Consider the following 41,828-nt stretch of genomic DNA (forward strand, 5'->3'; position numbering starts at 1 on the left):
GCGCGCGACGAAGTTCTTCAGGATCTTCTCGGGCGCGTGGACGTCGGCGGCGTCGACCATGGCGTGGAGGCTGTCGGCCTCTTCGGGGGCGAAGTAGCCACGGTGCCTGTAGATGTCGATGCGGATGTGGAAGACCGAGGCGTCTGCCTCGGGGTGGAACTGCGTGGCGTAGACGTTGCTGCCGTGGCGGATCATCTGGAACGGGCAGGGACCGGAGGCGAGGAGGTGGGCGGCGCCGGGCGGCAGGTCCTGGGCCGCTTCCTTGTGGCCGACGAAGGCGTCGAATCTGGCGGGGAGGCCGGCCAGGAGCGGGTCGGTCCCGCCGGCGTCCGTGACCTCGCAGCGGGAGGTGCCGACGGGCTCGCCGTAGCGGGCCTTGGAGACGGTGCCGCCGAGGTGGTGGGCGAGGATGCCGATGCCGTAGCAGCAGCCGAGGAAGGGCAGGTCGCGGGCGGTGATCTCGGGCATCAGCGAGAGGATCGCGGCTTCGATGCGGGCCTCGGCGGGGTCCTTGGTCTCGGGCGGGTCGGAGACGCAGCCGGGGCCGCCGCCGACGATGGTGCCGGCGTAGTCGTCGAGGTTCAGGTCGGCGGGGAGGGGACCGGCGTCGAGGCGGATGCGGCGGGTCTGTGCCTCGGTCAGGCCGCCCTTGTCGAGGAAGGCCTGGTATTCGTTGTCGGAGGCCTCGGTCTCGGGGCGGAGCTGGAGGATCAGGAAGGGCTTCATCAGGCGGGTCCGGGCGGCGGCGGCGTCGGGACCTGATGGCGGATGGGGGCGGGTTGGTCAATGGGCTGGCGGGGCGTCCCCATGGGGACGGGGGGTCAACCCATTGATTTTGTTCATGTTAGCGCAAACCTATGGCTGCGGACGGCCAGCCGGTCGGGTCAGGCCGACCTGCGCGCTGCTTCGTCCCAGTCGTCGTCTTCGGCGTCGTCGCCGCCGAGGGTGAACTGCTCGGTGCTGGCGGACAGGTTTTCCACCTCGCGCTTGAGCGACTGCGTGGCGGCGGTGGTTTCCTGGAACATAGCTGCGTTCTGCTGGGTGACCTGATCGAGCTGGCTGGCGGCGGAGTTGATGTCGTCGAGCCCCTGAGACTGTTCCTGCGCGGCGCTGGCGAGGCCGGCGACCTTGCCGCGGATATCCTCGACATATTGGGCGATCTGTTCCAGCGCGCTGCCGGAAGCGTCGACCAGGCCGACGCCATTCTGGATCAGGCCGGAGGTGGTGCGGATCAGGTCGGCGATCTCCTGCGAGGCCTCGGAGGAGCGCTGTGCGAGCTGCCGGACCTCGGAGGCGACAACGGCGAAGCCGCGGCCGGTCTCGCCGGCGCGGGCAGCCTCGACCCCGGCATTCAGGGCCAGGAGATTGGTCTGGAAAGCCAGCGAGTCGATCACGTCGGTAATGTTCGACACCTTCTTGGAGCTTTCCTCGATCTCGTTCATCGCGGCGACGGCCTTGCGGACGGTGTCGAGCCCGGACCGGGTGCTTTCTTCGGCCGAATTGGCGGTATTGGCGGCGGATTCCGCGCTTTGCGCCGCGGTGCGGACGGATTCGGCCATCTGGTCGAGGGCGGCGGCGGTTTCCTCCAACGTCGCGGCCTGTCGTTCGGTGCGCATGCTCAGGTCGTCGGCACCGGCCTCGATCTGCGAGGCGTCAGAGAGGATGCGGCCTGTGCGCTCGGCGATGCCGGCGATGACGCCGCAGAGCAGGGTCAGCGAATGGTTGAACTCGGATTTCAGCCCTTCGAATTCCGGGGGAACATCCTTGGAGATCCGGATCGAGAGATCGCTGGCCGCCAGCCGGGACATCGCCTGGCGGAAGGCAAGGATGGCATGCTTGGCGCCGGTGATGTCGGTCGCGAATTTCTCGACCCGCGTGACATAGCCGTCGGCATCGACGATCGGGTTGTAGGATGCCTGAATCCAGACTTCGCGCCCGCCCTTGCCGATGCGGCGATACTCTGCCGCCTGGTATTCGCCGTCTCTGAGCTTGTCCCAGAACGCCGCGTATTCGGGGCTGGCCGCCTCTTCCGGGTCGATGAAGATGCTATGATGCTTGCCGATGATCTCGTCCAGCTCATAGCCCATTGCATCGAGGAAGTTCCGGTTCGCCCGCAGGATCGTGCCGTCGGGCTCGAACGCGATGGTTGCCTGCGAGCGGTTCAGCGCCTCGAGCCGGGCGCCGTCGTCGAGGGACTGCTGCTTTGCTTCTGTCACGTCGTTGGCGAATTTGACCACACCCACGACATTTCCCTTTGAATCCGAGATCGGGTTGTAGGTGGCGCGCAGCCAGATCGTGGTGCCGGACTTGCTGTAGCGGCGATAGGCGCCGGACTGGTATTCGCCGCGCGCCAGCGCCTGCCAGAAATCCGCGTATTCCGGAGTGCCCGCCGTCTTCTCGCCGACGAAGATGCTGTGATGCTTTCCCCGGACCTCTTCCAGAGAATAGCCGACCGTATCGAGGAAATTCCTGTTCGCGGTGACGATGGTGCCGTCGGTCCTGAACTCGATCACCGCCTGCGAGCGGTTGATCGCTTCCAGCCGGCTTTTGGAATCGGCGGCATCCTCTGCCTGCTGGGTGACGTCGCGGGCGAATTTCACCACCTTGCGGGTCTGGCCCGCCGCGTCGAGGATCGGCACATAGGAGGCGCGGATCCAGACGGTTCGGCCGGTTTTCGACACGCGGGGATAGACATCGGTGAAGGATTCGCCGGCTTTCAGGCGCGTCCAGAACTCGCGGTAATCCTCGCCTTCGGCGAAGTCCTTTTCGACGAAAATGGCATGTCGCTTGCCGACAATCTCCTGCCGGTCATATCCCATGACCCTGCAGAAATTCTCGTTCGCTTCGAGGATCTCGCCCTCCGGCGTGAACCAGATGACGGCCATATGCGCATTTACCGCGGCGGAAAGATCGTCATTGTCGCTGTTACGCTTGGCATCGGTCCTGAAGGCCATGGGCAGTTGTCCAACCAGGTTCATAGGGTTGGACGCCGTTAGACGTCGATTCGGGTTAAGGATGGCTTTCCGGGGCCGGGGAACCTACAGGCCGAGCTTCTTCCAGTTGCCGTTGGCCTTGCCCGATTTCACGCAGGCCTCGACGAAGGCGACGCCTTCGAGACCGTCGGCGATGCCGGGGAAGGTGACCTCGGGCGGGACCGGTGCGCCGGTGCGGCGCGCCTCGATCGCCGTCGCGGCCTCGGAATAGATGTTGGCGAAGCCTTCGAGATAGCCCTCGGGGTGGCCGCCGGGGGTGCGGGTCAGGCGGTTCGCGGCATCCGTCGATCCGGCGCCGGCGCGGGTGAGCAGGCGCGGCGGTTCGCCCAGCGGGGTGTGCCACAGGCGATTGGGGTTTTCCTGTTCCCACGACAGGCCGCACTTGGTGCCGTAGATTCGCAGGCGCAGGGCATTCTCGTTGCCCGGCGCGACCTGGCTGCACCAGAGCATGCCCTTGGCGCCGCCCTTCCAGCGCAGCATCACGTGGGCGTTGTCGTCGAGCGTGCGGCCTTTGCCGAAGCTGTCGAGATCGGCGGCGAGTTCGTCGAGTTCGAGGCCGGAGACGAAGCGGGCGAGCTGGAACGCGTGGGTGCCGATATCGCCGGTGGCGCCGCCCGCGCCGGAGCGGGCGGGATCGGTGCGCCATTCGGCCTGCTTGTTGCCGGTGGTTTCCAGATCGGTGCTCAGCCAGTCCTGCACGTACTCCACCTGCACCAGCCGGATGTCACCCAGGTCGCCGTTCGCCACCATTTCCCGCGCCTGCCGGATCAGGGGATAGCCGGAATAGTTGTGGGTCAGCACAAACAGCGCGTCGGATTTTTCGCAGACGCGGGCGAGGCGGCGGGCATCGCCCAGCTTTGGCGCCAGCGGCTTGTCGCAGATCACGTGGATGCCGCGGCGGAGGAATTCGATGGCCGGGTCCACATGCATGTGGTTCGGGGTGACGATCGCGACCGCCTCTATCCCGTCCTTCAGCCGGGCCTCGCGGATCGCCATCTGTTTGAAGTCGTCATAGATGCGCTTGGGGTCGAGGCCGAGTTCCGCGCCGGAGGCCTGCGATTTCTCGGGCGTCGAGGAAAGGGCGCCTGCGACCAGCTGATAGCGGCCGTCGAGGCGCGCGGCGATGCGGTGGACGGCGCCGATGAAGGCGCCCTGTCCGCCGCCGACCATGCCGAGGCGGATGGGGCCGGTGCGCGGTGTGTCGTTCGGCATGGTGGTTCCTCCCTGTTCGTATGCCGGGGCCGTTGCCCGGCCTGTCTAATCCCCGAAGGGTTTCACGGCGATGCCGGCGGCTTCAAGGCCGTCGCGGACGGCGCGGGCGAGATCGACCGCTTCGGGGGTGTCGCCGTGGACGCAGATCGTGTCGATGCGGTTTTCGATGCGGTTACCGGTTTCGGTGAGGATCGCGCCCTCGCTGACCATCTTCACGATGCGTTGGGCGGCGTGTTCGGGATCGTGGATCACCGCGCCGGGTTTGGAGCGGTCGACCAGCGTGGCGTCGTCATTATAGGCGCGGTCGGCGAAAATCTCGGCGGCGAACCTGCAGCCGAGCGCCTCGGCGGCGCGCTGCTGGGCGGTGGCGGCGATGACCATGATGGTGATGTCGGGATCGACGGAGAGCGCGGCCTCGTAACAGGCTTTCGCCAGCGCTTCGTCCTCCGAGGTCATGTTGCCGAGGGCGCCGTGGAGTTTCAGGTGGCGGACCTTGGCGCCCGCCGTTGCCGCCATCGCCTGCGCGGCGCCCAGCTGGTAGCGGACCCAGTTGCCGAGGGTGGCGTGGGGCACCTGCATGCGGCGGCGGCCGAAGCCCTGCAGGTCGAGGAAGCCGGGATGGGCGCCGATGCCGACATCGTTCTTCACCGCGAGCGCCACGGTCTTTGCCATCGTGTCGGGGTCGCCGGCGTGGAAGCCGCAGGCGATGTTGGCGGAGCTGATGATCTCCAGCAACGCGGCGTCGTTGCCCATCGGCCAGGGGCCGAAGCTTTCGCCCATGTCGGCGTTGAGGTCGACGGATGCGGTCATTGGTGATCCTCCCCGGCGGTGACGCCGCTGATCAGTTGATAGCCCAGAAGGTCGGGAATGTCGTGCGGGTTGCGGATGAGCGGCCTTGGCGCTTTCGGCAGCTTCGCGAGGTGGTCCCCGTAGCTGCGGAGCGCGGCGAGGGCGTCCTGTCGGGTGATGAACGTAAAGCGGATCGGGTCGCCGGCGCGGGCCTGCGCGACCTTGGGCAGATCGGGGGGGATGACGGTGGCGATGCGGGGATAGCCGCCGGTGGTCTGGCATTCGCTCAGCAGGACGAAGGGCGCGCCATCGCCGGTGGCCTGGATGTCGCCGGGGACGATGATTTCGGACAGGATGTTCAGCTGGTCCTGCGCGGCGAAAGGCGCGCCGTCGAAGCGCATCTTGACGCCCATGCGGTTGCCGCGCGGGTCGCGGGCGAACTCGGTCGCCTCGAAGCGGTCGAGGTCTTCCTTCGAAAAGCGGTCGGTCTGCATCGAGGGGATGACACGGATGGTGCCGCCGGAGAAGCGGTCGTCGATATCCAGCGTCAGGCCGGTTTCGCCGGCGCGGTCCTTGCCGAGCGGCAGGCTGTCGCCGTCCTTCAAAGGATGGCCGAGGCCGGCGGCGAGATGGGCGGACCGGGCGTTCAGCAGCGGCTCGGTGGCGATGCCGCCGCCGAGATGCAGGTAGCCGTAGCTGCCCTTGCGCGCGCCGCCGATGGCCAGGTGCTGACCCGCGCGCAGGCGGTGGCTGGCGTTCCATGTCAGCGCCTCGCCCTCCAGCGTCGCCTGCATCGGCGCGCCGGTCAGGGCGATGCGGGTGTCGGTGTCGACGGTGAAGGTGCCGCCAATGCCGGCCATCTCTATTGCGGCGGTGCCGGGGTCCTGGCCCAGCAGCGCCGCGCCTTCGGCCAGCGCCAGCGTGTCGGCCGCGCCGCCGCGCGAGACGCCATAGCCGAGGAGACCGGGGCGGCCCATGTCCTGCACGGTCACGCCGGGACCGGCGGAAAGAACGGTTAGCGCGGTCATCCTATCGCCTCCGCCGTGGCGCCGCCCTCGGAATCGTCGCGCAGCGTCGGCAGGTCGGCAGCAGGGACGGGGGTGAAGGACACCTCGTCGCCGGGGGTCAGGGGAAACGCGGTCTCTGCCTCGGGCCGGTAGGAGCGGAACGCGGTCTGGCCGATATGGCGCCAGCCGGTCTGGGTAGTCCGGGTGAAGACGATGAGCTGGCGGATCGCGGCAACAAGCGCGCCTTCGGGGACGTTGGGCGACAGTTCCCGGAGGCGGGGGATGTTCCAGTGTTGCGGCAGCTCGCCGAGATAGGCCTGGCCCGGGGCGAATCCGATGGTCAGGACGCGGATGCGGGACGCCGCGATATCCTCGGTGGCCTGTTCGGGGCTGCGCCCGGCGGCCTCGGCGGCCTCCTCGAATTGCGGTCCATGCTCGCCGCCAAGGACGACCGGAATGCGCCAGTGCCTGCGCCCCGGGGGGAGCGGTTCCTGTTTCCAGTCCTTCGCCGCCGCCATTTCCGACAGCCGCGCGGAAAGATCGTCATGCTCCAGCCGCAGCGGGTCGAACCGTAAAAAGGCCGAGGTGAGCGAGGTCGCGGTTTCCTCGACCCCGTCCCAGCCCTGCGCCTCCACCGCGGCGCGGAAGGCGAGCGCGGCGCGGTTCGCTTCCTCGCTCATCCGCTCGCCGAAGGTGACGAGCAGGCCGGTCAGGCCGACATCGCGGATCAGGGGCAGGGAGGTGTCGCTCATGGCGACAGGTTGGCGATGCGAAGGGGCGAGCGCAACCGGGAAGCACGCGCAACACCTTTGCCCTTGAGACGATTGTCCGGTCGGGCGACACTCTTACATGAAGGCCCGAGGACGAACGCCACGAGGAGGGTACGCGATGAAGGTCGGAGACAGGCATTACCGCTCGATCTGGGTCGAGGACGGCGCGGTGAAGATCATCGACCAGCGCTGGCTGCCGCATGAGTTCCGGGTGGTCACGGTGGAAACGCTGGACGAATTCGCCGCCGCGATCCGCGACATGTGGGTGCGGGGCGCGCCGCTGATCGGGGCGACGGCGGGATACGGCGTGGCCTGCGCGATGGCGCGCGACGCGTCCGACGCCAGCCTTGCCGGGACCTGCGAGGTGCTGAACGCGACTCGGCCGACGGCGGTGAACCTGCGCTGGGCGCTGGACGCGATGCGCAACGCGCTGGCGCCGCTGCCGGTGGCGGATCGCGCCAGCGCCGCCTTCGCCAAGGCGGCGGCGATCTGCGACGAGGATGTGGAAATCAACCGGCAGATCGGGCTGCACGGGCTGGAAATCATCAGGGAGATCGCGGCGAAGAAGGACGGTCCGGTGAACGTGCTGACCCATTGCAACGCCGGCTGGATCGCGACGGTGGACTGGGGCACCGCGACCTCGCCGATCTACCAGGCGCACGAGGCGGGGATCCCGGTGCATGTCTTCGTCGACGAGACCCGGCCGCGGAACCAGGGCGCGCAGCTGACCGCGTGGGAGCTGTCGGAACACGGCGTGCCGCATGACCTGATCGTGGACAACGCGGGCGGCCACCTGATGCAGCGCGGCGAGGTGGACCTTGTGATTGTGGGCACTGACCGGACCACCGCGCGCGGAGACGTGTGCAACAAGATCGGCACCTACCTGAAGGCGCTGGCGGCGCATGACAACGGCGTGCCGTTCTACGTGGCGCTGCCCTCGCCGACAATCGACTGGACGATCTCTGACGGGTTCGAGATTCCGATCGAGGAGCGGTCGCCGCTGGAGGTGACGAAGGTGCAGGGCAAGCTGGAGGGCGGCGATACCGGCTGGGTGCAGATCTCTCCCGATGCCAGCCCGGCGCGCAACCCGGCCTTCGACGTCACCCCGGCGCGGCTGGTGACCGGGCTGATCACCGAGCGCGGCGTAGCTGCCGCTTCGCCCGAGGGGCTGGCGGCGCTGTTCCCGGATCTCGCGGCGTAGGCCGGTTCAAAAGCGCGCTGCCGCGCACAGTTATTGTCTCTTGTGGCGGTGCAATACGCTGTCCCGGCCTTCCGCAGGTTGCTGTTGCGGGAGCCTCCGGCGGGGATATTTGCGACCAGAAGAAGCAGGGGATCCGGCCCCCCGCTCCGCTCCCGGTAACAGAGGGCTTTCTCCTGGTGCGGTCATCGGCGTCCCCGCCTGTACCGCAACGCAAACCTCTCAGATCGTGATTAACGATCCGTTGCTTCTTCTGGTCAGAAATATCCCCGCCGGAGGCAATAAGTACTTCTGGCGAAGCGCCGAAGCCGGCGCGCCGGCGGCTCAGCCGCGCAGGCGGGCGAACCAGCCTTTCTTGTTGCCGGCATCGTCGGCGGCTTCGGGTTCCGCCTCTGACGGACCCTCGATGGCATTCTGGAAGCGTTCGAAGAACTGGTCGGCCATCTTCTTGGCGAAGCCGTCGATGACGCGGCTGCCGAGCTGGGCGAGCTTGCCGCCGACCTTGGCCTCGACGTCATAGGTCAGTTTCGTGCCGGTCTCGGTCGGTTCCAGCACCACGTTGGCGCCGCCCTTGGCAAAGCCGGCGGGGCCGCCCTTGCCTTCGCCGGTCAGCGTCAGTTTCTCGGGTTCGACCATTTCCGAGAAGGTGACGGCGCCCTTGAAGGTGGCCTTCACCGGGCCGACCTTCTGCACCACCACGGCCTCGAACCCGTCCGCGGGATTGCCGGTCATTTCCTCGCAGCCGGGGACGCAGGCCTTCAGCACTTCGGGGTCGATCAGCGCGGCCCAGACGGTTTCCGGCGGCGCGGCGATCTCTCGTTCCGAACTCATCTGCATGGGGCTGTCTCCTCTCCGGGGTTGGTGTGCGAGGATATCGCGCCGCGCGGCGGCGGCAAGGTCAGAACACGACGTCGAACAGAAGTTTCAGCGAGATCAGGAACAGCGCGGTCTCGACGAAGGCGAAGAAGATCTTCTCTGGCAGGATCTCGGTCAGCCGGTAGCCGGCCCAGGCGCCGAAGATCGCCGCCGGCGCCAGCCACGCGGTGGCGGAGAGGCTGTGCCAGGTGATCTGGTCGTTGAGGACGTAGGGCGGCACCTTCATCAGGTTGATGATCGCGAAGAGGATCGTGGCGGTGCCGGCAAAGACCATCTTGGGCAGCTTCTGCGGCAGGGTGTAGGCCTGGAACGGCGGGCCACCGGCGTGGGAGATGTAGCTGGTGAACCCGGCGAGCGCGCCCCAGAACAGCCCGCGCGGCACGTCCGCGGGGCGCGGCGGCAGGTGCGGGTTGCGGCGGCGGCGCATCTTGTCGGCGAGGTAGTAGAAGCCGACCAGCGCGACCGCCAGCTTCACCGCGTCGCCGGGCACCACCGCGACGGTGAGATAGCCGAACAGGATGCCGATGGCGGCGGCGGGGATCAGGATATTGAGGTTCCGCGCCGAGTATTCGCGACGGTAGAGCCAGACGCCGTAGACGTCGGAGATGATGTAGACCGGCAGCAGCAGCCCGGCAGCGGCGGCGGGCGGCATGACGAAGGACAGCATCGGCACCGCGAGCAGCGCGACGATCGGCAGCCCGCCCTTCGACATGCCGACGAAGAGCGATCCGAAGGCCGCGAGGATCCAGAAGGTGGTCGTGAATTCCATCCCTGTCCCAATGCCTTGGCGGCGCGGGAAAGGGAAGCGGCTATCGCCGGTCAGGCCCCGGACCAGTCGACGCCTGTGGCTTCGGTGACGGTGAGGGAGCCGTCGGGGTAGGGCTGCATCAGCGTTTTCACCGCCTCGGTGTCGCCGGTCAGCCAGTTTTCGAACTGGTCCGGCTTCAGCAGCACGCCCATGCGGTCGTGGATGTCCTTCACGTCGCCCGAGGGTTCGCAGGTGACGGTGGCGATCTGCGGCAGTTCGATGCCGCCGGGGCCTTTCCAGATGTCGAAGATCGCGGCGAAGGCGAGAAGGCCGCCATCGGCGGGGGCGATGCGCCAGGCGGTCTTGCGGCGTTTCTCGCCGGTCCATTCGTACCAGCCGCTGGCGGGGACGAGGGCGCGGGTGACGCCCTCGAAGGCGGATTTGGAGAACACAGTCTCGGACCGGGCGTTGACGATGGTTTCCATCACCGGGCGGCCACGGGCATTGACGCGGCCGACGGGGATCATGCCCCAGCGCATCGTCGTCAGGGTGCGGTCGGGGCGGCAGACATAGACCTGCTGGCCGGGGGCGATGTTGTAGCGGGGCGGATCGGGCGTGACGGCGCCGGCATCGGCGCCGAAGAAGGCGGCGACGTCATCCAGCGAAGCGGTCAGGAAAAGGCGGCCCGGCATGGCGTGACTGTGCGGCGGCGCGGGTGATGGGCCAAGTGAAAATCACGAACCCCGGCAGAATGGCGCCCGGCCGCGAAGGCCGGGCGCGCATAGATCATTCGGCGAGAATCTTGGCTTTCTGCGCCGCGAATTCGGCGTCGGTGATCACGCCTTTTTCCTTCAGTTCGACCAGCTTTTCGAGCTCGGCCGCCGGAGAAGTGCCCGCAATGTTGCGGATGTAACTGCGCTGCGCGTCTTCCATCGCCTGCATCTGGCGCGCGCTGTTTTCCTGCATCTTGCCACCACGGATGATGATGTAGCAGAGCACGCCGAGCCACGGGATGATGATGACGAAGGCGATCCAGAGTGCCTTGGCGAAGCCGCCGATGTCCTTGGAGCGGAACACGTCCGCCAGGACAGAAATTAGGACCCAGAACCAGGCAACCAGCAGGAACAGCCAGAATATCAGCCAGAACCCGGACCAGATAACGTCAAAAAATCCGACGGTTTCTTCCATTACTTTCTCCCTTCACAAAAGACCCGGCGCTCGAAATTGATTCGCCATTAACTCATCGTTAACCGTAAATTTTGACGTATTCATCAACTTTTCCGCGTCTTTGCCTGCTGCCGTAACGCCCGAATGGGATTAGTTGCCAACGCAATTCTCTCGAACGGAATCGTTGGCGGGCTGCATGGGAACCGGGCTCAGCGCGCGACGGCGAGCCCCCGGTCGTCGAAGAAATGCAGCCTGTCCTCGCGGAACTTCAGCCCGATCTTCTGGCCCGGCTCCACGTCCTCGTCGCCGTGACTGCGGATCGTCATCTGGCCCAGCGGACCGGCATCGACGATGACGTAGCTGTCGGCACCGAGGTATTCCAGAACGTCGACCGTGGCGTCGGCCTGCCCTTCTCCGGGTGCGCCGATGTCGATGTGCTCGGGGCGGATGCCGAGCTTCACAGCACCTTCGCCGCGAGTGTACGCCCCGCCCCGCCCGCCTTCGAGCGTGTAGGATCCGGCGGAGGTGGTGCAGGGGACGATATTCATCGACGGAGAGCCGATGAACTGCGCCACGAACAGGTTCGCCGGGTTTTCGTACAGCTCCTTGGGGGTGCCGACCTGCGCGATGGTGCCGAACTCCAGCACAACGATACGGTCGGCGAGCGTCATCGCCTCGACCTGGTCGTGGGTGACGTAGATCATCGTCGCCTTGAGCTTCTGGTGCAGCTTGGCGATCTCGTAGCGCATCTCGACCCGCAGGGCGGCGTCGAGGTTCGACAGCGGTTCGTCGAACAGGAACGCCGTGGGGTCGCGCACGATGGAGCGGCCGATGGCGACGCGCTGGCGCTGCCCGCCCGACAGCGCCTTGGGCCGGCGGTCGAGGTAAGGCTCCAGCTTCAGCACCTCGGCGGCGCGGTTCACCTTTTCCTCGATCTCTGCCTTAGGCGCGCCGGAGGTCTTCAGAGAGAAGCCCATGTTGTCGCGCACCGACATGTGCGGGTAAAGCGCGTAGGACTGGAACACCATAGTCAGGCCACGCTGATAGGGCGGCTGGTCGGTCACGTCCTTTCCGTCCAGCACGATGGCGCCGCGCGAGGTTTCCTCGAGCCCGCCGATCATCCGCAGCAGGGTCGACTTGCCGCAGCCGGAAGGGCCGACGAAGACAATGAATTCGCCATCGCTGATATCAAGGTCGATGCCCTTGATGACCTGCAGATCGCCGAACCATTTCTCGACCGATTTCAGCTCTATGCTGCCCATGCGGTCCTCCCTGTTTCCGGTGACGCCCAGGCCAGCCAGACGGCGGCCGTCCAGGTAAAGTTGCGCCCGCCCGCGGGTGCGCCGTCACGCGGGTCGAAATATTCGGCAAAGCCGTTCGTGCCGATCATGTCGCGGGTCTTTTCGGTGAGCGCCTGCGCGTGGGCGGCGTGCCCCGCTTCGCCCAGCCCGGTGGCGATCAGCATGTTCAGCATCGCCCAGACCGGCCCGCGCCAGTAACGTTTCGGTTCGTATTTCGGATGCGCCGGGTCGGTCGACGGCACCTGATAGCGGGTCAGCCCGGCGATGCGGTCGAGATGCGTCAGCATCCGGTCGCCGCCGACGCCGGCATACCAGGTGAGGAAGGAGGCGTTCGAGATGACGCCGGTATGCGTGCCCGCCCGTTCGTCATAGCAGTCGTAGGCTTCAATGTCCGGGTTCCACAACCGTTCGGATCCGGCCTCCATCGCGGCGATCCAGTTGCGGATTTCGGAGGTGTCCTCGCCCCATCGCTCCGCCATGGCGAGAAGGTCGCGGGTGGAGCGCAGCAGAGTGAAGGTCATCGTCGGATCGGCGACGCGGAACGGCGTGTTGTCGCGCAGCCAGGCTTCGTCCCAGCCGCATTCGGCGCCCAGCTTCACCAGATAAAGGTAACGGTCGTATTCCCACTGGTTCGGGCGTTCGGCGGCCTCGACCTCGCTGGTGTCGCGGCGCTTGTAGGCCGCGATGCCGGTGGGTTCGAAGGCGGCCAGCGCCCCGTCCCAGTCGGGGCAGTTGTCGCGACCGGTTTCCCACGGGTGGGTGACGACGATAGCGCCGCCTTCGCAGCGCCAGGTCATGAACCAGCGGTGCCAGTTCTTCAGCGGTTCGAACAGCGCCCTGGCGCGGGCTTCCTGTGTGGGGTCGTGGTCCAGCAGCCAGCGGATGAAGGTGGCGGCGATGGGTGGCTGCGAGATACCGGAGGACTGTATCGGCCCGGTGCCGCCCCAGATGTCGGGGTTCGGGAAATAGCCGGGATCGACCTTGTGGAACAGGATATGCGGCACCATGCCGTTCGGCCACTGGCCGGAGAACAGGGTCTCGATCTCGGTCCAGGCGCGGTTCATGTCATGCTCGGCAAAGCCGAGAGCGGCAAAGACGCTGTCCCAGTTCCACTGGTAGGGATAAAGGCCGTCGGTCGGCACGGTATAGCCGCCGCGGTCGTTCTGCGCGAGGATGGCGCGGGCTTCTTCGTCTCTTGTCATCGTCATCCCTTGACCGCCCCGGCGGTCAGGCCCCGCGTCATGAATTTCTCCAGCCCCAGGAACAGGACCATGATCGGCACCGTCGCGATCACCGCGCCCGCCATCAGGTGCTGGCGCGGGATTTCCGACGAGTTCAGCATCGCGACCCCGCGCGTCAGTGTGAATTTCGACGGATCGTCCAGCAGCATGAAGGCCAGCAGGAACTCGTTCCAGGCGATCATGAAGACATAGAGCGAGACCGAGGCGAGCGCCGGCAGCGACAGTGGCAGCGTGATCTTCCAGATCACCCTGAGCCGGGTCAGGCCGTCCATCAGTCCGGCTTCTTCCACCTCGGCCGGGAGCCCCCGGAAATAGCCCTGCAGCATGTAAAGCGCGACGGGGATCGTGGTGACCGGGTAGATCACGATGATGCCGAAGATCGTGTTGCGAAGGCCCAGCATCGAGAAGGCGATGTAGATCGGCAGCGCCAGCACGATCATCGGCACCATGTAGATCAGGAGGATCGAGCGCGAGAAGGCGGTGCGGCCCGAGAAGCGCAGGCGCGCCACGGCATAGGCGCCGGGGACCGAGAAGAGCAGGGTGATCAGCACCGTCAGGACCGAGACATAAGTGGAGGTCCAGAGGTAGGAGCCGAAGTTGAACTGGGCGAAAAGCTCGACGTAGCTGGAGAAGAGGTCCAGCCCGCGGCTGAGGTCGATGGAGAAATCCAGCGGGTTCTGCACCAGCTGCTGCTGGTTCTTCAGGCTGGTCATCACCATCACGTAGAACGGGATCGCGACGATGGCGGTGAAGATCACGTAGCCGGTACCGGTCAGGAAGCGGATCACGGCATGTTCGAAGATATGCCGCGTCAGGGCGCCGGGCGGCATGTCCTGCAGCATCAGGCGCACCGGCCAGATCGTGCCCGCCGCCAGCAGCAGGCCGCAGATGACCGCCGTGACGGTGCTGGTGCCGGCGCCGACGATGAGCGGGCCGACCCCGATCAGCGTGGCCCCGACGAGGAGCAGCGCTGCCAGCGCCGGTCCGGCGATCCCGGCGGCGCGCATCGTGGCGGGCCAGAGCAGCGCGCCCCAGACGAGGCTGAGCAGAAGGTTGGGGCGGAACGCCTGACCGGTCGCGAAGGACATCGCGACGGCGATGGTGAAGCCTGCGACGATCATCCAGAGCGCGCCGATGACGGGGCCGGTGATGTAGCCGTAGCGGAGGAACTTCATGCCGGTCCCCTGCTTCTTCTGGTCAAAAATATCCCGGGGTGCGCGAGGGGCTGGCCCCTCGCTCCCGCACGTGCCGTTTGCACCGCGCTCACAGCCCTTCCTCCCGGCTGACGTATTTCAGGAAGAAGATCGAGAATACCAGCAGCACGCAGAAGATCACCACCGCCACTGCGGCACCGGCGCCGATATTGCCCACGGCGAAGGCCTGCTCGTAGACGCTGACGGTCAGCGTCCGGGTTCCGGCGCTGCCGCCGGTCAGCAGGAAGATGTCGTCGAACTTGTTGAAGGTCCAGATGAAGCGCAGCAGGAACAGCACCGACAGGATACCCAGAAGCTGCGGCAGCGACAGGAACCAGAACTGCTGGAAGGGCGAGGCGCCGTCCATGTCGGCGGCCTCGTACATGTCGGTGTCGATCGACTGCATTCGCGCGAGGATGAACAGGAAGGACAGCGGAAAGTAGCGCCAGACCTCGAACACTGTCACCATGATCAGCGCCAGCGGGCGCTGGCCGAAGAAGTTTATCGGCTGGTCGATGATCCCCATCTGCACCAGAAGCGCGTTGGCAGAGCCCGAGAACGGGTCGAACAGCGTCACCCAGGTGAAGGCCACCGCGATCACCGGCGCCACGTAGGGGAACAGGTACAGGCCACGCAGAAAGCCCTGGCCCTTGAACGACTTGTTCAGCAGCATCGCCGCAAAGAGGCCCACGACCAGAGCGCCGACGGTGCCGAAGACGGTGTAGAACACCGTCGCCCAGAGCACGGTAAAGAACTCGTCGCTGTCGAAGATGCGGACAAAGTTGTCGAGGGTGAACTGGCCGTTGATCAGGATGTTGTCGGAACTGCCGGTCATCACCGGCTCGCTTTCGTCGGCATCGATGCCGTTTTCGAAATAGGCCGCTTCCACGGTCGCCGGGATCTCGACCTCCTCGCGCTGGCCGCCTTCGAGATCGCCGAAATCGCAGGTCAGCGTGGCGTCGTCGAGGCTGCAGCGCGGGTCCAGTTCGCCCAGAACCAGCCCTTCGGGAATGGTATCTGTAAGCGTCACGCCGAGGATTGGCTTGTCCTGCGATGAATTGCGCAGGCGGTATTGCAGGTCCGCCGGGTCGCCGGGCGCTTCCGGGCGGCCGCGCAGCGATTCTCGCACCACCGGCGCGGGCGGGCGCAGGTCGGCCAGACCGATGGGTTTAAAGCTGATCCAGAAGATCGACAGGAGCGGCAGGACGACCACCAGCGAGACGCTGAGGATCGTCGGCAGCAGTAGGCCCCAGGCAAGCCGGGCCTCGCGCCGGGCAAGGGGGCCCGTGGTCTTCGGAGGGGTCGCGGTACTCATGCGTCCGTCGGTGAAAAGGCCCTTTCCGCGCCGCGGAATGGGCCGATCCGATTACTCGATGGTGGCGAGTTCGTCGTTCATTTCGGCAACCGCGGCGGCGGCGTCGATCTGACCGTCGATATACTCACGCACGACCCGGTTGATCACCTGGCTGTTGATGAGCTTGGAGGCGAGCGCAAGCTGGCCCTCTTCCACGCCCCAGCGCTGGGCAACGTCGAGACCGCCGACGATCTCGTCGATCATGTCCTGGGAATAAAGCTCCCCCAGCGGCGCCTTGCGGTCGACGCCGACTGGCAGGGTGGCCCAGAGATCGACGAACTCGCTCGGATTCTCGGCCGTGCCGCGGCGTACCGGGAACTTGCCCTCGGGCGCGATCGCCAGCGTGCTTTCATAGCCCTCGCCCATCGAATACTCGACGAACTGGATCGCCTCGTCGTAATTCGCGTCGGCGGTAATGCCGAACAGGTTGGTCGAGGACCACGCGGCGCCGTCGGGGTTCGACGGGCCGGCGAAGTTGGTCACGATGCCGGTTTTCGACGCCAGTTCCGGCGAGGTCGGGTCGTCGTTGATCGTGGGCGGTGCGCTGTCGCGCAGGCCGGCCAGTTCATCAAGGATGAAGGGCGACCAGATGATCATCGCCGCCTGTCCGCCGAAGTACAGCGTCCGCGACTGGTCCCAGTACAGTTCGCCCGGCGGCGAGGCTTCGGCCAGGGCCTTGTAGAATTCCAGCACCTCGACGGTCGCCGCCTCGTCGAAGCCCTTGAAGCCGCTGTCATCCACCGGGGTCACGCCGTTGGCGAGGAAGACATGCTCCAGCACCTGGCTCATGAACGCCTCGTCCACCTTGGTGGCGGCGACGAAGCCGAACATGTCGGGCGGGTTGTGCAGCGCCTCGATGGCGGCGAGCACGTTGGCATAGGTCGAGGGCGGTTCCAGCCCGGCCTCTTCGAACAGGTCCTTGCGGTAGACGATCATCTGGGTCCAGCCGTCGGCGGGTACGCTGGCCCAGCCGTCGTCGGTTTCGACCATCCTGAGCGTGCCGGAGGCAAAGGTATCGGCGCCGAGCGCCTCGATCACCTCTGTCGCGGCGTCGGCGTCGAGGATGCCGGCCTCGACCCAGGGCAGGGCCTGCGACAGCGGGTGGTAGATCACGTCGGGCAGGTCGCCGGCGGCGAAGGCGGCAGTGGCGCGGGTGCCGATCTCGGATTCGGTGACCGGGATGACCTCGACCGCGATGCCGCTTTCGGCCTCGAAGGCCTCGGCCATCTGCTGTTGCCGTTCCAGCCGCTCCGGCTGCTCTTCGGTGGTCCAGAAGCGGATGTCGGCAAGCGAAGCGGTGGCCGACAGCGCCAGCACCATCGCTCCGCCGGCCATCAGCCGGGCGGTTCTGCTGGTTGCGAAAGTCATGATCTTTCTCCCTGATCGTCTTTGGTGTCTCATTTCGCGGGGCCGCCTGACGGGCCCGGGGAACCGGGCCAGCTCCGCGCGGCGTATTCGCCGACAGGTGCCGGCGCGCATTTCGAATGGCGCGGAAAAAGCAATGGCGACATCTCCTCCCGCGGGTATCTTGGGCCGGTCAAAGCGGTTTGGGCAAGCGCTTTTTTCTGCCTGTAGTAGCGTCGCATGCAGTTCGCTCATGTTTCTGCGCTGCGGCGTAAGCGGCTGAAATGGCTGGAAATGCGTGGTTGGACCGGTCCGGTTGCCACCGGTCGCGGGATGCCGCGACCGAGCCCGTGGCATTTGGTCCGACCGGCGCCGTGCCGCCCGGGAATCCGGAAGGCTTTTCCGGCCGTTGCGACGGGTCCGACTGCCTGTTTTCGCGCCGTTCAGCGGGCGCGCAGGACCTGCAGAAGATTGGCCGCGGCAAACAGGATCGCCGCGACGCAGACGATGGTCGGGCCGGTCGGCGTGTCGAAGACATAGGCCGCCCGCAGCCCGCCAAGCGCCGCCGCACCGCCAATGCCGGCGGCAAGCAGTGCCATGCGTTCGGGTGTGATGGCGAAGTGGCGCGCGGTGGCCGCGGGAATCAGCAGGAGCGCCGCGATCAGCAGCACGCCGACCACCTTGATCGCCACAGCAACGACCAGCGCCAGCGCGATGGTCAGCACGAACTGCTCACGTTTCGGGTCGATGCCCGACGCCTGCGCAAGGTCGGGGTTCAGCGTTGCGGTCAACAGCGCCGACCAGCGCCAGCCGATCAGCGCGAGGACCAGCAGGGTGCCGCCCCAGATCACCGCGAGGTCGGTTTTGCCGACCGCCAGGATGTCGCCGAACAGGTAGGCCATCAGGTCGATGCGGATGCCTTCGAGAAACGACACCGCGACCAGCCCGAATGCGAGCGCGGAATGCGCCATCACGCCCAGAAGCGTGTCCATCGACTGGCCCCGGTTGGCAAGGAACGTGACGGACATCGCCATGGTCAGCGCGATGAACAGAACGCCGGCGAAAATGGGCAGGTCGAAGGCCAGCGCCAGCGCGACGCCAAGGATCGCGGCATGCGCCGTGGCATCGCCGAAATAGGCCATTCGCCGCCAGACGACGAAGCAGCCCAGTGGGGCCGCAGCCACGGCCACGCCCAGACCCGCCAGAGCCGCGCGGGTCAGGAAGCTGTCCAGCAGGTTCATTCGGCGTGCTCGTGCGGATGCGGGTGGTCGTGCTCGTGCGAATGGCTGTGTTCGTGCCGGTAAAGCGCCAGCGCGCCCTGGGTGCCGGTACCGAACAGCGCCCGGTATTCGGGGGCGGAGGCGACATGCTCGGGCTCGCCTTGACAGCAGATGTGACCGTTAAGGCAGATCACCCGGTCCGAGGCCGCCATCACCACGTGCAATTCATGGCTGACCATCAGCACGGCACAGCCGAGATCGCGGCGCACAGTTTCGATCTGCCGGTAGAAATCGGCGGAAGCGGGCTGGTCCATGCCCTGTGTCGCCTCGTCGAGGATCAGAACCTCGGGCCGTGCCAGCAGCGCGCGGGCCAGCAGCACGCGCTGGAACTGGCCGCCGGAAAGGTCCGTCATCTGGCGCTTGCCCAGATCGCCGACGCCGGCCTCGTGCAGGGCCATATGCGCCTCGTCATCGGTGACGTGTTTCGGCAGGCCAAGGAACCGGCGCACGGTCATCGGCAGGGTCGGATCGATATGCAGGCGCTGCGGTACGTAGCCGATGCGCAGCCCCGGTTTCAGCGCGACCATTCCCGCCGAGGGCTGAACCGCGCCGATGATCGCGCGCAACAGGGTCGACTTGCCAGACCCGTTGGGGCCGACGATGGTCACGATCTCTCCGGGCTCGAGTGCGAAGGTGACGTCGTGCAGGACGGTTCGCCCGCCCAGACGCACTGCCAGGCCGCGAATGTCGATCAGGCTCACGCCGCCTCCTGGCAATTCGGGCAGACGCCTTCGGCCTCGACCACGGCACGTTCGATCCGGAAGCCGACCTCTTTCGCGGCCTTGCCGAGCATGCCGCGGGCCGGGGCGGCCGTCGCCTCGGCAACGCTGCCGCAGATGCGGCAGATCAGGAAGGCGGGCGAATGCCCCTCGCTTGGATGCGAGCAGGCGACGAAGGCATTCAGCCGCTCGATCTTGTGGGCGAAGCCGTTCGAGGTTAGGAAGTCGAGGGCGCGATAGGCAATGGGCGGCTGCGAGCCGAGCCCCTCCTCACGCAGGATGTCGAGGATCTCGTAGGCGCCGAGCGCGCGATGCTTTTCCAGCAGGATTTCCAGCACCCGACGCCGCGCCGGAGTGAACTGCAGCCCCTGCTCGGCACAAAATGCTTCCGCCGCGGCAACCCCGTCATGCATACAGGCCTTGTGGTCGTGCCGTTCGAATCCGATTGTATCCATGGTACTCGCTTTCTCGGCAATTCACGCTTGATATGTGATATTGTAACACATATCAAGTGCTCTGGACTATCACTCTATGGGGAAAGCAATGTTGAGGAAATGGTTATTCGGCACGGTATTTTCCAGCCTTGCGGGCGCTGCGGCGGCCGAGGTGCCGAAGGTTGCGACCGACATACCCCCGGTCCATGCGCTGGTGTCCCGGGTGATGGACGGTGCTGGCGAGCCATTGCTAATCCTGCCGGTCGGTGCTTCGCCGCATGTCTACGCGATGCGCCCGTCCGAAGCGGCCGCGCTGGAAGGGTCGGACGTCGTGTTCTGGGTGGGCGAAGAGCTGACGCCGTGGCTGACTGGCGCGCTTTCCACCCTTGCCGGCGATGCGCTGACCGTGCCGCTGCTACAGGCCGAGGGGGTGGAGCGGCGGCCCTACCGCTGGGGCGGTGAAGCAGACGACGGCCACGGACACAGCCACGCGGCCGGCGCGACCGACCCGCATGCCTGGTTCGACCCGGAAGCCGCGCGGGTGTGGCTGGGCGTTATCGCCGAAACGCTGGCGGACGCTGACCCGGAGAATGCCGCGCTGTATGCCGCGAATGCCGAGGCGGCGCAGGCAGACTTGGATGACCTGATCACAGAGCTGTCCGGCACCCTTGCCGGTGCCTCCGAGGCCGACTTGATCGTCTATCACGACGCCTTGCAGTATTTCGAACCCCGGTTCGGCCTGACCGCCATCGGCGCGATGACCAACGGCGAAGCCGCCCCCGGACCGCGCCAGTTGCAGGCGCTGCGAGAGCTTGCCGCCGGCACGCCGCATGCCTGCATCGTGATGGAACCCATCGCCACGCCCGGGCTGGGCCAGGCCGTGGCCGAAGGCAGCGGCGCGAAGATCGTTGAGATCGACACGATGGGCCGGGAACTGACCGCCGGTCCGGGGTATTACGGCGACCTCATGCGTTCTATCGCGGGCGGGCTGGCCGGCTGTTCCTGAGCTCAGACGACGAGTTGCCAGCCCACCAGCGCCGCGCCGCCCATGACGCCGAAGGCGATGGCCGAGATCAGGCCGTCGCGCACCAGCAGCGACAGCGAGAACAGCACCACGGCACTGCCGAGGATCGACGAGGTGAAGGGCAGCAGTTCAAGGAACGGCATCGCCAGCCCGCAGAGCATGCAGGCGGCCTCGGTGATCCAGTTGAACGGGCGGCGGACAAGGAAACTCAGCCGCTCGCGTGAATGCCGGTCGAGGAAGCCAGCAGGCTTGCGCAGCCAGCCCGTGGCCGATTTCAGGGCCTTGGCCTGAACCTGGCGTCGCATCAGGAAATCCGGCAGCCAGACGTGATCGCGGTTCAGCAGAAGCTGGATCGCCACCAGCGCGATGGTCAGCCCGCAGATCGACGAGAACAGCGGAATGCCCGACAGCGGCGATACCACCGCCAGCGCCGGCGCCATCATGACCGGCAGGAACGACGCCTCACCCAGTGCCGAGACCACCTCTCGCACGGTGACATGCTCGCCTTCAGCGGCGCTTTGCATCCGGTCGACCACGTCCGTAACCGACTGGATGTTGCCTGCCTCGTTCTGCATCGTGAGGTCTGCCATTCGTACTCCCGGCACGTGCCGACATATAAACCAGCATATCGAAATGGGGCAGGGGTGCCGATTTGCAAGACCGCGCAACGGCCGCGATGGGCGGCGGATCGCCTATGGGCTGGCGCGGTGCGTTGCGTCCGTGGGGTTATTCGAACGTCACCCAGAGCGGCCAGTGATCCGACCCGGTGGCGGCCTCGTCCACCGTCACCTCGCGAACCCGGTCGGCGAGGTCGCCCGAGATGAAGCAATGGTCGATGCGGCCGCCGGCCAGCGGATGCGTCCTGCCCGCATCCTCTGCATGGCCCGCCACGACCCACGCATCGAGCGGGCCCATGCGGTTGCTCATGCGTCCATAGCGGTCCGACACACCGCCGATCATGCGGGCGTATTCCTCGGTCGACGGCAGGAAGTTGAAGTCGCCCATCAGGATCCACGACACCGGCATCGGCGGCTCGTCTTCCTCTGTCCAGCCCGCCGAAGGATCGGGATTGCCACCGCACCATGCGCCGCCTTCGTAGGGGGCCGCGTCCAGGATCTCCCGGATGCGGTCGACCTGGGGCAGGCGGGTGAAGGGGGCGAGGTGGCTGAGACGCACGGAATAAACGCGCACCGGCCCCAGCGGCGTGCCGATGACCGCCTCCTGCAGGCCCTGCTGGATCGAGTAATGCTCGCGTTCGCCCCATTTCGGCAGCGGGAAGTTCCGTGCCGACAGGATCGGCCAGCGCGACAGGATCATCGTGCCGAACTGCTTGCGCCGGTGGACGATGCGGCCGCCTTCTTCGTAGCTGGCATCCGTGTCCAGATTGGCGGCGAAGACGCAGTGATGGTGCGGAAGGTGCTCTGCCAGAACGGCAGGTCCGTCCACCATGCCGGACCGCTGCCAGAACCGCTCCACCTCCTGCAGGGCGATGATGTCGGCGCTTTCGACCTCTGCCGCGATGCGGGCGTAGTCATAGCGGCCGTCGGCCCCGAGCCCGTACTGGATGTTGTAGCTGACACATTTCATTTGACGCGTTCCCTTCGGATCCGGTCGGCCAGATCCGGATAGTCGATGTTAAGGTAATCCACCCCCGACTGGATCGCATCGCGAAAGGCGGGCAGATCCAGCTTGGGCGTGTAGACCATTATCTCCAGCCCCGCCTTGCGGGTCCGGAACAGGCGTTCGGGCGAGGCGTCGGGCACGTCGAAGGAGATGCCGGAATAGCCGAGCTGTGCCGCGTCGGGGATCGCGTCGAGATCGCGCCAGTTCACCAGCATCTTCAGCCACGGCGCGGCCTCGGTCAGCGCCCTGCGGATGGCGGCGTCGAAGGAAAACCCCATGCAGCGGTCGCGCAGGCCGGCCTGGGTGATCGACCGGGCGACGGCGCCCGCATCGGCCTGCTTCACCTCGACGAAGAAATCCACCTTGTCCCGCAGCGCGTCGAAGAAGTCGTCGAGCCGGGGCAGGCGTTCGCCGACGAATTTCGGGCCGTGCCACGATCCCGCGTCCAGCCGGTCCAGATCGGCGCTGTCGGCGCGGGAAATGGCGCCGGCGCCGTCGGTGGTGCGGTCGAGCGTCGGGTCGTGCAGGACATAAAGCACGCCATCGCGCGACTGCCGCACGTCCAGTTCGATGATGTCACCCCCAAGCGCGGCCGCGGCGAGGCCGGAGGCGATGGTGTTTTCCGGCGCCTGACGGCTGGCGCCGCGATGGCAGACGATACGCGTCTTCATGGCCTCACAGACTGATACGGGTCGCAACAAGCTCGTGGTCGGAAAGGTAGGCGCCGTCCTCGGACAACGCAGGGTGAACGGCGGAATCGCTGGCGGTGACGCCGCGGGTAAAGAGCCAGTCCAGCACCTTGGCCGGGCGAGTGTCGGTCGCCCAGGGGGCAGGGCGCGTGGTGATGCGGCCGGTATTGGCGCCGCGCCAGTCGTAGCCGTACTGCTCCACAACCGCGAAACAGGGCTCGGCGGCGGCGGGATCCGACAGCACCGAGTCCAGCGCCGGGCTGCCGTCGAAGAAACAGCTGGTGTTAAGGTCGCCGCCGATCACCGCGGGCAGGCTGCCGTAGAGCCGGTCAAGCTGCTGAAGCAGGGTTTCGATCTGCGCCGCGCGGCCGTGTTCGTCGCTTTCACTTTCCAGATGGACGGAGACGACGAGCAGCGGCCCCGTCGCCGTCTCGATCCGCGCGGACATCGCCATGCGGGTGCCAATGCGGTACTGCCCGTCACCCTTGGGTGAGCGCACGAACCACGCGCCGCCGCCGTCGAGCGGGATCAGGGCCACGTCCTGCAGCGGCCAGCGCGACAGGATCGCGTTGCCGTGCAGGCCGTGCAGGTTCGGTATGTCGCCGAATTTCGAGGTTTCGTAGGGGTCGCCGGTGCCGAGCTCGACGAACTCGACGCCATAGATGTAGCCATAGCCCAGTTCGGCGGCGAGGTCGCGGGCGGCGTGGCGCTGGTCTGAGCGGGCCATGCCGAGGTCGATCTCGGTGGCGAGCACCACGTCGGCGCCGGCCCTGCGGATAACCCCTGCCGAGGGTTCGACCCACTTGCAGCGCTCGATGTTCCAGGCGGCGACGGTCAGGGCCGACGCCGGATCGGCGGCTTCAGACGGCTGCGCGACCTCGATGGAGTTCAGGCAGGGCCAGCTCGCGAGAAAGCGGTCATGCGCCTCCTGCGAACCCCATTGCGACAGCGCGTCTTCGCGGAGCTCCGCGGAAGGCATGATCATCTCCGCCACGGTGGCACGGACAGGCTCACGCATGGTCTGATGCGTCCCGATGCGCGGCCAGATCGGCCCTGATTGCCCGGCATGCGGACGGTGTTTTCAGCTCGACAGGTGCCAATGCGGCGCCTCCTTCCGTGTGGTTCTTGAGTTGTCTTGCCGCCCGGTCTTTCCGCCGGGCTTGCGGCCCGCACATCCGGTGAATGAAACATCCGGACGCATGCCTTACCGCGCACTCTGTCAATCCCGTGCGACATTCATGTGTCGCCTGGTCGAACGCCGGGCGGTTCAATACAAATTCACGGGCTCCCGCCGGTCGCGACCATACTGTCCTGTCGCGGCTGCAAGCCGCCGTTGCGACGCCGCGAAAACCCTTCACTTCTCCACTTGACGGCCCCGCGCCGCTCGCTTACCTACGCCCGCGGTTCCGGCGGAGTAGCTCAGTTGGTTAGAGCAGAGGAATCATAATCCTTGTGTCGGGGGTTCAAGTCCCTCCTCCGCTACCACCTTTCCAGATTTGAATTCGAAACGCGGCAACGGCCCGGGCCCGTGGCCCGATCCGTCGTTTCGATGTGCAGTTGCGGAGACGTAGCGTAAACTCGCGCTTGCGGCCGGGCTGCTATTCCGTTTATTGGAGCGATGCAAAGCCCGCCCCGTCCGGTCTGGACGGGCAATAACAACGAAATATGGGCGCGGGACGTACCGGCCGGCCAGGCCGCCAGGGACATCCTCATCAAGTCGTGCCTTTTACCCGTATCTGCGCCTGTGCGGTGCCGTGCCACGAACGGAGCAACACCTATGCCGACGGCAGAGCTTGGACGGGAAACCACGGTGCGCGACGCGGGCAGCCGCAGCAGCAGGCTGGCAAAGGTCGGTCTCGTTCTGTTCGTGCTGACGCTGGTTTCCTATGTCCTCAAGTATCTCGTCAACCTGACCCTGGCGCGCAATCTGCCGGCGGACCGCTACGGCGACCTGTTGCTTGCCCTGCGTATCCTTGGCATTGCAGCCTCGCTTGCCCTTGTCGGGACAGCGACCAGTGCCAAACGCTTCCTCGCCCAGTATCTCCGGCACCATGACAATCACGATGCCGCTGCTTTCATTCGCTGGAACATGCGGTTCGTCAAATGGCCGTTTCTCGCCTGCATCGCCATCAGCTTTGCTCTCGCCTGGGCGGTGGCGCATATGCACCTCACCGGCATTAAGCATATCGAAAGCTATCACCTTGCGGTGGTTATGCTCTCCCAGGCGCCGTTTCTCGCGGCGATCCTGCTGGTCGCCAGTTATCTTCAATGCAGCGAGCACAACATCGCGGGCTATCTGCCACTGAACATCTTCCGCCACCTGTTCTTCATTATGGGGTGGTGGATGGTCCTCGCGGTGATCGGCGCAGAGCCCACCAACCTGCTGCTGGTTTCGGTCGCGCTGCTGATCTCGGTGCTACTTCTGGGCATGCAGTTCCTCTATGTGCGGCAGCGGGTCCCGTCGCTGATAGAGGCCTGGCAGACGCGGACGTCCGGGCTCGACTCGGAAAAGGCAAAGACCTGGCGGACGGCATCGCAGCGCCTGATGGCGGCGTCCGCCGTCTCTCTCATCATCGTGTCACTCGACCTCATCGTGCTGGAATTCGTGGCCGAGGACGAGGCCGTCGTCGGTTATTACGGCGCGGTCCTGGCCATGGTGGCGATCATACCGCGCCTGTCCGACGGGCCGCTGCGCCCGGTCATACCCAGGATCAGCGCCCTGATCGAAAGCGCCGAGGGCAGGCAGGAGTTGCAGCGACTGATCAACGGTGCCCTGAAGATCAACCTGATGACTGGTCTTGCGACCTGGGCGATCCTGGTCGTGTTCGGGCGGACTCTGCTGGGGCATTTCGGGCCGGATTTCGTACAGGCCTATCCGGCGCTGGTCATCGCGACCACGGCGATCACGGCCGCGATGCTGGTACAGCCTGCGCCTCTGCTGCTGACCTATGGCAGCGGCGAGCGTCGCCTGATGATCGTCACCTTGCTGGAATTCGCCACGCTTCTGGCCGCCGCGGTGCCTCTGGGGCTGCTCTACGGCATGGCCGGTGTCGCCGCGGGGATGCTGGTATCGGTCGCGATCAAGTCGGTAATCGCGGTCTGGTGGGCGCGGGAACTGGGCATCCGGCCGCTGGGCCTGATCTGACGGGCGCTTCCGCGTCACAGATACTCCGTCAGGGTGAAATCGGCCCATACGCTGTCGGCGCCGGTATTCGCATCGTCGTCGGTGACGAAGACCAGCGAGTCGAAATGACCGGTGAAATAGTCGCCCACCGGGATCTGGATGTGGACAAGGCTGGCGCCGACATTGTCTGAATCGTGGAAATCCCGGATGCCAAAGCCCTCCTGCGTGCCGGCAATGGCAAAGTAGGTCTCGCTGTCCGGCACGTCGTCATTGTCAAAACCGATCGCGTGGATCTCGCCCTCTGCGGTGCTGTCGAACCAGAATTCGAGTATCGTGTCCTCGGTTACCTCGTAGTCGATGGCGGCCTTCACCCAGGAATTGGAGCCCTGGAACATGATCGACGGATAGTTGTCGTCGAAGAACTCAAAGCTGCCCCGGTCCTGCGCCTCGCTGTAAGAACTGACCGGCGCCCGTTCGCCGCTGATCAACATGTAAGGCACGTCCTCGAACAGCTGGATATTGTTCCAGTAGGTCATCGCCAGATCCGCCTCGTCCGCCGGCACCTCGTCCTGATCGGTGACAAAGACGAGGCGGTCGAAATGGCCGGTGAAATACTCTCCCACGGGAATGTTGAACGACAGCGTGTACTCGCTGGTGCTGCCGGCGAAGTCCTGGATCCCGAAACGCTGGCTGCCGTCGAGCTGAAAGAAGGTGGTGGCGTCGGGCCGGTCGTCATTCTCGAAACCGATCGCGTGGATCTCGCCCTCTACCATCGTCCGATAGCGGAAGGTCAGGACGGTATCCTCGGTGACGTCATAGTCCACCGCCACATGGTTCCAGGCGTTGCCGGTCTGGATCAGGCTGAGGCCGTAGGAGTCGATCTCGAACGTGCCGTGATCCTGCCGTCCGCTGTAGCTGAGAACGGCGAAGGGATCGCCGCCGACTTCCAGCGCGTCGGCGAAATCCGGGGCCAGTTCCACGGCACCGAGGTCGACGCGGTTGCCGCCCGGGACCCCGGCAAAGGCAAGGTCGGTGAACCGCGTGAACCCCTCGCCGCGCGCGTCTGTGACCAGGGCGGCGCCCAGCGCATCCGTCGCCAGCGCATCGTCGCCCGAATCCAGCGCCGGGTTGTCGCTGGAGGCGCGCAGCGCCAGCGTGGGGAAGGGGCCGCCATTGTCGGTAAGCATGGGACCATTCGGGCCGATATCGGCGAAGATGTCCGTCAGCGCCACGGTGCCGACGAGCGTGTCACCGTCATAAACCCCGGCGCCGATGATGTTGCGCCCCTCCTTGTAGACGATCCAGCCCGGCGATTCCGGCACGATGCTGTTGGCCAGCGTCAGCTCTGCCCTGTTGGTGATATCCGGCCCCTTGTTCGCGGTGACGGTGGACTGGATCAGCGTCATTTCCGCCGAATTGTAGATCCCGGTCGTGCCGCTGTAGAAGGTGTCGGCCATCGTGTTGCCGGTAACGGTGGCGCCGCTGGCGATGAAGGTACCGGCATTGTAGATGCCGCTGCCGAGCAGACCGGCATTACCGGCAATCAGAATGTTGGTGGCATAGGTCGTGCCGTAGTTCAGCAGGCCGCCGCCATTGCCGATCACCCTGCCGGAGGTGTGGTTGTCGGTGATCGAGGTGTCTTCCAGGTACAGCGTGCCCATGTTGGCGATGCCGCCGCCGGAGGAGGCTGCACGGCTGACACCAGCGGAGTTGCCGAAGATCTCGGAGCCCAGGACATGCAGCGTGCCTTCGTTGTAGATGCCGCCGCCGTAACTGCCGCTCGGGGCGCCGGCGATGTTGCCGTAGATGCGCGAGTCGACAATCGTCAGGTCCGCATCGGCCCCGACCCATACGCCGCCGCCATCACCGACGCCGTAGGATTCAGATGTCGGATCGCCGCCGCCGGTTATGTCGAAGTTGGACAACTGGACCACGCCGTCGCGGACGGTGAACGCCTTGGTGCTGTGCTCCGCGTCCACGACGATGCGGCTGGTGGTGCCGCCGATGGCGTCGCCATCGATGGTGATGTCGGTGGTGATTTCCAACGTCCGGCCCGCTAGGGCGATGCGGCCATTGGCGAGATCCTCGGCGAACAGGATCGTATCGGCGTCGGGATCGGCCTCTGCCAGACCGATCGCCTCGCGCAGCGACAGGCCGGCCCCGTCACCGGATTCGGTTGCCAGGTCGGGCGACGTGCTGGAGGTCAGCGGCTCGTCCGCCAGCGTGGTGACCACTAAAGTTGCCATGGATAACTCCCCTTATCCGGACAGACCGGGTGCAGCCGAATGGATCTGGTCTCCGGTCAATGTGACTGTTCGAGACCTCGCGCTGGATTGCTGAATTGGCGAGAAATGGCAGTGCTGCACCACCTAAAATTGTATTTTCCCGGTTAGGATCCCGCAACGACAAGTTCGGCAATCGGCGGCTTGCCGCATGGCGCCGCACAAGCTTTGCGCTGATGCGCGAAGGATTGGGCACCGGTTGCACGAAACGGGGTGATGCCAATTTCGCAACCGGACCGCCTTACGGTCAATCGCCCATTGGCGCGGCGAATATCCCGCATTAACAATGCCCGCATGGGAGTGCAGCCAGATATCGAGCTAAGCCGTCCGGTGGGGGACACGCTGCGCAAGACCACCTGCTACATGTGCGCCTGCCGCTGCGGGATCGACGTGCATCTGAAGGATGGCAAGGTCCGCTATATCGAGGGCAACCGAGATCACCCGGTGAACAAGGGCGTGCTCTGCGGCAAGGGATCCGCCGGGATCATGCAGCATTATTCGCCCGCCCGGCTGCGTGCGCCGTTGAAGCGGGTGGGGCCACGCGGCTCAGGGCAGTTCAAGGAAATCAGCTGGGACGAGGCGCTGGATACCGCGGCCGACTGGCTGGGACAGATCCGCAGGACCGATCCGAAACGCCTTGCCTTCTTCACCGGCCGGGATCAGAGCCAGTCGCTGACCGGGCTCTGGGCGATGCAGTTCGGCACGCCGAACTTCGCGGCCCACGGTGGGTTCTGTTCCGTCAACATGGCGGCGGGCGGGCTTTACACCTTCGGCGGCGCGTTCTGGGAATTCGGCGACCCCGACTGGGAGCTGACCAAGTACTTCATGCTGTTCGGGGTGGCAGAGGATCACGCCTCCAACCCGATCAAGATCGGCATCGGCAAGCTGAAGGAACGCGGCGCCAAGATCGTCTCGGTCAACCCCGTCCGCACCGGATACAACGCTGTAGCAGACGAATGGGTCGGTATCCGGCCCGGCACTGACGGTCTGTTCGTCGGCGCCCTGATCTACGAGCTGTTCCGGACCGAACAGATCGACCTCGACTACCTCGTCCGCTACACCAACGCGCCATGGCTGGTGGTTCAGGACGAGGGCGCCACGCAGGGCCTTTTCGCCCGCGACGAGGCCGGCAATCCGATGGTCTGGGACAAGCGCACCGGCGCTTTCGGCAATGGCCGCGCGGCAGAGATCCAGCCGGCGCTGACCGGCAGCTACACCCTCCCCGACGGCCGCACGGTCCGGCCCGTCTTCGAGCTGATGGCGGAGCGGTACCTGTCGGTGGACTATTCGCCTGAGACCGTGGCCGAGCGCACCGGCGTCCCCGCCGACCAGATGCGCCGCATCGCCGCCGAACTGGCGCATGTGGCGTTCAGGGAAGAGATCGTGCTCGACCGCCCGTGGACCGATTGGGCCGGGCGCAGGCACGACAAGATGATCGGTCGCCCGATCAGCATGCACGCCATGCGCGGCATCTCGGCCCATTCCAACGGGTTCCAGACCTGCCGGATGATCCACATCCTGCAGATCCTCCTGGGCTCCATCGATTGCCCCGGTGGCTTCCGCTACAAGCCGCCATACCCCAAACAGACCCCGCCCAACCTGCTGCCCCACGGCGCGGCAGGCGACATCAAGCCCGAGATGCCGCTTGGCGGCCCGCACCTCGGTTTTCCGCACGGCCCCGAGCACTTGCTTCTGACCGACGAGGGCGGTCCAAGTCGTCTCGACAAGGGCTTCAGCTGGGACGCGCCGATGTCGGCGCACGGGCTGATGCACATGGTCATCAACAACGCGGCGAAGAAGGATCCCTACGGCATCGACGTGCTGTTCATGTACATGGCGAATATGGCGTGGAACTCGTCGATGAACGTGCCCGGCACGCTCGACGCGCTGACGGCGAAGGACGAGAACGGCGAATACAAGATCCCGAGGATCATCTATTCCGACGCCTACTACTCGGAAACGGTCCCCTTCGCCGACCTGATCCTGCCCGACACCACCTATCTGGAACGGTGGGACTGCATCTCGCTGCTGGACCGTCCCATCTCCGAACCAGACCTCGTCGCCGACTCCATCCGCCACCCCGTGGTCGAACCCGACCGCGACGTGCGCGGGTTTCAGGAGGTGCTGATCGACCTCGGCCACCGCATCCGCCTGCCGGCCTTCACCAACGAGGACGGCTCGCCGAAATATCCCGGCGGATATCCCGACTACATGGTCAACCACCAGCGCAAGCCGGGCATCGGCCCGCTCGCCGGGTGGCGCGGCGAGGACGGCAGCGCATCCGCCGTCGGCGCGCCGAACCCCGACCAGCTGCAACGCTATCTCGACAACGGCAGCTTCTTCGGCCTGCCCATCGCGCCGGAGCATTCCTATTTCCGGCACGCCAACCGCGGCTACCTCGACTGGGGGATCGAGAAGGGCATCCGCATGTCCGCCGATCCCACGATCTTCCAGCTCTATTCCGAACCTTTGCAGAAGTTCCGCCTCGCCGCGCTGGGCCACGGGCCGAAACAGCCCCCCGACACTCACCGCAAGCGCATCGTCGACCATTTCGACCCGCTGCCCTTCTGGTATCCACCGTTCGAGGAACAGATGGTCGAGGGCTTCCCGCTCCACGCCATCACCCAGCGGCCGATGCATATGTACCATTCCTGGGGCTCGCAGAATGCGTGGCTCCGGCAGATCACGGCGGCGAACCGGCTCTACATCCACACATCCGTGGGCCAGGGCATAGGTATCGAGGACGACGACTGGGTCTGGCTCACCTCGCATCTCGGCCGCGTCAGATGCCAGGTCCGGCTGATGGACGGCGTGAACCCGCACACCGTCTGGACCTGGAACGCCATCGGCAAGCGCCGCGGCGCCTGGGGGCTGGACGACGACGCGCCGGAATCGAACGAGGGGTTCCTGCTGAACCACCTGATCTCGGAACTGCTGCCCAAAGGTGGCGGCGGCTACCGCTACTCCAACTCCGACCCGATCACCGGGCAGGCGGCATGGTTCGACCTGCGCGTGAAGATCGAGAAGGCCGACGGCACCGGCACCGAGCCGCTGTTCGAGCCGCTGGGCAATGACAGCCAGCCTCCAGCGCCCGAAAAGCTCGCCTACGGCGCAAAGTTCCGGGACCGGACATGACCTCGCTTCCCAACAGCACCGAAAGGAAACTCGGCCTCGTCATCGACCTCGACATCTGCGTCGGCTGCCATGCCTGCGTAACCTCCTGCAAGGAATGGAACACCGGCGGATATTCCGCCCCGCTGTCGGATCACGACCCCTACGGCGCCGACCCGTCCGGCGCCTGGCTGAACCGCGTCCACAGCTTCGAAGTGACTGACGGCGACTGGTCGCGCACCGTGCATTTCCCGCGCTCCTGCCTGCATTGCGAGGAGCCCGCCTGCGTCACCGTCTGCCCCACCGGCGCCAGCTACAAGCGCGTCGAAGACGGCATCGTTCTGGTGAACCCGGACACCTGCATCGGCTGCAAGCTGTGCTCCTGGGCCTGCCCCTACGGCGCGCGGGAATACGATTACGATCACGGCGTGATGAAGAAATGCACCCTCTGCGTCGACCGCATCTATAACGAGACCATCCCGGAGGAAGACCGCATCCCCGCCTGCGTCCGTGCCTGCCCGACCGGCGCGCGGGCCTTCGGCGATCTCGGCGATCCGGACAGCGACGTGTCGCAGTCGGTCGAGGAACGCGGCGGTTTCAACCTGCTGGAGGAGTTCGGCTACAAGCCCGTCAACAAGTACCTGCCGCCGCGAAAGCCCGTGGAGCCGCTGCCGCAGGCGGCCGAGGAAGCACCCGCAAACACCGGCTCGCGCCTCGAAAAACTCTTCGCCTGGGCCGACCGGGCCCTGTCGCGCTGAGGGGCCGATGCATCCCGCCTATTCCGTCATCTTCTTCACCACCGCCTCCGGCGCGGGATACGGGCTGTTGTTCTGGCTTTCCCTGGCGCATCTGCTCGGGCTGCTGCCGGGGGACGGTTGGACGGGCTTCACGACCATCGCCGTCGCGCTGGTCCTGATCACCATGGGCCTCCTCAGCTCCACCCTGCATCTCGGCCGCCCGGAACGCGCCATCCGCGCGTTTTCGCAATGGCGCAGCTCCTGGCTGTCGCGGGAGGGCGTGGCAGCAGTCGCGACCTACGTTCCCAGCGGGCTTCTGGCGCTGTTCTGGCTGACCGGGACGGAATCGATCTGGACGCCCGTGCTGGCGCTGCTCTCCGCTGCGGGCGCCGTTGTCACCGTCTATTGCACCGGCATGATCTATGCCTCGCTGCGGACGATCCGGCAGTGGAACCTGCCGCTGGTCCCGCTGATCTACCTCGTCCTGTCCGCCGCCTCTGGCGCGCTGCTTTTCGCGTTGTTCATGGCGCTGTTCGGCTATGGCTCCGTCTGGATCGGCGTCGTCGCATTGCTCGCGACCCTGGCCGCCGGCGGTCTGAAGATCGCGTATTTCGCCGAGATCGACGGTAATCCGGGGCGCTACACCGCCGCCATGGCGCTGGGGTTGGGGAAGGACGGTATCCGCCAGCTCGACCCGCCGCACACGCGGCCGAATTTCGTGATGCGCGAGATGGGGTATTCCGTCGCCCGCAAGCATGCCCAAAAGCTGCGGCGCCTTGCGCTGCTCTGCCTCTGCGCCCTGCCGGTTCTGTTCACCGTCGCGGCGCTGCTGACACCGCTGAGCACAACGTTCTACCTGCTTGCGGTACTGAGTGCTGCGCTCGGTCTGGTGACCGAGCGCTGGCTTTTCTTTGCCGAGGCAGAGCATGTTTCCATGCTCTACTATGGCGCTGCACGCGCCTGAGTCTGATGGGCCACGTCAGTGAAGGCTGAAGGCTGCTGCGGCAGGGACGCCGACGCAGACTGCTGTCACTCCGACCCAGAACAGCCCCCGCTGATAAAAGGCCTTCGGAGCGTAACAGTAGCCACACCGATTGTGTGCCAAACGCATTTTGTGCCCGCACTCGTGGCAGGTAAATATTCTTATAGCCATGATCCAAAGAGCCGGTGTTCTGCCAGTCGTTCTTTCCGCAGCTCCCGCGGATTTTGCTAACACAGAAAATCGAACCCACAATCACACAGAAGAGCGTTTTTACGGCTATTCAACTGAAAAGTGTCCTATTTTTGCGTTTTCGGTCGTTACTTTGTGGCAGGCCGCCCAATTTGTTGGCGTCTGCAAAGACGCGAGGTCGCTGACCTGATCGCCGGCGAGTGTGAAGGCGAGTCGCTTTGGTATACAGAAACTGCGAATTGCCCCGCCGGCAGGGCAATCAGAATTCGTTTGACTGCCAATTGTATACAGAATAAACCGATCCCGAATTCCGGTGAACGAGTTGCCGAAGGGAGGAGCGATGCCTGGCACAGAGCGGGTATCCCAGTTCGAAAAGGCGCTGCTTGAGCTGCGGTCGGCGATCCTGACCGGCCAGTTCGAGGCCAATTCGAGGCTGGCAGAGACCGCCCTGGCCGAGCGCCTTGGCATTTCGCGTACCCCCCTGCGGCAGGCGATGGACCGGCTGGTCGAGGAAGGTCTGCTAGAGCGGGCCGAGACCGGCCGCTGCCGTGTCGCCAGCTTCACCATGGACGACATCATCGACGCGATCGAGATGCGCGGCGTGATCGAGGGCACTGCTGCCCGGCTCGCCGCCGAACGCGGCGCCGATCCCGAACTGGTCAAGGAATGCCGCGAGGTGCTGGCCGGGCTGGACCGGGCCACCGCCAAGCCGGACGCCATCGATTTCCGCAGCTATGTGCGCCTGAACGGGCGGTTCCACGAGCTTATCTCCATGTTCTCGGGCAGCCGGGTCGTGCAGCGCGAGGTCGAACGCGCCAGCCGCCTGCCGCTGGCCTCGCCCAGCGCGTTCCTGCAGGGGCAGGAAGTGATCGAGGCGTTCCTGTCCTCGCTTCCCCGCGCCCAGCGCCAGCACCACCAGATCTTCGAAGCGATCCTCGCCCGCGAAGGTGCGCGGGCCGAGGCGCTGGCGCGCGAACATGCGCGGCTGGCCCGCGAGAACCTCAAATACGCCTTGCAGGCCGGGCCGGATCTTGCCGAGCACGTGCCTGGCCTGGCGCTCGTTTCCAACTCTTAATCTCTTAGGGAGGACTACCTCATGCCCAGCCTCAGCGACGTGATGGCGCAACACAAGAACCCGGTGGAGATGCTTCGCAACTCCAAGATCGGGATGTACGTCTATCCGGTGGTCGCACCGGAATTCGTCAACTGGCGCGACGAACAGCGTGCATGGCGCGAGACCGCGGTGCTGTTCGACCAGACGCACCACATGGACGAGGTCATCGTCGAAGGCCCGCAGGCCACCGAGTTCCTCGCCTATCACGGCATCAACGGCTTCGGTAACTTCGACCTGAACCGCGCTAAGCACTACGTTCCGGTCACCCCGAACGGCCACGTGATCGGCGACCACATCATCTTCCGCGAGCGCGAGGACAAGTACATCCTCGTCGGCCGCGCCCCGACCTCGAACTGGCTGATGTTCGCCGCCGCCTGGGGCAAGTGGAACGTCCGCCTGCGTTACGACCCCCGCAGCCCGAGCCGCCCCGAGGGCGAGCGCGTCCTGCGCGAGCATTACCGCTTCCAGATCCAGGGCCCCGACGCGCCGAAGATCTTTGAAAAGATGAACGGCGGCCCGATCCCGGATATCAAGTTCTTCCATGTCGACTGGATCAACATCGGCTCCAAGAAGGTGCAGGCGCTGCGCCACGGCATGTCCGGCGCGCCGGGGCTTGAGGTCTGGGGGCCGTACAAGGACAAGGACTACATCCACTCGACCATCCTGCAGGCCGCGAAGGACGCCGGCGTCAACCTGGTGCAGTGCGGCAGCCGCGCCTATTCCACCAACACGCTGGAATCGGGCTGGATCCCGTCGCCGCTGCCGGGCATCTACACCGGTGACGGCATGCTGGCCGATTACCGCGACTGGCTCGGCTCCGACATGTACGAAGCCGCGGGCGCCATCGGCGGTTCGTTCGTCTCCGACAACATCGAAGACTACTACGTGAACCCGTTCGAACTGGGCTACGACTTCTACATCGGCTGGAAGAAGGACGACTTCGTCGGCAAGGAAGCCCTGCTGAAGATGAAGGAATCCGGCACCAACCGGAAGAAGGTGACCTTCGAGTTCAACAAGGAAGACGTGCTGAAAGTCATCGCGTCCGCCTTCGAACAGGGCACGCCTTACAAGTGGATCGACTTCCCGCAGCCGAACTACGCCTCCTCGACCGCAGACATGGTCATGCAGGGCGACAAGATGGTCGGCATGTCGATGTTCAACGGCTACTCGTTCAACGAACGCTGCCTGCTGTCGCTCGGCGTGGTCGACCAGTCGGTCGAAATCGGCGACGTGCTGACCCTGAAATGGGGCGAGCCGGAACCGACCGGCAAGACCTCGACCGAAAAGCACAAGCAGACCGAGATCCGCGTTCGTGTCTCGCCGACGCCGTACTCGGCCGAAGCACGCGAAAACTACGCCGACAGCTGGCGGACCAAGGCCGCGGAATAACGCGGAAATTACTTTGCGCGGGGCGCAGCCTGCAGATAGGTTGCGCCCCGTACACATCGCTTGCAGCCCGGTCCTGATGGTCCGGGCGTAACCGGGAGGGAACCCATGAAATTCGACAAGATCCTCGCCGCGGCCGCCGTGGCCGTCGCCGCCACGTCGCTGCCCGTCGGTGCAAAAGAGCTGAAATACGCGTCCTTCACGCCGCCGCAGCACACCGTGACCGCCGCCGTCATCGACAAGATGAACGACGAGCTGTCCGGCGCCACCGGTGGCGAACTGACCGTGCGCGGTTACTTCGGCGGTGAACTCGGCGCCGGTCCGGCGGAACAGTACGTGCGCGTCCTGCAGGGCGTCGCCGACCTGTCCTGGGGCCTGCCGGGCTACACCTCGTCGCAGTTCCCCAAGACCATGATCGTCGAGATGCCGGGCGCTGTGCCAGAGGGCAAGACCGGCTATGACCTGATCTGGGACAACATCGACGCCCTGAAAGAGGAGTTCCCGGGCACCATTCCGGTGGCGCTTTGGACCTCCGAGCCCAACGCCTTCATCATGAAGGATGTCGCGGTACATTCGCCCGAGGATATCGCCGGCCTGAAGATCCGCGTCGCGGGTTCCACCGCCGCCGAGGTTGCCGCCGCTCTGGGCGCCACCCCGGTGCAGATGCCGATGACCGAGGTCTACAACGCGCTGCAGACCGGCTTGATCGACGGCGTCATCTCGGGTGTCTCGACCCTGTCGGACTTCAAACTCGAAGAAGTCGCGACCCACATCACCACCGGCGCGCCGCTTGGCCGCCTGACCTTCTTCACCGTGCTGAACCAGTCGACCTATGACGGGCTCTCCGACGACGAGAAGGCAGCGATGGACGCGGTCATCGGCCGTGACCTGTCGAAGAGCGCCGAGGATGCCTGGAACGCCACCGCCGACGAAGCGCTGAGCTCCGCGGTCGACTCCGGTTCGGTCGAACTGATCGAGCTGAGCGACGACGAAGCAAAGGCCTTCGCCGATCTGGTGGAGCCGGTGTCGATGAGCTATGCCGAGTCCATCGGCGGCGGCGATCTGCTCAAGTCCATGATGGGCGAATAAGGGGCTTATGGAAGCACTTAGAAAGATTGCGGACGGGCTGATCGGCCTGTCCGCGGCTATCGGATCCCTCGGACTCCTCGTGGTGGTCGGGGTGATCCTTGTTGACGTGATCGGGCGCGCCTTCGGCAGCCCGCTTTTCGGCTCTCAGGACATGGTGACCATGGGCATGGTCATCATCGTCTTCGGCGGCATGGCCCTGTGCGACCGCACCGGCGGCCACGTCGCCGTCGATGTGTTCGAGAACCACTTTCCGCGCGGCTTCAACCGGGCCGTCGACGTGATCGCGGCGCTTCTGGGCGCCATCATCTTCTTCGGCATCGCCTGGACCATCTGGGAAAGCTCGCAGATCAGCCGGATGCTGAACCTCTCCACCAACCTGCTTCGCCTGCCCAAGGCCTGGTTCCAATGGGCTCTGATGGGCTTTGCCATCGTGACCGCGCTTGGCATGCTGCTGCGCGCGGCCGAGCTGGCGTTCCGGGGCCGTGACATCCGCGGCGAAAGCCATTCGGGCGAAGAACCTTTATGAGTGCTGCTGCCGTCGGCCTGATCGGGCTTGCGATCCTTCTTGTCCTGCTGATCATCCGCATCCCCGTGGCGATCGCAATGTTCGTCGTGGGCTGGTGCGGCATCGCCGCGCTGAACGGCATCAAGGCGGCCAACGGGCTGCTGGCGTCCGAAACCTTTACATTGGCCTCGTCCGGCGAACTGGTGGTGGTGCCGCTCTTCATCCTGATGGGCAACGTCGCCAGCGTCACCGGGATGAGCCGCAGGCTTTACGACGCGGCCTATGCCATCATCGGGTCGATCCGCGGCGGGCTGGCCTCTGCCACCGTCGTCGGCTGCGGCGGGTTCGCGGCGCTGTCCGGCTCGTCGGTCGCCTCGGCCCTGACCATGGGCAAGGTCGCCCTGGCAGAGATGAACCGCTTCAAATACGACGACCGGCTGTCCACCGGCGTGGTCGCCGCGGGCGGTACACTCGGTATCCTGATCCCGCCCTCGACCGGCTTCGTGATCTACGCGATCCTGACAGAGCAATCCATCGGCCGGCTGTTCCTGGCTGGCGTGGTGCCGGGCCTGCTGCTGCTGGGCTGCTTCGTGCTGACCGTCACGCTGATCTGTTTTATCCGCCCCGCCTTCGGCCCCACCGGCCCCCGCACCTCGATGTCGGAAAAGGCGCGCGCGCTGGTCGGCGCCGGCCCCATCGTCGGCGTGATCGTTCTGACCATCGGCGGCATCTACGGCGGCCTGTTCTCTCCGACAGAGGCGGCGGCGGTCGGCGCCGGGCTCGTCATCCTGATCGGCTTCGTTTCGCGCACGCTCAGCCTGCGCGACCTCTGGGTCGCCAGCCGCCAGTCCGTCGTGACCACCGCGACGGTCATGCTGATCCTGATCGCGGCGCACATGATCAACCCGTTCCTCGCCCTGTCGCATATCCCAAGCGCCGTCGGCGAGTTCCTGATTTCGCTGAACCTGCCGGTCGTCGGCACGCTGATGATCATCCTCGCCGTCTACCTCGTGCTCGGCTGCTTCCTCGAAGGCTTCGCGATGCTGGTGCTGACGCTGCCGATCTTCTTCCCGATCATCACCCAGCTGGGGATCGACCCGATCTGGTTCGGCGTGCTGGTGGTCCTGACGCTGGAAATGGGCCTGATCTCGCCCCCCGTCGGCATCAACGTCTTCATCGTGAAATCCGTGGCCTCGGACGTGCCGCTCAGCCGCATCTTCGTGGGCGTGCTGCCGTTCTGGTGCGCGATGCTGGTGACGCTGGCGATCCTCGTCGCCTTCCCGCAGATCACGCTTTTCCTGCCGTCGACGATGATCCAGTGACCGGGCCGGGCAGGGGCGCTAGGCTGCGCGCAGCATAACGCCGAGGGGAGGGAGGCCCCGCCATGGACAAGTCCAACGAGATCCGCAAGCTGCAGGCGCAGGGCGTGCACCACATCACGCTGGTGGGCGCCGACCGCCAGACATCCATCGATTTCTGGGAGGGCGTGCTGGGCATGCCCTTCATCTTCGACCAGCCCAATCTCGACGACCCGAACCAGGGGCACCTCTACTTCGACCCGGGTGACGGCCGGCTGATCACCATCTTCACCAACGAAGACCGCAAGCCCGACCCGGCGCGCACGCCCACCGACATCGGCTGCGTCCACCACATCGCCTTCAACGTCAGCCAGGCGACGTTCCGGCAATGCGTCAAGCGCCTCGACGCCCGGGGCATCCAGCATTCCGGTCCCAAGGACCGCGGCTTCATGGATTCGATCTACTTCAAGGACCCGCTGGGCCTGCTGATCGAACTCGCCAGTTATCGCTTCGAGCCGCCCGAAGGCTGCCGCCACGCTGACGTGATGATCGAGGCGCACCGCATCCGCGTCGAACGCGGCGACTACAACCTCGCCGAGGAACACCTCGCCGACGCCATCGAAGGTCTGGTCGAACGCCGCCAGCAATCGCTCTCCGCCGACAGGGGCGCGAAGAACCCGTACTGACCCACACGCGCCGAGGAAGAGGCCCCATGACCCACGACTACGACATCATCATCAACGGCGGCGGACCCGTCGGCATGGGCCTCGCCATCGACCTCGGCCAGCGCGGTCTTTCCGTCGCCGTCGTCGAGAAATACCCCGAGCCACAGCCGATCCCAAAGGGCCAGAACCTGACCCAGCGCACCGCCGAGCACTTCCGCGCCTGGCACTGCGAGGATGAACTGCGCACCGCCCACCACATCCCCAAGGGCGCCGGGATCGGCGGCATCACCACCTACCGCTCGCTCCTCAGCGACTATTCCTACGACTGGCTGTCGCGCGAATCCGTCGCCGACTACTACTTCGCCGCCAACGCCCGCCTGCCGCAATACGCCACCGAAAGCGTCCTGCGCGCCCGCGCCGCCCAGATCCCGAACATCGACCTCCTCTACGGCTGGGAGGGCACGGCCCTCGGCCAGGACGCCACCTCCGCCACGCTGGAGATCACAGAGCGCAACGGCACCGCCCGCCGCACCCTCACCGCGCAGTACCTCGTCGGCGCCGACGGCAGCCACAGCTTCACCCGCGACGCCGCCGGGATGAGCCAGACCCTGCGCGACCACGACCGCCGCATGATCCTCGCCGTCTTCACCTCGCCCGACCTCCACGCCAAGCTCGAACGCTATCCCGGCAAGGCGTTCTTCTGCGTCCTGCACCCGGATTACGAAGGCTACTGGCTGTTCTTCGGCCGCGTCGACCACGGCAAGAGCTTCTTCTTCCACGCCCCCGTGCCGCTCGACACCACCAAGGACAATTTCGACTTCCACGCCTTCATCACCAAGGCCATCGGCGAGCCCACCGACCTCACCATCGACCACCTCGGCTTCTGGGACCTGCGCGTCGCGATAGCCGACGATTACCGCAAGGGCCGCATCTTCATCGCCGGCGACGCCGCGCATTCGCACCCGCCCTACGGCGGCTACGGCGTGAACATGGGGCTGGAGGATGCGCGCAACCTCGGCTGGAAACTCGCCGCCGCGGTGCAGGGCTGGGGCAGCGACGCGCTGCTCTCCAGCTACGACGCCGAACGCCGCCCGGTCTTCGAGACCCTCGCCGAGGGCTTCATCGAGCGCTACATCCACGAGGACCGCGATTTCCTCGACACATACGCGCCGGAACCCGACCCGGCGCTGTTTGCCGAGAAATGGAACAACCGCGACCTGAACGATGCCGAGGTCAACGCCTTCGAACCCAATTACGAAGGCTCCCCCCTCTGCCCGGTCCCCGGCGCGGCGCCGTCAGCCCGCGGCACCCACAGCTTCGCCGCCCGCCCCGGCCACCACCTCGCCCCCTGCTCCCTGTCGGACGGCCGCGACCTGTTCCAGGCTCTGGGATCGGGCTACGCCCTCCTCGACTTCACCCCGGACGGCCGCGGCGCCGCCTTCGAGGCCACCGCCCGCCGCCTCGGCCTCCCCTTCACCCGCATCGCCGACCCCGGCGGAGACGGCGCGCGGGTTTACGGCACCCCCCTCGTCCTCGTCCGCCCCGACCACTTCGTCGCCTGGAGCGGGGGGGACGGGGAGGCGGATGCCGTGCTGGGTGTGGCTGTTGGAAAGGTCGGGGAGGTGGTTTGAGGGGGGATCGGCCATGAGCCGCCGTTCATCACAAATGGAGTGAACGGCAACTGCGAGCCCAAACTGACCAGAGCGCGTCAGGCCGATTTTGCACGCGCAGCGACGCGCTCAGCTTATCGACCGGCCCTTAGCAGACTTCACCCCACGCGCGGCGAAGGTCTGCTATCGTGGTCCGCAAAGGACAATGATGCACGTAAATTCGCCAAACGCCGTTTGGTGAATGCGGTTTTCAAGGCACCAGCTCAAACGATTGGTCGCAGAACATTCTCTGCTTTCGCCACTGTCTCAGCCTTCCGGCTGGGGGCGTTGCCCACCCTACACTTACTGAGCAACCGCCTGATACGCCGGGATCATGTCCAGACCTCGGATGCCACGCGATAGAGGTTACCGCCCAGGAATTTGCCGCAGTCCGCGTCTGACCAGCCGTTCTCCAGGAGTTTGTCGACCAATGCGGCAACGATCTGGTAGGGTGCCGGAGTCGGCACACCCTTGGCCGACATTGCTCGCAGTACACCGCCATCAGGGAACAGAAGATCACCTAGCGGGCTCATACCCGACACGGCGGTCTGGGTGATATCCGGGATCCAGTCAGAGCCGAAGCCGACGTGGTCAATGCCGACGAGGCTGGCGATATGGTCTATATGACGGAACAGGATGTCTGTCGTCACGATATCCGGGTTCGAGGGATCGACGAAGCCGCCGACCATGTTGATCGAGCAGACCCCGCCGCTGTCGCCGATCGCCTTGAACAGC

At 65.7% G+C, this 41,828-nt stretch carries 37 protein-coding genes and 1 tRNA gene (1 of these 38 only partly in view); 14 read left to right on the forward strand and 24 right to left on the reverse strand.

Annotated elements, in window-relative coordinates:
* The 6 genes from HCO70_RS18440 to HCO70_RS18465 all read right to left on the reverse strand — a co-directional run.
* Positions 1-726, reverse strand: partial view of a glutamine amidotransferase gene (locus HCO70_RS18440; protein WP_172298886.1) — the 5' portion only. Its footprint begins 9 nt before the window's first position; only the first 726 of its 735 coding nucleotides appear in the window; its start codon is at positions 724-726; its stop codon lies beyond the left edge, outside the window.
* Between the two features lie 158 nt (positions 727-884).
* Positions 885-2,954, reverse strand: coding sequence for a PAS domain-containing methyl-accepting chemotaxis protein (locus tag HCO70_RS18445; RefSeq protein ID WP_172298888.1), 2,070 nt, complete (start codon positions 2,952-2,954; stop codon positions 885-887).
* An 84-nt stretch (positions 2,955-3,038) separates the two neighbouring features.
* Complete coding sequence (locus HCO70_RS18450) at positions 3,039-4,205, reverse strand: Gfo/Idh/MocA family protein (protein WP_172298890.1); 1,167 nt, start codon at positions 4,203-4,205, stop codon at positions 3,039-3,041.
* 45 nt (positions 4,206-4,250) lie between these two features.
* Positions 4,251-5,015 carry a LamB/YcsF family protein gene (locus HCO70_RS18455; RefSeq protein ID WP_172298892.1) on the reverse strand — a complete coding sequence of 255 codons (765 nt, stop codon included), beginning with the start codon at positions 5,013-5,015 and terminating at the stop codon, positions 4,251-4,253.
* Positions 5,012-6,022: a biotin-dependent carboxyltransferase family protein gene (locus HCO70_RS18460; RefSeq protein ID WP_172298894.1), complete on the reverse strand. Its 1,011-nt coding sequence runs from the start codon at positions 6,020-6,022 to the stop codon at positions 5,012-5,014. Before HCO70_RS18460 ends, HCO70_RS18455 begins: the two co-directional genes overlap by 4 nt.
* Entirely contained in the window at positions 6,019-6,753 is a 735-nt protein-coding gene (locus tag HCO70_RS18465) for an allophanate hydrolase subunit 1 (protein ID WP_172298896.1), read from the reverse strand. Before HCO70_RS18465 ends, HCO70_RS18460 begins: the two co-directional genes overlap by 4 nt.
* A 136-nt stretch (positions 6,754-6,889) precedes the next feature.
* Between HCO70_RS18465 and mtnA the strand changes: the two genes are divergently transcribed.
* Positions 6,890-7,972: an S-methyl-5-thioribose-1-phosphate isomerase gene (gene mtnA / locus HCO70_RS18470; protein ID WP_172298898.1), complete on the forward strand. Its 1,083-nt coding sequence runs from the start codon at positions 6,890-6,892 to the stop codon at positions 7,970-7,972.
* A 321-nt stretch (positions 7,973-8,293) separates the two neighbouring features.
* Here mtnA and HCO70_RS18475 read toward each other — a convergent pair whose 3' ends face one another.
* The 12 genes from HCO70_RS18475 to HCO70_RS18530 form a co-directional block, all read right to left on the reverse strand.
* The gene (locus tag HCO70_RS18475; protein ID WP_172298900.1) at positions 8,294-8,806 is read right to left on the reverse strand and encodes a CoxG family protein; all 513 of its coding nucleotides are present in this window, start codon (positions 8,804-8,806) and stop codon (positions 8,294-8,296) included.
* Positions 8,807-8,867: 61 nt separating this feature from the next.
* The gene (locus tag HCO70_RS18480; protein WP_172298902.1) at positions 8,868-9,614 is read right to left on the reverse strand and encodes a sulfite exporter TauE/SafE family protein; all 747 of its coding nucleotides are present in this window, start codon (positions 9,612-9,614) and stop codon (positions 8,868-8,870) included.
* Positions 9,615-9,664: 50 nt separating this feature from the next.
* On the reverse strand, positions 9,665-10,285 hold the full coding sequence (locus tag HCO70_RS18485; RefSeq protein WP_172298904.1) for an SOS response-associated peptidase: 621 nt from the start codon (positions 10,283-10,285) through the stop codon (positions 9,665-9,667).
* 94 nt (positions 10,286-10,379) lie between these two features.
* Positions 10,380-10,781, reverse strand: coding sequence for an SHOCT domain-containing protein (locus HCO70_RS18490; protein WP_172298906.1), 402 nt, complete (start codon positions 10,779-10,781; stop codon positions 10,380-10,382).
* Positions 10,782-10,969: 188 nt separating this feature from the next.
* Positions 10,970-12,022: an ABC transporter ATP-binding protein gene (locus HCO70_RS18495; protein WP_172298908.1), complete on the reverse strand. Its 1,053-nt coding sequence runs from the start codon at positions 12,020-12,022 to the stop codon at positions 10,970-10,972.
* Entirely contained in the window at positions 12,010-13,269 is a 1,260-nt protein-coding gene (locus HCO70_RS18500) for a hypothetical protein (RefSeq protein WP_253913360.1), read from the reverse strand. Before HCO70_RS18500 ends, HCO70_RS18495 begins: the two co-directional genes overlap by 13 nt.
* Positions 13,266-14,477, reverse strand: coding sequence for a carbohydrate ABC transporter permease (locus HCO70_RS18505; protein WP_172298910.1), 1,212 nt, complete (start codon positions 14,475-14,477; stop codon positions 13,266-13,268). Before HCO70_RS18505 ends, HCO70_RS18500 begins: the two co-directional genes overlap by 4 nt.
* An 88-nt stretch (positions 14,478-14,565) precedes the next feature.
* Positions 14,566-15,810 (reverse strand): sugar ABC transporter permease, encoded by a 1,245-nt coding sequence (locus HCO70_RS18510; RefSeq protein ID WP_172298912.1) that lies wholly within the window; start codon positions 15,808-15,810, stop codon positions 14,566-14,568.
* Positions 15,811-15,861: 51 nt separating this feature from the next.
* Positions 15,862-17,217, reverse strand: coding sequence for an ABC transporter substrate-binding protein (locus HCO70_RS18515; protein ID WP_172298914.1), 1,356 nt, complete (start codon positions 17,215-17,217; stop codon positions 15,862-15,864).
* A 419-nt stretch (positions 17,218-17,636) separates the two neighbouring features.
* Positions 17,637-18,434 carry a metal ABC transporter permease gene (locus HCO70_RS18520; RefSeq protein WP_172298916.1) on the reverse strand — a complete coding sequence of 266 codons (798 nt, stop codon included), beginning with the start codon at positions 18,432-18,434 and terminating at the stop codon, positions 17,637-17,639.
* Entirely contained in the window at positions 18,431-19,174 is a 744-nt protein-coding gene (locus HCO70_RS18525; RefSeq protein ID WP_172298918.1) for an ATP-binding cassette domain-containing protein, read from the reverse strand. The genes HCO70_RS18520 and HCO70_RS18525 overlap by 4 nt, the downstream gene beginning before the upstream one ends.
* Positions 19,171-19,647, reverse strand: a complete 477-nt coding sequence (locus tag HCO70_RS18530; RefSeq protein WP_172298920.1) for a transcriptional repressor — start codon at positions 19,645-19,647, stop codon at positions 19,171-19,173. The genes HCO70_RS18525 and HCO70_RS18530 overlap by 4 nt, the downstream gene beginning before the upstream one ends.
* An 88-nt stretch (positions 19,648-19,735) precedes the next feature.
* Between HCO70_RS18530 and HCO70_RS18535 the strand changes: the two genes are divergently transcribed.
* Entirely contained in the window at positions 19,736-20,632 is an 897-nt protein-coding gene (locus HCO70_RS18535) for a zinc ABC transporter substrate-binding protein (RefSeq protein WP_253913361.1), read from the forward strand.
* 2 nt (positions 20,633-20,634) lie between these two features.
* On the opposite strand, the gene HCO70_RS18540 is transcribed toward HCO70_RS18535, so the two are convergent.
* From HCO70_RS18540 to HCO70_RS18555, 4 genes are all read right to left on the reverse strand, one after another.
* On the reverse strand, positions 20,635-21,240 hold the full coding sequence (locus HCO70_RS18540; protein WP_253913362.1) for an exopolysaccharide biosynthesis protein: 606 nt from the start codon (positions 21,238-21,240) through the stop codon (positions 20,635-20,637).
* A gap of 136 nt (positions 21,241-21,376) precedes the next feature.
* Entirely contained in the window at positions 21,377-22,237 is an 861-nt protein-coding gene (locus HCO70_RS18545; RefSeq protein WP_172298924.1) for an endonuclease/exonuclease/phosphatase family protein, read from the reverse strand.
* Positions 22,234-22,944, reverse strand: coding sequence for a glycerophosphodiester phosphodiesterase family protein (locus HCO70_RS18550; RefSeq protein WP_172298926.1), 711 nt, complete (start codon positions 22,942-22,944; stop codon positions 22,234-22,236). Before HCO70_RS18550 ends, HCO70_RS18545 begins: the two co-directional genes overlap by 4 nt.
* Before the next feature lie 4 nt (positions 22,945-22,948).
* Positions 22,949-23,980, reverse strand: a complete 1,032-nt coding sequence (locus HCO70_RS18555; RefSeq protein WP_172298928.1) for an endonuclease/exonuclease/phosphatase family protein — start codon at positions 23,978-23,980, stop codon at positions 22,949-22,951.
* 390 nt (positions 23,981-24,370) lie between these two features.
* Here HCO70_RS18555 and HCO70_RS18560 point away from each other — a divergent pair.
* Both HCO70_RS18560 and HCO70_RS18565 read left to right on the forward strand, forming a co-directional pair.
* A tRNA-Met gene (locus HCO70_RS18560) sits at positions 24,371-24,447 on the forward strand.
* A gap of 292 nt (positions 24,448-24,739) precedes the next feature.
* On the forward strand, positions 24,740-26,107 hold the full coding sequence (locus tag HCO70_RS18565) for an oligosaccharide flippase family protein (RefSeq protein ID WP_172298930.1): 1,368 nt from the start codon (positions 24,740-24,742) through the stop codon (positions 26,105-26,107).
* Between the two features lie 14 nt (positions 26,108-26,121).
* Here HCO70_RS18565 and HCO70_RS18570 read toward each other — a convergent pair whose 3' ends face one another.
* Complete coding sequence (locus tag HCO70_RS18570; RefSeq protein ID WP_172298932.1) at positions 26,122-28,332, reverse strand: choice-of-anchor Q domain-containing protein; 2,211 nt, start codon at positions 28,330-28,332, stop codon at positions 26,122-26,124.
* Between the two features lie 330 nt (positions 28,333-28,662).
* Between HCO70_RS18570 and HCO70_RS18575 the strand changes: the two genes are divergently transcribed.
* The 10 genes from HCO70_RS18575 to HCO70_RS24890 all read left to right on the forward strand — a co-directional run bounded on the left by HCO70_RS18575 (position 28,663) and on the right by HCO70_RS24890 (position 41,075).
* Positions 28,663-31,503 carry a molybdopterin oxidoreductase family protein gene (locus HCO70_RS18575; RefSeq protein ID WP_172298934.1) on the forward strand — a complete coding sequence of 947 codons (2,841 nt, stop codon included), beginning with the start codon at positions 28,663-28,665 and terminating at the stop codon, positions 31,501-31,503.
* Positions 31,500-32,237 (forward strand): 4Fe-4S dicluster domain-containing protein, encoded by a 738-nt coding sequence (locus HCO70_RS18580; RefSeq protein WP_172298936.1) that lies wholly within the window; start codon positions 31,500-31,502, stop codon positions 32,235-32,237. Before HCO70_RS18575 ends, HCO70_RS18580 begins: the two co-directional genes overlap by 4 nt.
* A gap of 7 nt (positions 32,238-32,244) precedes the next feature.
* Positions 32,245-33,180, forward strand: a complete 936-nt coding sequence (locus HCO70_RS18585) for a DmsC/YnfH family molybdoenzyme membrane anchor subunit (protein ID WP_172298938.1) — start codon at positions 32,245-32,247, stop codon at positions 33,178-33,180.
* Between the two features lie 547 nt (positions 33,181-33,727).
* Complete coding sequence (locus tag HCO70_RS18590; protein WP_172298940.1) at positions 33,728-34,462, forward strand: GntR family transcriptional regulator; 735 nt, start codon at positions 33,728-33,730, stop codon at positions 34,460-34,462.
* A 21-nt stretch (positions 34,463-34,483) separates the two neighbouring features.
* A complete protein-coding gene (locus HCO70_RS18595; protein ID WP_172298942.1) occupies positions 34,484-35,890 on the forward strand; it encodes an aminomethyltransferase family protein in 1,407 nt (468 codons plus the stop codon).
* Between the two features lie 105 nt (positions 35,891-35,995).
* A complete protein-coding gene (locus HCO70_RS18600; protein WP_172298944.1) occupies positions 35,996-36,976 on the forward strand; it encodes a TRAP transporter substrate-binding protein in 981 nt (326 codons plus the stop codon).
* 7 nt (positions 36,977-36,983) lie between these two features.
* Positions 36,984-37,502, forward strand: a complete 519-nt coding sequence (locus HCO70_RS18605; RefSeq protein ID WP_172298946.1) for a TRAP transporter small permease — start codon at positions 36,984-36,986, stop codon at positions 37,500-37,502.
* Positions 37,499-38,803, forward strand: a complete 1,305-nt coding sequence (locus HCO70_RS18610) for a TRAP transporter large permease (RefSeq protein ID WP_172298948.1) — start codon at positions 37,499-37,501, stop codon at positions 38,801-38,803. Before HCO70_RS18605 ends, HCO70_RS18610 begins: the two co-directional genes overlap by 4 nt.
* Positions 38,804-38,883: 80 nt before the next feature.
* Entirely contained in the window at positions 38,884-39,465 is a 582-nt protein-coding gene (locus tag HCO70_RS18615; RefSeq protein ID WP_172298992.1) for a VOC family protein, read from the forward strand.
* A 26-nt stretch (positions 39,466-39,491) separates the two neighbouring features.
* On the forward strand, positions 39,492-41,075 hold the full coding sequence (locus HCO70_RS24890; RefSeq protein WP_172298950.1) for an FAD-dependent monooxygenase: 1,584 nt from the start codon (positions 39,492-39,494) through the stop codon (positions 41,073-41,075).
* Between the two features lie 350 nt (positions 41,076-41,425).
* On the opposite strand, the gene HCO70_RS18625 is transcribed toward HCO70_RS24890, so the two are convergent.
* A partial coding sequence (locus HCO70_RS18625) for a membrane dipeptidase (protein ID WP_172298952.1) occupies positions 41,426-41,828 on the reverse strand: 403 nt, incomplete at its 5' end.

It is taken from the genome of Pseudoruegeria sp. HB172150, from assembly GCF_013184805.1.
In the GTDB taxonomy this organism is placed as follows: domain Bacteria; phylum Pseudomonadota; class Alphaproteobacteria; order Rhodobacterales; family Rhodobacteraceae; genus Psychromarinibacter.

Coding starts and splice junctions, on each gene's coding strand:
- HCO70_RS18555 (WP_172298928.1), bottom strand. CDS start 23,980: ATGCGTGAGCCTGTCCGTGCCACCGTGGCGGAGATGATCATGCCTTCC.
- HCO70_RS18540 (WP_253913362.1), bottom strand. CDS start 21,240: ATGGCAGACCTCACGATGCAGAACGAGGCAGGCAACATCCAGTCGGTT.
- HCO70_RS18595 (WP_172298942.1), top strand. CDS start 34,484: ATGCCCAGCCTCAGCGACGTGATGGCGCAACACAAGAACCCGGTGGAG.
- HCO70_RS18565 (WP_172298930.1), top strand. CDS start 24,740: ATGCCGACGGCAGAGCTTGGACGGGAAACCACGGTGCGCGACGCGGGC.
- HCO70_RS18485 (WP_172298904.1), bottom strand. CDS start 10,285: ATGCCGGGCCGCCTTTTCCTGACCGCTTCGCTGGATGACGTCGCCGCC.
- HCO70_RS24890 (WP_172298950.1), top strand. CDS start 39,492: ATGACCCACGACTACGACATCATCATCAACGGCGGCGGACCCGTCGGC.
- HCO70_RS18590 (WP_172298940.1), top strand. CDS start 33,728: ATGCCTGGCACAGAGCGGGTATCCCAGTTCGAAAAGGCGCTGCTTGAG.
- HCO70_RS18465 (WP_172298896.1), bottom strand. CDS start 6,753: ATGAGCGACACCTCCCTGCCCCTGATCCGCGATGTCGGCCTGACCGGC.
- HCO70_RS18535 (WP_253913361.1), top strand. CDS start 19,736: ATGTTGAGGAAATGGTTATTCGGCACGGTATTTTCCAGCCTTGCGGGC.
- HCO70_RS18500 (WP_253913360.1), bottom strand. CDS start 13,269: ATGACGATGACAAGAGACGAAGAAGCCCGCGCCATCCTCGCGCAGAAC.
- HCO70_RS18490 (WP_172298906.1), bottom strand. CDS start 10,781: ATGGAAGAAACCGTCGGATTTTTTGACGTTATCTGGTCCGGGTTCTGG.
- HCO70_RS18580 (WP_172298936.1), top strand. CDS start 31,500: ATGACCTCGCTTCCCAACAGCACCGAAAGGAAACTCGGCCTCGTCATC.
- HCO70_RS18600 (WP_172298944.1), top strand. CDS start 35,996: ATGAAATTCGACAAGATCCTCGCCGCGGCCGCCGTGGCCGTCGCCGCC.
- HCO70_RS18530 (WP_172298920.1), bottom strand. CDS start 19,647: ATGGATACAATCGGATTCGAACGGCACGACCACAAGGCCTGTATGCAT.
- mtnA (WP_172298898.1), top strand. CDS start 6,890: ATGAAGGTCGGAGACAGGCATTACCGCTCGATCTGGGTCGAGGACGGC.
- HCO70_RS18575 (WP_172298934.1), top strand. CDS start 28,663: ATGGGAGTGCAGCCAGATATCGAGCTAAGCCGTCCGGTGGGGGACACG.
- HCO70_RS18545 (WP_172298924.1), bottom strand. CDS start 22,237: ATGAAATGTGTCAGCTACAACATCCAGTACGGGCTCGGGGCCGACGGC.
- HCO70_RS18605 (WP_172298946.1), top strand. CDS start 36,984: ATGGAAGCACTTAGAAAGATTGCGGACGGGCTGATCGGCCTGTCCGCG.
- HCO70_RS18480 (WP_172298902.1), bottom strand. CDS start 9,614: ATGGAATTCACGACCACCTTCTGGATCCTCGCGGCCTTCGGATCGCTC.
- HCO70_RS18475 (WP_172298900.1), bottom strand. CDS start 8,806: ATGCAGATGAGTTCGGAACGAGAGATCGCCGCGCCGCCGGAAACCGTC.
- HCO70_RS18445 (WP_172298888.1), bottom strand. CDS start 2,954: ATGGCCTTCAGGACCGATGCCAAGCGTAACAGCGACAATGACGATCTT.
- HCO70_RS18455 (WP_172298892.1), bottom strand. CDS start 5,015: ATGACCGCATCCGTCGACCTCAACGCCGACATGGGCGAAAGCTTCGGC.
- HCO70_RS18450 (WP_172298890.1), bottom strand. CDS start 4,205: ATGCCGAACGACACACCGCGCACCGGCCCCATCCGCCTCGGCATGGTC.
- HCO70_RS18495 (WP_172298908.1), bottom strand. CDS start 12,022: ATGGGCAGCATAGAGCTGAAATCGGTCGAGAAATGGTTCGGCGATCTG.
- HCO70_RS18515 (WP_172298914.1), bottom strand. CDS start 17,217: ATGACTTTCGCAACCAGCAGAACCGCCCGGCTGATGGCCGGCGGAGCG.
- HCO70_RS18570 (WP_172298932.1), bottom strand. CDS start 28,332: ATGGCAACTTTAGTGGTCACCACGCTGGCGGACGAGCCGCTGACCTCC.
- HCO70_RS18505 (WP_172298910.1), bottom strand. CDS start 14,477: ATGAAGTTCCTCCGCTACGGCTACATCACCGGCCCCGTCATCGGCGCG.
- HCO70_RS18460 (WP_172298894.1), bottom strand. CDS start 6,022: ATGACCGCGCTAACCGTTCTTTCCGCCGGTCCCGGCGTGACCGTGCAG.
- HCO70_RS18610 (WP_172298948.1), top strand. CDS start 37,499: ATGAGTGCTGCTGCCGTCGGCCTGATCGGGCTTGCGATCCTTCTTGTC.
- HCO70_RS18510 (WP_172298912.1), bottom strand. CDS start 15,810: ATGAGTACCGCGACCCCTCCGAAGACCACGGGCCCCCTTGCCCGGCGC.
- HCO70_RS18585 (WP_172298938.1), top strand. CDS start 32,245: ATGCATCCCGCCTATTCCGTCATCTTCTTCACCACCGCCTCCGGCGCG.
- HCO70_RS18550 (WP_172298926.1), bottom strand. CDS start 22,944: ATGAAGACGCGTATCGTCTGCCATCGCGGCGCCAGCCGTCAGGCGCCG.
- HCO70_RS18520 (WP_172298916.1), bottom strand. CDS start 18,434: ATGAACCTGCTGGACAGCTTCCTGACCCGCGCGGCTCTGGCGGGTCTG.